Genomic DNA, 57,671 nt, shown 5'->3' on the forward strand with positions numbered 1-57,671 from the left:
TATATGCTTGAGACAAAGCCAATCTTCCTAAGGCTAGCATAATTACATCTATGGAGATAGCTCTAGACATATCTGTTTGTTTATCAGATAAAACCTTGTCTTGGTCTATAATGATAAATAATGATTTTCAAATTATTTTTCATACAACTGAACGGAAAACTGTTCAGAATGCAATTAATTGATGTAAGATAAAAATTCATCTTTTGATTCGTGGTCTAAGAGAAATTTGTTATGTTCGTTTCTATTATAATTATGCTAATTGTTGCACTGATCGTTATTGCGGTTTGGGTTAGTGCCGTACAACAGCATAGAGAAAAACAAGAAGCTGAGCGTAGAAAGGAATTAGCAAAACAGAAAAAGATTATTGAGGAATCTGAGGACATCATCGTAAATAGCTCTAACATTCCTATGTCAGATCTCATTTTGCGGGTTCTACAACGCAGAGTTTTCGACGCACTCACCACCATGGTTGAGCTTTCTCCAACAAATAAAGAATTGAAAAACCGTCTGAATGAAGCCAAAGAGCGCTTAAGCTCCTCAATTAACCCAGAGTCACAGGTTGATGGTTTAAGCTTACCTGATGCTGACAAACAATTGATCGCTCTGGTGCAAGGTATAAAGCGTCTGCGTCACGTACTTCGTACGGAGCACTCTAAAGGTAAGGTTGATACACAACTATTCGTTGCCGAAGATAGACGACTGGAAAAGTTACAACTGCGTATTAATGTAGAAAGTCAGATCAAACGCGGCGTATCTGCTAGAACCGCTAACATGGTTGGTTCGGCGCGCCAATATTTTGAAAAGGCATATGCGACTATCAACTCTGTAAGCTATACAGATGAATACGTTGAAGAGAAAAAAGCACAGCTCACAACCTATCTGGATGAGATAAGTACCGAACTTAAGGCATCCAATGCGTCTGCGGTTAAAAAGAAAAAAGAAAGAGAAAAAGACGATCTCGACGTCCTATTTGCACCTAAGAAAAAGTGGTAATCAATACCACTTTTTCATTGATACCTAACCTACTCTATCGCGAATTTAAATATAAATAATGCCGTCAATAGCCACACACTAAACGTGATTTCATGCGACTTGTGGCAAACAACTTTAACCGCGGTGTAAGCTATAAAACCCAGTGCAATACCGTGGGCGATAGAAAACGTCAGTGGTGTCATCAGCAAAACCACGCTGACCGGAATGGCGTCACTCATATCATCCCAATTCACCGACTTAAGATTTTGCAACATCAACACTGCAACATATAAAATCGCTCCCGCCGTCGCATAGGCCGGCACCATTTTTGCCAGCGGTGCAAAAAACATCATCAGTAGAAAGCACACCCCAACCGTGACAGCTGTTAACCCTGTTTTTCCTCCCACTGAAACACCAGAGACTGACTCTATGTAAGATGTCGTCGTCGAGGTCCCAAGCATTGAGCCTGCAATCGTCGCAGTGCTGTCTGCAGATAGCGCGCGGCCCATTCTTGGCATACGACCCTGTTTGTCTGCCAGACCCGCCTTGTGTGTCACTGCAACCAATGTGCCTGACGTATCAAACAAGTCAACGAACAAAAACGCAAACACCACACTGAGCATAGATAACTCCAATGCGCTGGCAACATCCAGTTGCATCATAGTTGGTACAACACTCGGTGGGGCAGATATCACCCCCTGATATGACACCAACCCCATGCTTAATGCTATTGCAGTGACAACGAATATGCTGATCAACACTCCACTTTTCACCTCTCTGAACATCAGAGCAGCGATAATAAAAAAGCTCAATATTGCCAGCAATGGGCCCGCCTGAGTAATGTCTCCAAGCTGTACCAAAGTGGCCGGACTGGCGATAATAATACCAGCATTTTTCAATGCAATAAGCGCTAAAAATGCGCCAATTCCTGTTGCAATAGCCTGTTTTAAGACCAAAGGAATGGCCTGAATCACCCACTCTCGTATTTTAAAAATACTGAGCAATAAGAATAGACACCCAGATAAAAAGACCGCTCCCAATGCAGATTGCCAACTGTGCCCCATGCCAAGCACCACACCATAGGTGAAAAATGCGTTCAGCCCCATTCCCGGTGCCAGTGCCAGTGGGTAGTTGGCCCAAAAGCCCATAATAAAACAGCCAATGGCTGCCGCGACACAGGTTGCGACAAATGCTGCGCCAAGGTCTATCCCCGCTTCGGCTAACATCGGTGGGTTTACAAAGATGATATAGACCATAGTTACAAATGTGGTTAACCCAGCAACTATCTCTGTTTTCACACTAGAGCCTTGCTGGCGTATATTGAATAACCGTTCTAACATAGTTAAGGTTTTAAATTGGAAACAAGTGTTTGGATTTTAACATAAACTACTGGTTTATTCGGACAAATTAGTTAGAATTCAGCTACACTTGCTAATGGGCTTATTATTGCGGTTATACTATGGAACGAGATCAATTCGAAAATTCAGCAAGCCAAGATTTAGAGCAGCAGCTGCTTAATGTATTGGACTTTGTAACTTCTCCGATTAGCAGTGACGCCCAGTTACCCCAGGACAATGATCCTCAAATCGCTTTTAAAAAAGGCTTGTATTATCTCAAAGAGCAAGCATTTCCGCTTGCTGCGAAGTGGTTCCGTATGTCTGCTATGTCTGGCAATTATAAAGCGCAGTTTTACCTTGGCTTACTCTTTGTTAAAGGACAAGGGGTGCCACAAAGCCCCTTCCATGCGATGGCTTGGTTGGTGCTCGCACAAAGTCAGGGTATGGAGGCCGCCAGTGCTATGATAGAACAACTAAAGCCGCACTTAACTACCAAGCGCATTAAAGATGCGCACTGTTATGCCGCAACACTGTACGAACAAATACATCAGTTAACCTTTATCCAGTCGTAATCTAGCCACTTTTTTATATTAAATTTCATAGACTTGACAAGCATTCATGCACTTTTCCTCACCCATAGCTGTATATTTGTATAAAAAAGTGACAATTTTCGCTTGCATCTAATTACTGTATAAACTACTGTATACAAATACTGTATATAACACCAGTGAGTTGATTATGTTGCAAACAAGTTCAGTTTTAGAAATTACTTCAGGTTTACCAAAGTCACCGGTAAGTAATGTCCATCATGTGACAACAGAAGATGATATTTGTGCAAGTTTAGCATTACTCAAAATTGTTCATCAATGTAATCAAAAACAAGGGTGGACACTGTTAATCGCGCCCGATAATGTACCAAATAAAGCAATGATAGATAGCTGCTCTGTTGATACCAAGAAATTATTAGTGATTAGAAGAAAGCATATTGTCGATTTAAGCTACGTTTTATCTTCTGCGCTAAACAATGGTAATTTTGCAGCCGTGATCACTTGGACGGACGTTCTCAGTGCCAATGAACTAAGTAGGATGAATTTACCCAACACGAACACTGAAATTTTCTGTTTTTCTCATACTAAGCAACCAGAAAAGTGTACAATGCCTGCATTTATGTCTTAATGTGTATCAGTGATGTGTTATTGCTCAAGTGAAGCGCCTTTCCAACAATGTTGCGAACCTTTTATTTCAGGAGCACAAACTCCTAAAACAGCAGAACAGCTTATGCGCTCGCGCTATAGCGCATATGTGGTAAAAAATGCTCAATACATAAGAGCAACTTACGCTCAAGAAGAACAAAAGCATCATAGTGTTGAAGATATTTTGGCATTTGCCGATGTCGTTGACTTTATTAAGTTAGAGGTATTATCGGTTGGTGATACAAATGATGGCAGCTTTGTTGAGTTTCAAGCTACATATATTGCAGACAACAAAGCCTGTGCGCTTCATGAGTTGTCAAATTTTATTTTAGAAGACGGTTTATGGAAGTATTTAGACGGCCACATTTATCAGACACCTGAAATTAAACTGGGTAGAAATGACATGTGCCCTTGTGGCAGTGGTAAAAAGTTTAAAAAGTGCCATAGCACCTGATAGACATTACTTAAGCGGTGAGCTGCAACGCACTTTGCATCTGTCCGCTAGCAAGCTGATCGTAAAAGCCCGCTGCATTCATAGCGGGTTTTTCTTCTATTGAAGTGCCACTTTTAATTGATTCCAAGCGCTTCCTTACCGCTATTTCACAATTATCCACTACCTCTAGTGGAATATGCGTTTTGTCATTGCGTATTGCCAACGGCTCTGGCGACAGGCACTGTTGCAGTTTTAAAGTTGTTAAACTGCTTTGTGCTAATCGCGACGCATTGTTTTGACCTATCAACATATCGTATGTTTCTGGTGCCAGTGCTTGCTGAGGGCCAATTTGTAGTTCCTTCTTAAGTGCTAACTCACTCAGATCAGCTTCATTCAGTTCTGACTCTGGTAAATGAAATTGACTAAATTCTAAGGCGTCTTGAGAAAGCATTGCCAGTAACATGGAAAAATCAGCACGACGGTGCTCGGTCACACTCACCGAAAGTGCGTTACCAAGTTGGTCTTCTCTGGTTAATACCACATCAAATTGCATAGAGTTTCGCCAATTAATTACTGAACTAGACTTTTATCGGCATTTTTTTAAATTTCTTTAGCAGTTTTCTTTACTTAATAAAAAACTTTGATATTATCACCGCCGTTGTTTAGGAGGGGTTCCCGAGCGGCCAAAGGGATCAGACTGTAAATCTGACGGCACTGCCTTCGCTGGTTCGAATCCAGCCCCCTCCACCATCAACAACACAAATACAATTTGGAGGGGTTCCCGAGCGGCCAAAGGGATCAGACTGTAAATCTGACGGCACTGCCTTCGCTGGTTCGAATCCAGCCCCCTCCACCAAATTGTATGCTCCACTGAGGAGGGGTTCCCGAGCGGCCAAAGGGATCAGACTGTAAATCTGACGGCACTGCCTTCGCTGGTTCGAATCCAGCCCCCTCCACCATCTCTTTTATTCTTTAGCTATAAATAACTGCTTAGCATTTTCTCTAAACCATTTTACCGCTTGTTTATAATCTCGGTCATATTTACCGACAAGCTGCCAAAACGCCTTGTTATGCGATAAAACATGACAGTGCGCTAACTCATGCACCATCACATAATCAATCATTCTCTTTGGCGCACCAGCGAGCAACACGTTGAATGTAAGTGCGTACTGACTCGAACAACTTCCCCAACGGCTTTTATACTCTCTGAATTTTACAGTTGCTACAGGCGCATTCATTTGTGTACTAAAGTGATGTAATTTGCTATCTACGTACTGTTCAAGCTCAACTGCCAGCAACTTTATGAGCTGAGCTCTGATTGATTTGACTGAAGAGCGTGTGGAGGTTTTGATAACAACCTGCTTTTTTTGATGATCAATATAATTACAAGTGCCAAATAAAAACTCAAACGCTTCACCAAAGATCATTACCTTATTGCTCTGCCAAGGTATTTGTATTTGTACACCAATCGCGAGTCTTGTTTGTTGAGCTTCTACCCAAGACTTTTTAGTGCTTAACCACCGCTCAACTTCCGTGATACATGCACCATATGGCGCATACACATGAACGCCTGTATCCGTAACCTTTAATGCAACTGTCTTACGTCTTTTGCTGAGTTTTAGCTGATATTCAAACATCTTCAATTAAAAAAAGTTTTCTTGCAGTCATTCTACCGCGCCAATTAGCTGCTAATCTATAAAAATAAATGGCTAAAGAGATCAGATATCTATGAGTGATAAACCATGTTGTCAATATAAATCACCCGACGGTCATAAATGCCAAGAGATTGATATGGGTTCAGGACTTTGTTTTTGGCACGATGCTAAATTTGACAAAAGTGGCTTAGAGCTTACTCAAAAACTAGAGCGCTACGCCAAACGTGGCGGTCTACTGCATGGCTTAGAGTTAAAGCGCGCAAACCTCGAAGGGCTTAATTTAGTGAAGTTTGGTGATCACAATGGCTATGATTTGTCGTACAGCAACTTTTATCGCGCAAATTTACAAGGTGCTCACCTGTTTAATAATACATTTTGCCATGCTTCTTTAATGAAAGCAGATTTAAGAGAGGCTAATCTACATTGCTGCCACCTTGAGGGCACAAACCTGCTGGGAATTAAACTCAATAATACCCGTATCGACAACCTATATTTAGGTGACAAGCTATTACAAGAGCAACAAGCCTTTAACGCTTTAAAAGAAAAACGTATTGATGACGCTAATGACTTATTTTTACAGTCTGAGGAAATATATCGTTCACTCAGAAAAGGCGCTGAGCAACAAGGTTTATTTGAAATGGCTGGCAAATTCACCTATCAAGAACTACGGATGCGCCACCAGCAATACCCTAAGTTTTCACAAAGGCGCATTGTTTCTAGTTTTATCAATTTACTCTGCGGCTATGGAGAAAAACCAGAAAACGTCATCCGTTTCAGTTTAACGATGATCGTATTTTGTGCATTAATGTACTTTATATTCGGCGTAACCTACGACGAGCAACGCCTACAGTTAGACTTTGCCAACAGCTTCTCTGACAATATCGGCGCTCTGCTGAACAGCTTCTATTTCAGCGTTGTGACATTTACGACATTAGGGTATGGAGATATCACACCCATTGGGTTCTCGCGATTTATTGCCGCCGTTGAGGCCTTTACCGGCAGCTTCTCGTTAGCCCTATTCGTGGTTGTGTTTGTAAAGCGCATGACTCGATGACATACATATAACGAATTAGGCAATCTCTTGTTTTAACTGCTCTAAGAATGCACGCATGAAGTCAGTTCGTTTACGCGCTTCCTCTTTGGCTGAAGGAGTATGCATTTGCTCAGCAATATGTAGCAGTTTAATAAAAAAGTGATCTAGCGTATAACGCATATCATCCGCTTCACGGCGCTCACAAAATGGATCTTCGGGATGATATAAGTGGCGAGCAATGGCCCCTCCTACTTTCATACAACGGCTCACACCGATTGCGCCTAACGCATCCATTCTATCCGCATCTTGAACAATTTTAGCCTCTAAGGTTTCAGGCGTGACATTGGCGCTAAAGCTATGAGCTACGATTGCGTGATGAATCGCATTGAGTTTAGACTCATCATAACCAACTGACTGAAGAAACGTCACAGCTTTGTCCGCTGCCATTTTTGAGGCTTTCGCTCTATCAGGATGATTTTTAGCTACGGCAACACAGTCATGTAGCCATGCAGCCGGTAACACTACAGCCAAATCTGCCTGCTCTTGCTCAGCGAGCTGCTTGGCAGTTTTAACCACTCTTTCAACATGCGTTAAATCATGGGCCGTATCAGCAAAGACGCTGTTTAACATAAAGCTTTTACATGCCTGTTCAATGTTATGCATTACATTCTCTTATGACTTTTATAAATTTATTAGCGGATTCTCAGTTCAATTGATGACGTACATAGCCACAATTCATAACCCACAATTTAACAGCTCAAGGCCCTAGCTGGCCAATATTAATAGGTTAAGATTGTATGTTGGCATGCCCTTCACTAAAATGGCAAGCATTCTATTGAGTAAGGAATTTTTATGTCTTGTGCCCTGTATTTACAGCCCGGTCGAGAAAAGTCGCTAAAACGTAAGCACCCGTGGATTTTCTCTAAAGCAATCAAGAAAATAAAGGGCAAACCAGCCTTAGGTGATACGGTCACCATTTATACCCATGATGGGCAATATCTTGCAACTGCGGCTTATAGTCCAGATTCACAAATTCGTGCCCGCGTGTGGAGTTTTGATCAGAACGAGCAGATTGACACCGAGTTTTTTGTCAAAAGGCTACGTCGTGCGCTGGATGCTCGCCAACAGACCATTGAAGAGGGTGGATTAACAGGATTTCGACTAAGTGCAGCGGAATCTGATGGCTTACCAGGAATTACCATTGATAAATTCGACAACTATATAGTGTGTCAATTGCTCAGTGCAGGTGCTGAACGTCATAAAGGTGACTTACTTATGGCACTGAGAGAGCTATTTCCTGATTGCTACATTTATGAACGTTCAGATGTCGATGTGCGTAAAAAAGAAGGCCTAGAAAAAACCACGGGCGCACTATGGGGTGATGCACCTGCAGAACCTGTACTCATTGAAGAGAATGGCTTGAAAATTGAGGTTGATATCATCAATGGCCATAAAACAGGGTTCTATCTTGATCAAAGAGACAGTCGCGCGGCATTAGAGCGCTTTGTTAAAGGCAAAACGGTCCTGAACTGTTTCTGTTACACTGGCACATTTGGCTTGTACGCGCTACGCGGAGGTTGTGACAAGGTTATTAATGTCGATGTCTCTCAACCTGCGCTGGATACCGCTAAGCGCAATGTCGAACACAATAATCTAGACCTCTCAAAAGCAGAATTTGTTAAGCAAGATGTCTTTAAGCTGCTCAGGCAGTATCGCGACGAAGGTCGTCAGTTCGACACAATTGTCATGGACCCACCAAAATTCGCCGAAAGTAAAGCTCAGCTCACTGGTGCATGTCGTGGCTATAAAGACATAAACATGATAGCGATGCAAATCCTCAAGCCCGGCGGAACGTTATTAACCTTCTCATGCTCTGGCCTTATGGAACAAAACCTGTTTCAAAAGGTGGTAGCGGATGCGGCCCTCGATGCTGGCAAAGAACTACTGATTATGGAGCGTCTAAATCAAGCGGCAGATCACCCGATTTCAGGCAACTATCCAGAAGGATTTTATCTTAAAGGGTTAATCTGTAAGGTGTATTAGCGGATAATTAACCCCATTTAAGGTTAATTGCATTTGCTAAAGGTGTGCTTGCACACCTTTAGCATCGTGACCAAAGCTAAGCTGTTCTGAACATCAGTTAAACTGAGTGATTTCCAAGCCTAATATATACTGACCATCTTGCTCTTGCGCACAACGTACTACGTTGGCATGAGCATTCAATGGTGGGATAGCTGTGCTGGACGAGTTAATGTGTACTTCCATCATGGTATTCGGTTCAACAGGCTCACTGACTTCTATCGACAACCCAGTTGCACTTAGGTCATGGCATTTACCTTCAAACGTCAAGCCCGTTTCTAGTATTGTTAATCTGGCCCTTGCATTAACCATCATACGCATGAATCTGCGCTTATCCTCATGCAACATCGCTGTCCCCTTATACCATTGATTTTAGTTTTTCTAATAAGGATTGGATGGCAAAAGGCTTTATCACATAAGCATCACAACCGGCTTCGTAGCCCGCTTGTTGCTCTTGCTCTGACTCTAAGCCTGATACCATCACAACAGGAATATCTTTCGTTTCTGGAGTATTTTTCAACATACGACATGTGTCATACCCGTCAAGGCCTGGCATACACACGTCAAGCAAGATTGCATCAGGCTTATGAGCTATCGCGTTGGATAAACAACTCTTTCCTGAGTCTGCATAACTAAGCTTAAACGCATCAGATAAAGCCATGCTGAGCATTTCATAGTTAAAATATTCATCATCAACCACAAGTACATGCGGTGTGTTATTCCCTTTTTTGCGAGTGGACATAGTTGATGTCACTTCCTTTTCAAAATCCAAAAACTTTTCCTTCTAATAAGGTAATTGGCTTAGAGTAAATTGCAAGCTAATTAAGCAATTATTCGCAGTCTCTCAGTGCATTCATCACCCGCTTGGCAGAGATGGGATAAGGCGTACCGAGTGTTTGTGCAAACAGTGAAACCCTAAGCTCCTGCTGCATCCAAAAGATACTCTGTATATTATCAGGCAAAGGATGTCCTTTTGGAATACGTGCGACCACTTTCTGATACGCCTGTGCAACCTTTTCCAGTTCAAGTACACATAAACGATCACGATTTGGATCAACTGGTAGCTTTTCTAGTCGTTTTTCTATCGCTTTCATATAGCGTAACAAATCAGGCAGCTTAGCTGCGCCATGTTCACTTACGAAGCCTTTGAAAACCAGCGCCTCTAGCTGTGACTTGATATCGCCATGAGCTGTTATCATGGTTAAATCTACCCTTCCTTTCATACGCTTATTAATAGCATGTGCGATACTTAATACTTGTTCAACTTGTGTAGCAATTTGCACCACCGTATCACCGAGTTCACCACGAATACGCTCCTTTGCTTGCTCAAAACTATGCTCATCTCGAATATCAACGTCTTTGGCTAGTAGCAAGTCAACGCCTGCGGCAATACAGTCGTCTATCAGGTCTTGTACTTTTCCAAATGGGTTAAAATACAGGCCTAGCTTGGCTTTGTTTGGTAAATGTTGTTGCAAATATTTGATAGGCGAAGGCACATTGAGTAACACCAGTCGGCGTATCCCTTTTTGGTGCGCAGCTGAAGCTTTAATAGGACTATCAAATAACTCGATTGCTGTGGTCGCCTTTTTGTCTACTAACGCGGGGAACGCCTTAATTTCGTAGTTACCTTGTTTTTTAGTATATTCTTTGGGTAGCTCACCAAATTGCCACTGGGTAATTTCTTGGCGTTCAATGCCTGCTTCTGCGACTTGAGAAAGCGTATCCGATACACGGCCTTGCAATTTGTCTTTCAAAGCTTGTAAATCAAACCCATGGGCAATAACCTTGCCATCATCCCCCATCACTTGAAATTGTATTTTTAAATGCGGTTCCAGAACGTTTAGATCCCAGTCCTCAGGTTCAACTTTTACCCCAGTCATGCGTAAAAGTCGCATTGCCAAGGCATCAAGCAATGTCCCTTGCATTGGCTCTACCGCTGCGAGCACCGCGTCCGCATAGTTTGGAGCTGGCACAAAATTACGACGCAGATTCTTGGGCAAACTTTTAATCAAGCCACAGATTAACTCATGTCTAAAGGCAGGCACATGCCAGTCAAATCCCTGCTCATCAACTTGGTTTAACAATGCTAAGGGTATATTAACCATTACGCCATCTACGGCTTGCCCTGGCTCAAAGTGATACTCTAGCGGCAACATTAGGTTGCCTTGATGCCATACGTCTGGATAATCAAACTCTGTGATTTGCTGCGCATCGTGTTGCATCAGCTGCTCACGACTCATATGCAAAAAGCGTTTATCTTTTTGCTTTTGACCTTTCCACCAATGGTTGAAACCTGCACGTGTGCAAACATCCTTCGCAATGCGCTGATCATAAAACTCAAATAAGGTTTGCTCATCGACGAGAATATCGCGGCGTCGTGCCTTTTGTTCCAGTACATGAATGTCATCAATTAAAGACTGGTTATGCTGTAGAAAAGCTTCGTTTTGACCGAGCTGCTGTGCCACCAGCGCCTCTTTAATGAACAATTCACGACACAGTACAGGCTCAATTTGACTATACACGGTGCGCTTACGCGCAACGATGATCAACCCAAACAGCGTTTGCTGTTCAAAAGCGATGATACAACCTGGTTTCTTCTCCCAATGTGGTTCGCTAAAACTACGCTTAACCACATGCTGCGCCAAAGGCGCTATCCAATTAACATCAATCTTGGCATTGACCCTTGCATATAGCTTACTCGTTTCAACCAGTTCTGCCGACATTAGCCATTTCGGGCTTTTCTTAAATAAACTAGAGCCTGGGAATATATGAAACTGACTGTTGCGCGCACCTTTGTAATGTTGTTTTTCATCTTTAGCACCAATGTGGCTGAGCATGCCACTGAGTAAGGCTTGGTGCACATTATCCAAATCAGCTGGGTTGTCGCTCAATTGCATGTTCATTTCTTCGCAGATGGTGCTCAGCTGGTAAACGATGTCTTGCCATTCACGAATGCGCATGTAGGCAAGAAAGTCTTTCTGACATAGTTTACGAAACTGTGCACGCGTGAGTGCTTCTTGTTGCTGTTCGATGTAGTACCATAAGTTTAAAAATGCCGCAAAGTCTGAGTCTGGATGTTCAAACCGTGCATGCTTTTCATCCGCCGCTCCGCGTTTTTCCTGTGGCCTTTCTCGAGGATCCTGGATAGACAGCGCAGCGACTATGACGATAACTTCACGTAATGCGCCCAATTTGTCTGCAGTAAATACCATCTTCGCTAAACGAGGGTCAATGGGGAGACGACTGAGCGTGCGTCCAGATTGGGTTAATTTGGTACTTTGACGACGCTTGCTCGGGTGCACCGCCTCAAGCTCTTCAAGCAAAGCAATGCCGTCATTTATATTGCGGCTGTCAGGCGCTTGTACAAAAGGAAATTGGGTGATATCACCCAGTCCCAAGCCTAACATTTGCAAAATAACTGAGGCTAAGTTGGTACGCAAGATCTCTGGGTCTGTAAACTCTGGCCTAGAAAGAAAGTCCTCTTCAGAGTACAGGCGAATACAGATCCCCGCCTCTACACGACCACATCGACCTTTTCTTTGATTTGCACTGGCCTGAGAAATCGCCTCAATGGGTAATCTCTGTACCTTTGTTCGATAACTATAGCGACTAATTCTGGCAGTGCCTGGGTCAATAACATATCTGATACCGGGCACAGTAAGTGATGTTTCTGCCACATTGGTTGACAAAACAATACGACGCTGACTATGTGGTGCGAAGATACGATTTTGCTCAGCATTTGATAAACGTGCATACAAAGGCAATACTTCTACTCCCTTGAGATTGCGCTTATCGAGTGCCTCTGCTGTATCTCTAATTTCCCGTTCACCATTCATAAAAATGAGAATGTCACCAGGGCCTTCTGCACATAGCTCGTCAACTGCATCAAAAATGCCCTGTAGCTGATCACTCTGCGCTTCGCTATCATCAGACGCTGTATCGAGAATTGGTCTATATCTCACTTCAACAGGATACGTTCGGCCCGATACTTCGATGATAGGTGCATTGTTGAAATGCTTAGAAAAACGCTCAGGGTCGATGGTTGCCGATGTGATGATCACTTTTAGATCTGGACGTTTAGGCAACAGGTTCTTTAAGTAACCCAGAATAAAGTCAATGTTCAGACTACGTTCGTGTGCCTCATCAATAATGATAGTATCATATTGATTCAAATAACGATCTTGTTGTATTTCTGCAAGTAAAATACCATCCGTCATCAGCTTAACGTAGGTATTGTCTGACACTTGATCGCTAAAACGGATTTTAAAGCCAACCTGCTTACCTAACTCACATTCAAGTTCTTCTGCAATACGATTGGCAACACTTCTCGCTGCTAACCTTCTTGGTTGCGTATGGCCGATATAGCCATCAACGCCTCTACCTAGTTCCAAACATATTTTAGGTAACTGTGTGGTTTTGCCTGAGCCTGTTTCACCGGCAACAATCACCACCTGATGTTGTTCAATTGCGGCTTTGATTTCGTCTTTTTTCTGGCTAACCGGAAGCAACTCTGGGTAGCTAACTTTAGGAAGTCGCTCTGTGCGTTGCACTTTTAGCGATTGGCTTTTAAGAATCGCTTCTTCAATTGAAGCAACCACTTTGCTTTGCTTGTTTGCATCTGTGATTTTATTCGCACCATGCAAACGTTTTTTAATGAGAAACTGATCTTTCTTGAGACAAGACTTTAGCTCAGCAAACAGTGGTCCTACACTCACTACACATTACCTATCATCGTAAATTGAAGAGCGCGTAGTGTATCAAAAACCAATCTCTGAGCCTATGCTCTAGTAGTAATATTCTATCGACGAGCATACAAACGCTTTGGGTATTCTATCAGGATAAAGCCCCCAAGGAGAAAGGTCCGGTTTGAAAAGATGCGCCCATATCTGCCAACGCTATCTATCGCAGCCTCAGTCACTCCATAGATGGCCAGCACATGTTGATTCTTGAATGCCCAAACGGCATGAGCCAAGGGATAAACTGACTCTTGACACTGCACACATGACAGCGTGATTGACCAAACGTTGGTATGGTCCCTGCCCATCTTTAATTACAACACCAATAAATACTCCAGCCGCGATCTGCACAGGTTCGTTGGCAGGCACAGACAAAGCAACAGAAGTAACCCAACCAAAAAACGCTAAAATGGGTTTTGATTTTGACCATATTTGACAATCGCGCATGACGCGCTCGTAATTTCATAGACCCAACGGTTTGGGTATAACAGCTAAGGATGTTCAACAAAAATAATTCGCTTATCCTAACTAACTCCTATTTAATAGTTTTATGATAGTTGTATGTATGAGAAAAATACTGTGTAGATCAAACGCTCAAATATAGCAGGCTACCTTTGAGCGTCTTTTATGCACAAACGAAAGTAAAAGAGATAGGAACTCGTTCTATTTTTGTTATTTACAATAATTTTTAAACGTACCTATGCCCAGACAGATACGTATCGTGAAGATGTTTGTCGAGTGCTAACAGTACATTGGCGCGACTGATTACACCAAGTAGACGTCCTTCATCATCAATGACAGGGTACAGTTTGGGCTTATTAATTGTCATTTTATCTGCTATTTGTACAATGCTGTCTTCAGGCTTTACGCACACGGGATTGGCCGTCATTACGTCTCCCACCACGCTGTGAGATTCATTTTGATAGGTTGCTTCGAGCATTTTTCTAAGGCAGTCTTGTTCCGATAGAAAACCCACTACTCGCTTATTTGAGTCAATCACCGGCCCGCCTGGCTGACCACTTTGTAACAGCTTCTCAACTGCTAATTCAACTCTCATTTCTACAGAAAAGGTAACGGGGCGATGATTTAAATAGTCAGCCACTTTTATTGATTGCATAATTATTTGCTCCATATGAAAACGCCAGCATTTTAACTATAGCTGGCGTGCATGGAATTGCCTGTTTTTTCAATCCTTTTTAAAGATCCCCACATAGGTTGGCTGAACGTGTGACTTGCTCGCACGATACATGCCTTTCGTGTTAAATGGCATGCTGATATTTCCTTTACTATCAACAATGATGACACCGCCAGTACCACCGATAGGCGCAAGCACATTGTGAATAACATCATTGCCTGCATCAGAAATTGATTGTTCTTGATACTGTACACGCGCACAAATATCACTGGCGACACTGTAACGAATAAAGTACTCGCCGTGACCCGTTGCCGATACAGCGCAAGAGCGATTATCAGCAAATGTACCCGCGCCGATTACTGGAGAATCTCCAATACGTCCAAAACGCTTCGCCGTCATTCCTCCAGTTGAGGTTCCTGCTGCCAAGTTACCTTGTTTATCTAATGCAACAGCGCCAACAGTCCCCATCTTATACTCTTCGGGCAAGCCACGATGTGCGGCTTGGTAAGACGAACTCTGCTTTTGGGCAGCATCAAGCTTTTGTTTTGCTTTATGTAGCGCTTCGAGACGGTGCGGGGTATCAAAATAACTGTTTTCTACAAACGTAAAGCCTTGCTGCTTGGCAAATTGTTCCGCCCCTTGCCCACTGAGCATCACATGTACAGAGTCAGTCATCACTTTTCGGGCTAAGTTTATTGGATTTTTAATATGCTTAACGCCTGCTACTGCCCCTGCTTGTCGGTCTCTTCCATCCATAATGGAGGCATCTAATTCATGTTGTTCATCATAGGTATACACTGCCCCCTTTCCAGCATTAAAAAACTCTGAATCCTCCAATATATTTATCGCGGCAGTGATAGCATCGAGGCTTTCTCCTCCCGCTTCTAGGACCGCGTAGCCTGCTTCAACCGCTTCTTTAAGTTTGGCTCTGTATGCCTCCTCTTGCTGTGCATTAAAACGGCTTTTGTCTATGGTTCCTGCGCCGCCATGTATGGCGATAGCAATCGGCTTAGTTTGTGCCAAAGCTTGGCTACTCGTACCTAACAAAAGCCCACACATTGCGATCAATATAGCTCTATTTCTCATTATTTTTCTCCACCATAAAAACCCAACATGCAGCGCACAAACCTCACTTGCAATTAAACGCGATTAACTGCACTCGATTTGATGTCGACAGGCATAAAAAAAGCACCCTTAGGTGCTTTTTCTACGATATCACTTACTAAATGATTATGCTTGCTTTGCTTTTAAACGCGCTAAACGTGCAACTTGGTGTGTTGACGTTAAGAATGCAAAGATTGGTGCTAAGTAGCCACGCTTGCGCAGCTCTAGGTACTCTTCATCGCTCAATTCGTTTAGTTTACGCTCATCGATAAGGTAAATACCGTTGATGTCTTTCTTCTCGCCTTTGATTTCCACTGTTAATGTTTGTGGGATCAAAAGTTCTTTGTCAGCAAGGTATTGAGTGAAAGTCTCAGTAACACGAGAAAACTCGATAAAGTTTACTAACGCTTCTTTACGACGTGTTAGGTACTCAGTCTCTTTACCATCTTCGAACAATGCATTACCTTGCTCTTCACCAACGAGTGAGCTTGCTTCGTCGATAACAATACCGAACTGTTCGCCATCTGGATGCTTAACCAAACCAAACGGGTAACGAGTAACCGCTAATGGCGCAAAACCTGCTGTCCACTTGCCATCTTCAACAAATAAGTTCTCACCAGGTTCTAAACCGAACATAGCAACAGCTTGAAATTTGTCAGTTTCGTTATTTTTTACAAACGCCATTGGGAATTCAGTTGCAACGCGTGCGAACTCGTGTGCAACGACTGGGATTAAGTGCTGTGATTTAAGAAACTCAACATTGATGCCATTTTGTACTTTAGTGTTGGCATGTTTCTCGTTGTGTAAAGGCTGCACTTGTTGCTCCGCCATAATACTACTCCATTCATTTACGTAATTATTACTTTTGTGGCCCTAAGGCTAAAGGTTTTAGGCACAAATTGGAAGTGAAAACTCACATATAATTGGCCCTGCTTTTGTAAACCTAAAACAACTTTTCAGCGCCCAACACACAACTACTTATATAACAGCTCATTATGTTAAAGCCGCGTGTCTTTAGGTATACGAAGTCAAAATACCATTGAGGCAATTTATCTGATAGCCACCACTTTGGTATCGTCGCTGTGACACAATTTATTCACCATGTATCTTTTGATAAGCCGTTTTCAATGATTCAAGCCATTGACGATGATTTAGTAACTGCATTTTTGCGCTATTAATCATCTGAGTATTTTGCGCCAATAACTGTTCACTCATTTGCTTTTCTGTATCAGAGAGTTCTTTTAATTCAGTTTTGAACTCCATGCCATATAGGACATACAAAAAATTCTTGTGATCAAACAAATCAAAACGGCTGAAAAAATCAGATTGAGTTGGCACTCGAAATTTAAACTTGTCTAAGCGTTGTTTAAGCTCTGTAGAGCTCGCCAGCATATCTCTATTTTCTTGCCAAAAGTCAGAGTCTATTCTATCTGAAATACAATAATGGAGCTTGATGAAGTCGGTTGTTCTTTCCCACACATACCTCATCACATCGTTGAAATATGTGCTCATCGCGTTACTTTCTTCAATAGTTTTAGGAAAGTTTTTAGCGAGCAATTCGCCACAAAAGTCCGTCAATAAGATGGATGTTGCTTCTAAAGGCTCAACAAACCCTTGTGCTAAACCAAATGATACACAGTTTTTGTGCCAACACAGCTCTCTAAAACCCACTTTCATATCCAGCTTGCGCACGCTCAGTTCTGCTACTGGAATATTTAGATAATCCGCGTAACTGGCTTTTGCCTCATCTTCGCTCATATATTTGCTCGCATATACAAACCCAGTGCCGCGGCGAGTTGTCAAAGGTATGTCCCATATCCACCCAGCTTTATGTGCGGTTGCGGTGGTATACGGTGGCAACTGCTCATCTTTCTCAAGGGGAATTTGCTTAACTAATGCAGTGTCTACCAACAGTTCGTCGCTTTTATCCACAAAGGGAATTTTAAGCACTTTGTCAGTCAGTAATGCCCTAAAGCCACTACAATCTAAATAAAAATCAAACTCCAGTTGCTCACCTTGCTCATCAATAAGGCTCACTATATTTCCATGTTCGTCACATGTCGCGTCAACTATTGTGGCAAATTGATGCTTTACGGAAAATTTTTCTTTCGCATTACAAGCCAACAAGGCAGCAAATTTTGCAGCATCAAAGTGATATGCATACGCCAGACACCCCTGATACTCAGTGTCGCTTTTCCTTTTTGGTGCTAACCCAAGTTCACAGATTCGCGCCTGAATACCCACATTTTCAAATTTGATCTGCTTACTGAGTAAATAGTTTGTTATGTCATAACCTTGCGCGAAGGGCTCATCAAATGGGTGGTAATAATAGTTGGCACCATGTACATCAGGATTTAGCCAATCAACAAACTTAATTCCCTGCTTAAACGTTGCGTCGCACTTAACAAGAAACTCAGCCTCGGAGATACCAAAGCGCTTAAGGCTATTTTGAATGTAAGGTACGGTCCCTTCGCCGACACCAATTGAGTCAATCGTCGCAGATTCAATAACTGTGATTTGGATATCACCATGATGACTCAGAGCGTGACCTATGTGATTGGCGCACAACCAACCCGCTGTGCCACCCCCAAGGATTGCAATACGTTTAATTTTCATATTCTTACCCACAAAAAAAGCCCAGCTACGCTGGGCTTTTACAGTTCACTTACTGAATTAGTAACGGAAGCTAACACCTAGCTTATAAGTCGTTTCACCACGGAAAGACCAAGTAGGGAAGTTGTCTTTTAATGCCGCCTTAACGTCACTGTTCACGCCAGCTGCACCGTATTGAACATCATCTTCCTCGGTAAGGTTAACGATTTCTAGTGTTGCTGTGATGTTCTCCGTTGCGTTCCAACCAAGTGTAACATCTAAAGTACCAAAGTCATCATGCATACGGTTACCGTAGTAGTAGCCATATTCACGGATCATGTACTCTGAACGCCAGTTGTATGCAGCACGAGCTGAAAACTCGTCATTTTCCCAGTAACCAACCAAGTTAGCACTGTGCTTTGACGACTCGGTAAACAAGCTCAAGTTATCTGTGTAAACTTCCGCAGGTGCTGCTGCGTCTGTATATGTATAGTTAGCATTTACACCAAAGCCATTATCAAACGCGTGGTTGATCTGAAATTCAATACCTTCGATTTCACCGCCGCCTGCGTTTTTATAGTTATTCACAGTCCATGTATCAGCTGGCTCAGGAATATCGTTGTTAATAACACCAATCTGTTGATCAAACTGTGTTGTGGCAACGATAAAGTTACTGATGTCTTTGATGAAGTATGTTGCTGAAACTAAGTTACCATCGCCATAGTAATATTCTAGGCTCAAGTCGGCTTGTGACGACTTCATCGGTTTTAGTGCTGGGTTACCGTATGTGATCTGCTCGTTGAAGTCACGGTCATCAGGGTAACCACTTGAGCTAGATAGGAATAATGTATCGTAGTTTGGACGCGTAATCGCTTGGCCCGCTGAGAAACGTAAGATCATGTCAGGAGAAAGGTCAAACGACACGTTAACACTTGGTAATACGTCGCTATACTCACCTTCTACAGATTTAACTGCACTGCTCCAACCTGCGTTTACCGCTAAATTGTCTGCTGGTGTATTATCAATAACGTGACCGCTTGAAGTTACATCAGTGCTAATATAACGAACACCGAAGTTACCGCGAATACCATCAGCATCAAAACCAAACATGGCGTATGCTGAGAAGTTATCTTCTTCGATTTTGCCATATGCTGGACGGCTGTAAACGAACTCATCAACCAAAGAAATTGTGCTGTTGATCATAGCATCTAAGTTTGCTTTAGGAATTGTCCAACCGTCATAACCTAGTGGCATAGTTCCGCTGTATAAGTCTTCTGTATTGAAAACGTTTCTATCAGCAACATCATCAACGTATACCGCACGATATTCTGACTTTACAAACTCGTGATCAGTAACACGCACACCTGCTTCAAACTTGTTGATTGCACCCAAGTCTAAATCTAAATCAAGGTCGATTTGAGCATAAGTTTCTTCATCTGAGTTAGGACCTTTAATGCCTGTCCACGTAGATGTGCCAACAGTGCTATCTAACTGATCACGTGTGAAGCCCATATCACGGCCATTTACTTTGATCTGTTTGCCTTGTGCGTCAACGGTACCTGCCCACTTCACTTCATGGAATTTATCACCCCACCAGCCATAACCAAAGTTTGCACTCATTTGAGTACCACCTTCAGCTTTCGTGTTACCTGCAACCGCGCTGATCACGTAACCATCACCTTCATACTTCGCGTTTAGTTCGAAAGTATCTGAAGTCATCTCACCTTTACGTGCCCAGTTTTGGAAGAAAATACGAGATGCTTGCTCTTCAGGAGTAACACTTAACGTACATACGCCTGCGCCATTGAATTTTTGACAGAACGAATCACCTTCACCCCAATCGGTATCGGTATTGATGTACATGTTTGCACCAATACTGTCAGCACCTAGTTCCAAGGTCATAACATGCGCGCCAACTTCAAAGCGATCGTTAGGACGATATTGCAATGTTGCATCAATTGCTGTGCGCTCTTGGTCTTGTAAGAAGCTTGAAGGCTGAATTGAAGAACGTAGACCCCAGTCTAAGTCAGCTTCTGTACCTTGGCGTAAATACTCACGGTCTACATACGCACCGGACACCAAAATACCAAATGTTTCATCTTCATTCTTCCAGCTATAAAGTGCTGAAAGATCTGGTGCAACATTTTCGTTCAATGAACCATATTCACCTTTTACAGACGCGAAAATTGTATTTGCTTCCAAATCTAATGGCTTACGAGTTTTAACGATAACCGTACCGCCAATACCGCCTTCAACAATATTCGCTTGCGTCGATTTGTACACTTCCATACCGCCGATAAGTTCAGCTGGAAGCATTGAGTAGTTGAATGAGCGGTCGATGTTCAGCTGATCATACCAACCTGTTGAAGCAACGTTTTGGCCATTTAGCGTTGTCAATGTCATGCGAGGATCAGTACCACGAATAGATACAGAACCACCTTGACCAAATGAACGACCAACGGTGATACCAGGTACACGACCTAAAGCTTGACCTACATCTGAGTCAGGAAATTTACCGATATCTTCTGCAGTTACCGCATCAACAACGGCATTTGAAAAACGCTTTGCATTGATGTTGGCTTTATTTGAGGCGCGAAGACCACGCACTTCAATAACTTCAACGTCTTCTTTTACTTGGTTTTCATCAGCAGCATAAGCCATGCCTGATACGCTTGCACTTAGTACAAGTCCGACATTAACTGCTAGTAAGCTCTTTTTAAAATTATTAGCTAACACAGGATTCCCCTTGAATCATTTTGTTGGATTTTTTATCACTTCTGCCCAGTGATGATGACAACGCTGTCATCTAATAACAAACCATACACCGTAAATTACAAATCCGCTACATCTTTTTTGCCGAATTAATCAAAAAATATTCAACAATAAATTTAAGTGACTGATTTAAAATAATATTAATTTATCTTTGTTATGCTTTGTTACAAATTCTGGATAGAATATAGCATGAAAAAGTATATTTTAGGGACAAAAATATTTCTTTTAGACTGGATCATAATCTTTTCGTAGTTTTTTATAACTATGAAGAATAGTTGAGTTCGCGCAACGAAACTTTGGCAGAAGTGTTCAAGGGTAACAACACGCAAAATGACAACGCTGTCATTATAATTTTTCATGCCTTAAATGTCTAGGCTAATCTCCCAGAAAAGCACGATTCTCACTGACTTTTCGGTGGTTAATTCTAAATTGTAGGAACTTGCGTCTGCAAAACGCTACCTGCGGAATGTATTTGGGATAAGCTGATGAGATGTTAAATGTTGATTTGCAATTAAAAATAGCAAGGCATTGTATATCAATGCCTTGGATGATTTATTTTACTGATTTGAAGCTCAAGGGCACCAGAAAACTGTAAGGTTAATATCTGAATGATTTAGAACTGCTCGTAGCGGAATATCTAGCTCTGAACCTGGTTGCTTAGCAAGCTCATACATGGCTCGCTTTTCGTCCCCACTGATCAGTAAAACTGCCTGTTGAGAGTTAGCAATTCCATTTAAAGTCAAAGTCATACGCTCAATGATGCTACCTGTAACTTCACTTTGTTTAGCGTTGATAGCACACACAGTATCGCTTGTGTTTAGACCATGCTCCAGCCCATCAGCGTGTGGAAACAAAGACGCAGTGTGACCATCAGGACCCATGCCCAAAATAGTTACATCTGCCTTACCAAGTGCGCGGTAAGCTTGTTCACACTCCGCCTGGCCTGCCTGCGCCGTTGTAGCAGAATTTTTCATGGTGACAAAATTAGCTTTTGCCCCATACTCTTGTAACAACGTCGACTTGATAAACGCTTCGTTAGATTTTTCGTGACTGGCGTCAACCCAACGTTCATCGACCATAGCCACAGAAATCTTATCCCATGCAAGAGGGAGCTGCGACAAGTGCCGATAAGCTGGTGCAGGAGAAGAGCCACCCGACACCATAAGAACAGCATTACCTTTTTGCTCAATTCCTGCCACAAGGCCAGCTTCGAGTAAGCTCGCCAAAGCATTGCTAAGTTCTTCTTTTGATTCAAAGAATCGTTCTGTTATTTGCGCCATTAAACTTGCTCTCCAACATTGAACCAGGTGTGATTGTTTTCTTGCAACAACTCATCTGCGTCTTCAGGTCCCCAAGAACCCGCACGATAAAGTGCCGGAGTCCCTTTACTTTGCCAACGTTCAATAATCGGGTCAATCCATTGCCAAGCCTGACGAACTTCATCACGGTGAATAAATAAAGCTGGATTGTTCGCCGCTGCATCTAGCATTAAGCGTTTATACGCGTCTGAGTGGAAGCTTGAACCATACTGTTCACTAAGCTCAATATTCAGTGTAACCGGTTGCAATTCCATGTTCAGATTATCCATACGCTTAGACATCAGCGTAAGTTGAATTGTCTCTTCAGGTTGCAAGCGAATAACAAGGCGGTTCGGTTGAATCGGTCCAACAGACTCGTCATACACATTATGCGACACAGGTTTATATTCAACGACAATTTCCGCACAACGCTTTTTCATACGTTTACCTGTTCTTAGGTAAAATGGTACGCCAGCCCAACGCCAGTTATCGATATGGGCACGAATCGCTACGTAAGTTTCTGTTTTACTTGACCCCTCACCTAGCTCTTCCAAGTAACCTGGCACTAGCTTACCACTGAGCTCACCCGGTACGTATTGGCCACGTACGATATTGTTATCTACTTGCTCATCAACAAGCGGACGAAGCGCCTCAAGTACTTTCAACTTTTCGGCACGAATACTGTTTGCGTTTAGCTTGTGTGGAGATTCCATCGCGACTAAACATAGCAACTGTAGCAAGTGATTTTGCACCATGTCTCGCAGTGCGCCCGCTTTGTCATAAAAACCAGCTCTAGATTCTAGCCCAACGGTTTCTGAGATACTAATTTGAATATTATCAATCGACTTGGCGTCCCATAAGTTCTCAAATAGTGCATTAGAGAACCTTAACGCCATTAAATTTTGTACGGTTTCTTTACCTAAGTAATGGTCAATACGGAAAATCTGTTCTTCGGCAAAGTATTGTGCAATCTTGCCGTTTATTTCTTCCGCTGACTCGCCACAATAACCAATAGGCTTTTCAACCACCACTCGAGATGTTGCGGTAATCAGCTTTTTCTTTGACAAAATTTCACAGCAAGTGCCATACACCGCAGGCGGAAGTGACAAATAGAAAACTCGAGATTTATCTTCAGCATCTTGCTGTAAAATCACGCGTAGTTCATCCCAGTGTCCATCAGGTTCGGTAACATTAATAACGACTGGTACTAAGTACTGTGAAAACGCTTTCCAGTCACGGTTATTAAACTCCCCTTCGCCTAGGAATGACTTAAGAGCCTGTTGTGCCGTTTCGATATATTCTTGTTTTTTACTTTCTTCTCGAACAGTCGGCAAAATACGAGAGCCTTCAGGTAGATTACCTTCTTGATATGCGCGATACATTGCAGGCAATAACTTGCGTAGTGCTAGATCTCCGCCCCCACCAAAAATTACAATATCAAAAGGATTAAGCATAAATTACTCTCTACAAGGTTAAGCGCAGCAAAACAGTCCTGTTCACTGTCTGCGCATTTATTGTTAATGTCCGGTCATGCCATCTTCCTAGCCTACCAGAACATCCGCTTTTTAGCGGTAATGAATTCGATTGTAACAGTTCAAATGCTATGTCAGGCGGCAATCATTTAAGCTAACTAAATTACCTCATCAGAAGTGGCTGATGAAGAAATGCTCAGCCTGATAAATGAGCCTTAGGGGCACTGTAATTCCTCTCACAAAAATACAGGCCCTAAGAACTCCAGCGCTACCCGTTCAAAGGTATATTTTTCACATTAAGTGAACTGGTTGCTTTCATAGTGAAAGCGAATTTATTTCAATTATCTATTGTTTTTATAATATGCAATCAAACCAGCTGTCGAACTATCGTGAGGGTTACTTACCCCTTCTTTTGTCAACTCAGCCTCAATAGCCGAAGCTAAACCTTTTCCAAGCTCCACACCCCATTGGTCGAATGAGCAAATCTGTAACAGTATGCCCTGACAGAAGATTTTATGTTCGTACAATGCTATAAGACGACCTATAGCTTTAGCATCTACTACATCTAGCAATATTGATGTCGTTGGCCTATTGCCCTGATGTATCTTATGAGCAAGTAATTGCTCAATCTCTTGCTCAGATTTACCTTTGGCAGCTAAATCAGCACGAACTTGCTGTTCATCCACACCTGCCATCATGGCTTCTGTTTGGGCAAAAAAGTTTGACAATAAAATATCGTGGTGCTGACCAACTTCTACCTGCGGCTTAAGTGATGCGATAAAGTCCGCTGGTACTATCGTGTTGCCTTGGTGCAAATACTGATAAAAAGCATGTTGACCATTAATTCCGGTCATTCCCCAGATCAACGGGACTGTTGTATATGGCACAGTCTCACCAGCGAAGGTAACATGTTTGCCGTTACTCTCCATTTCGCCTTGTTGTAAATACGCAGGTAGCATATGTAGCGCTTGATCATAAGGTAAAATCGCCTGTGCGGTATACCCTAAAAAGCTTGTATTCCATACACTTAACAAAGCCATGATCAGCGGAATGTTTTTATCGAAAGAAGCGTGTTTGAAGTGTTCATCAACCTCAAATGCACCTTCTAGCACTTCGAGGAATCGCTCAAAGCCTACATACAAAGCAATTGGCAAGCCAATCGCGCTCCACAGCGAGAAACGACCGCCAACCCAATCCCACATGGTAAACACGTTTTCATCCGCAATCCCGAATTCACGGGTCTTTTCAAGGTTCGTGCTCACTGCGACAAAGTGCTTTGCAATTGCTTCTTGACTCTGCGCATGGCGCAAAAACCACTTCACTGCCGAGCGTGCGTTGGTCATTGTCTCTGAGGTAGTAAACGTTTTTGAGGAAATTACAAACATCGTTGTTTCTGGGTTTAAGTTATTTAACACCCCAGCTAACTGCACACCATCTACGTTTGAAACATAGTGTACGTTAAGCGTATCATCAGCATAATTTTTCAACGCCTCGGTAACCATTTGAGGACCTAGATTAGATCCCCCCACGCCAATGGCAACAACGTCTTTTACTGACTTTTTCGTATACCCTAACCATTGGCCACCACGCACTTTCTCAGTAAATGCCTTCATTTTCGCCAACTCAGCGTTAACCAAAGGCATGATATCTTCACCTTCAACCATAATTGGTGAATTGGATCTATTTCTAAGTGCCACATGTAACACTGCTCGCTGCTCTGTGAAGTTTATTTTTTCTCCACTGAACATTTTACTGCGCCAGGTTGCTATATCAGTCTGTTCTGCTAGCGAAATAAGTTGAGAAAATACCTCTTCATCAATAAGTTGCTTTGAGTAATCGAATAAAACACCAGGAATTTGAGATGAAAACTTGGCAAAACGCGCCTGATCTTGTGCAAACAAGGTTTTTAAATGCTGTTGCTTTAATTTTGTTGCTGAATGCTCTAAAGCTTTCCAACTACTCAATTCGCTGCGGCAACCCATACTTATTCCCCTACATACAAAACAAACTCATCGACTAGCTTAAAAGGCTGTTTCGACAAGCAAAAGATTATCTTCAGCGTTTACAATATGCCAGAATGACAACGCTGTCAATTATCTAATTTCCAATTCTACAATGTGGATAATAACGCAATTTTACATTTTTGACACCGGTATCATTCATTTATTTGTTATATTTGTACTGCTATTTTTGTTTTAGATTAGATAGACTAAGCTACTCACATGATCATTTAATGAATTTTGAGCGAACTACAATGCTCTCGTACATAAAAGAACAAGAAAATGAAAGTCACCATCAATGATGTCGCTAAGTTAGCCGGTGTTTCAATGAAGACCGTCTCACGGGTGATCAATAAAGAACCTTCGGTTCGTAAAAAAACCTATGATTTAGTAATGAGTGCAGTTAATGAGTTGAACTATCAACCAAATATTGCTGCACGAAATCTGGCTGGCACTTCCTCATTTGCTATCGGGCTCGTGTACGACAACCCCAACGCATATTATGTGATAGACATGCAAAATGGTGTGCTCTCTCGTTGTAAAGATGAAGGCTATGAATTGGTCATTCATCCTTGTAGCTACCATGACGATAATATGCAGGACGAATTCAAGACTATGATCAAACGCTCTCGTCTTGCTGGCCTTGTACTTACCCCACCTCTATCAGAGCAACAAAGTATTATTGATCTGCTTGACGAGTTAGGCGTACAGTATGTGCGACTACTTTCTGGTCGTGAAAGTGATATTTTGGAGCGCAACAACTGCATTTTAGTGAATGACTTCGCCGCGGCATATGAGATCACCGAACACTTGATTTCGTTGGGGCACAAACGTATTGCTTTCGTACTGGGTGATAAGGAGCATAAATCGACGTCAGAACGACTGGCTGGATATCATCAAGCTTTGAAAGATTATAATATTGAACCTTGCAAAGATCTTTTATATGAAGGGAGCTATTCATTCGAATCAGGTGTAAATGGCGCTAAAGAGCTGTTAAAAGATGGCAACCCCAAGATGATCACAGCCATTTTAGGTGGTAACGATGAAGTCGCAGCTGGCGCATTGTTTGCGGCTAGGCTGATGAATATTGACATCCCATCAGAGCTTTCGATCACAGGGTTCGAAGACTCCCCCTTCTCCCGTCAAACTTGGCCAAAGCTAACCACTGCACATCAGGCCAATGATGTAATTTCTGAACATGCTGCAAGACTGTTGTTTAGCAAAGCAAGGGGCTCAAGAAAGCAAGACAAAGATATCAAAACTACTTTTACACCAAATATAGTGATACGAGAAAGTACCGGACCTGCTAAATTGTAAAAGGCACTATATAGTGCCTTTTCCTTCTTGATGTGAACCGTCACGCTCGTTTGACCAAGCGTTAGCCAGTGCTTTGACCAATGAAGCAAGTGGGATAGCAAAAAATACACCCCAAAACCCCCACAATCCGCCAAAGAATAGCACTGCGACAATAATATACACGGGATTAAGGTCAACAGCTTCAGAAAAGAGTAATGGTACCAAAACGTTCCCATCCAAAGCTTGTATGATGCCATAGACAATAATCACGGTCCAAAACTGTGCCTCAACGCCAAATTGGAACATAGCAACGGCTGCAACAGGAATTGTAACCAAAGCAGCACCTACAAATGGAATAAGCACAGACAAACCAACCAGCGCGCCCAATAAGGCAGAATAGCGCAAATCTAATATTGAAAAAGCAATAAAACTTGCACCGCCAACAATCCCAATTTCAAACACTTTGCCACGAATATAGTTCATAATTTGATGGTCCATCTCAGACCATACTTGGCTAATTAAACGTCTTTCTCTTGGTATCAAGCTTTCAATTCCGCTCATCAGGACCACTTTATCCTTGAGCATAAAGAACACTAACAAAGGTACAAGAATAAGGTAAATAAGCCACGCCACTGCGTCTTTTAAAGACGTTAAAGATACCGACACCAACATTTGTCCCAGCTCAAAAGCTTTTGCCTCAACACCTATCACTAAAGTACGTACTTGCTCCTGTGAGATAAGCGCAGGGTAATCTTCAGGCAGATGTAACAAAAACGCCTTACCTTGCTCAATCATATGTGGGCTTTCTTGTAGTAAGTTGCTCAGTTGATGCCAAAGCACTGGAACGATGCCGAGCAACATAGCAAGACACAGTCCAACAAATAGTAAAATAACCAATGTGGTTGCCAGCACCCTATTGGGCACCATACGCTGTAACCTTGTGACTGGCCAGTCTAACAAATACGCAATTACCAGAGCGACAAGCACTGGCACAACGAAAGGTCCAAAAAAATATAGTACGGCAACAGATGCTATCAACAACAACAGTAGCGTAACGGAATGAGGATCGGAAAATTTATTTTTGTACCAAGCTTTTACTAAGTCAAACATGGTTAATGCTAACCTCTATGGATGGCTGAGCACCGTTATAGTGCACGTATAAATATTGATGTTGCTTTAAGTAACGAACTATATCATTAATATCTTGTTCTTGATGATAATAAAATTGAACTATAGAGTCTGTTTGTTGTGCTTGGCGTAAATGCCATTTAAACTGTACAAACAATTGAGGACACTGATATGCGGATAGGTCCACCTTTACTAGAGTCTTCGCGCCCACCTTTTAAACTCCCTACTGGATCCCGTCCATTGCTACAAACCCATATGTTAGCACTAAGCTAAATCAACTTAAAAGCCTTATACTATGGCCTGACATCAAACAATGGTTTATTCTTTTAAGTAGAAATAGAATCGGAGTACTGCTTGCCATGTCTAGAGCAAATAGCAAGGCTATCTTGCCTGCCAACCCAACTCTCAAAGAAATAAATTGGTATAAAAAGCAGATTAATTGGGGTGAACTTCCCCCTTTCTATCATATGGTTGCTTCATCAATTAGTGAAACAGAAGGGATATTGCATCATGGCTTTGACAATGCGGTCAAACGAGTACTTGATAGACGCAATTGGAACTTGGAACTGTTGGGTGGTTATGAAGATGATCACGGCGTAATTTTTTGCGATGACAAACCTAAAGTATCTTTACATCAAGTATTTACAGAGAGGGGCTTTGAACTTTGGGCCTTTCCCGTTGCAAAAAATGTAAAGGTTGATAAATACATGAGAGATAACCGCTTTCTTGGCTTTAACATATGGGATCCACATAGCATGAAGGGCTTACTCAGAATCAACCAACTACATAAATTTATTGGATTTTATTTTGAACGTGGTGACTCTGCTGACAAAGCACTCATACTTCATGCACATAAAGCCGTGCACAAAGTTATTAGTTTTTTGCAAGCAGAATTGAACATCACCTCCGTAGATGGGGTCACAATAAAAGATTTTTATTTAATGTGTGAAAAAGAAAACCGTACCAGCAGCGATGAATATGATCTCGCGCGCCTCAAGTACGGTGACGGTCTTAAGAAGGAATAATATGCAATTAACTTCCCTGGTTCGTGCCGCAGTTGCAACGGCGATTCTGATTGCAAGCCACGCCAGTCACGGACAAAGTGCCTTAAAGTTACCTGACTTAGGCACTTCTGCACTGCAAGTTCTGCCACTAGAAAAAGAACAAGCCATCGGCGATGTCATGATGATGCAAATCAGAAGTCAATCGCCGCTTGTACAAGACCCAGTACTCGATGAGTATTTAACCAGCTTAGGCAATAAGCTTGTAGCCAATGCCAATGACGTGCGTTTTCCATTTTCTTTCTTTTGGATCAATAATCAGGCGATTAACGCTTTTGCTTTTTACGGTGGTCATGTTGGCGTTCATACCGGTTTGATAGCGCAAGCAGATAATGAATCTCAACTGGCGTCTGTTTTAGGCCATGAAATTGCCCACGTTACACAGCGCCACCTTGCCAGACGCATACAACAGGCCAAAGATAACAACGCACTTACACTGGCAGGCATGATAGCGGGTATATTAACCACCGTGGTTGCACCCGATGCGGGCATGGCAATCTTGGCTGCTAACTCAACGCAAGCACAATTAAGTCAATTGACCCATAGCAGAAAGGCCGAACAAGAAGCAGATAGGTTTGGGATGCAAACTTTGTATGAGGCAGGTTTTGACCCATCTCAAGCAAGTGAGTTCTTGTCAAAACTTTCAGCACAAGTGCGTTATCAAACAAAACCTCCCACATTCTTGCTTACCCACCCCTTACCTGATTCTCGGGTTTCAGATGTCAGGCTCAGAGCGCAACAATTTGCGCCTCGTTATGTTCCTACCAGCCTTAAGTTTGATCTTGCAAAAAGTCGTGTACTTGCACGCTATCAATACAAAAGTGAGGACGCTCAAGCATATTTCGAAAATCAGTTGCGCCTCAAAGCGACGGAGATGAGTAAACAGGCCTTGGAGTATGGGCTAGCACTTGCGTTGTTAGATCAAAACAAATTGGAGCTGGCACAAGATTTGTTAGACAAACTACTTAAACATGATGAAAACAACCTATTTTACCTAGATGCCTACACTGATTTACTGATTGCGCAAAAAAAGCCAGAACAAGCTACTAAATTACTACAGTTGAAGTACGAATTTCGGCCCAACAACCAAGTACTGACTCTCAACTTAGCCAATGCTGCGATTGAAGCTAAACAGTTTGATACTGCAGAAAAAGTTCTCAAGCTATTTTTACTCGACAAGCCACAGAGTACGCTAGCAAAAGATTTACTCAGTAAGGTCTATAAGGAACAAGATAACAAAGCAGCCTATCACGAAATGTATGCCAGTTTACTGGCCCAGTATGGCGCTTACATCAAAGCAGCAGATGAAATTCAGCGAGCATTGAACCATATAAATGAGCAAGAAACAGTCAAAGAAGCTCGACTCAAAGCACTGTTAAGCCAATATCGGCAGATGCAAAAAGAACTCGCTAAGCTTTAAGTCACAGAGTACATCCTTTAAAATAAGCAAAAAATTATCAGGACCAATTATGTCAGTAACTATTTATCACAATCCTCGTTGCTCAAAATCTCGTGAAACACTCGCATTGCTTGAAACAAAAGGTGTTTCAGCAAACGTAGTTGAGTATTTGAAAGAACCGATTAGTTTAGAAACGTTGAGTAAATTACTCACACAACTAGGCTTTGATTCGGCTCATCAACTTGTACGCAGCAAAGAGACGCTATACAAAGAGTTGGGGCTGAATAAAGATACTGATGAAACGATATTACGCCAAGCTATGATTGACAATCCAAAGCTGATTGAGCGCCCGATCGTAGTTAACAACGATAAAGCAGCGCTAGGACGTCCACCTGAGTCTGTGTTGAATATCCTTTAATGGTTACTGTTGTTGTTCTATACCATTCAAGCCATGGCTCAGTTGAAGCCATGGCACATGAGATCAGTGATGCGTTAGAGTTTCACGGTGCGAATGTCAAACTCAGAACTTTCGAGAAAAAACATGAACACCAGCAAATTATCAGCAAAACTGACCTTATCGAATGTGATGCTTTAGCGTTTGGCACCCCAACACGATTTGGCATGATGGCTGCTCAAGCAAAGGCTTTTTGGGAAACCACTAGCGACCTATGGCTCAAAGGTCAGCTTATTGATAAGCCAGCATGTGTGTTTTCTTCTTCCAGTAGTATGCACGGTGGTAACGAAGCCACCCTACTCAACCTATCTCTACCACTACTGCACCATGGTATGATGTTGCTAGGCGTGCCGTACGATGTACCAGAGCTGTTAAGTACGCGCTCGGGTGGTACACCTTATGGCGCGACGCATGTCGCTGGGAGCGATAATTCCAGTGAACTCAGTGAATGCGAAAAGAAAATTTGTCGTGCCGTTGGTACTCGATTATTTAATATTGCAAGTAAACTAAAATGACGAAACCTATTAAACAGCCCATCACCATAACCTATCAAAGACTGGCTTTGTTTGGCTATATAGGGCTATTACTCCTTATGCCAATTTGGCTTTTTATAATAGCTCCCCGTGAAGGTTATAGTAATGGCTTTATATTTACGATTTACATTTTACCGTTGTTACTGCCATTAAAGGGCATTATTCAGGACAAGCCGTACACCTACGCGTGGGCAAACTTTATTGTCATGATTTACTTTATTCACGGCTTAAGTTTATTGTGGGTCGCGCCAGATGAGCTGCTATGGGTTATCTTGGAGCTGGTATTTGCAACATCCATGTTCGTTGGGTGCACTTACTATGCTCGCCACAGAGGTCAAGAGTTAGGCCTTAAAATACGCAAGCTCAAAGATGAACTGGCCGAAGAAAAAGCAGCCCACCAGAATGATAAAGAAGACTAGCATGCAAGCATAGAGGTTAAAGTAGTCGTACTTTAACCTCTGAAGAATGCGCTCAGAATTAATAAAGCAAACAAAACTTGGACGCTGACACTCAACCAGCTGATTGCAGTTAACCCTTTCAGTGACCAAGGGTGAGGCAGGTTAGGATATAACTGTCCGCGCCTTACGTTACGTGCGAATATAAACAACAGTAAGCCTACAGCGGTTCCTCCCCATACAAACAAGGACTTGTCTTCCACTTGCTCGCTAAAAAATAACGCCAACTGTATTGGTAGTAATAGGCTAGCTAAAGCATAAAGAATATGAACCTGTTTAATTTTTAACAGTTTTCCTTTTTCAGAAAGCTCTTTGATACCATGCTGCTCTAAGGTCTTCTTGGCAACCAGTGCTGAAGTCTTCATAGCTAGGCGATAAGGACTCTGACCGTGTATGTCTGTTTGTGTTGCGTTTACTCCCGAAGCGATCATTAAATCAATCATGCTGGCCAAATTAGACATTACTGCAAAGTGCATCAATGTCTGGCCCTGCTCATCACAGTCATTGATGTCGTGGTATGCAATGAGTTTTTCCACCACATTCACAAACCCCTTTTCCACCGCCCACATAAGCGCCGAACGCCCTTGTTCATCACGCACACTACCTTGGGCACCTTGTGCCAACAAACCCATCAGTTTGGGCTGTTTAACATCATCAAGCATGACTTGAGCCAGTAGAGCTTGTTCTAGCAGGAGTGATATTTCTGCTTTGTCATCAAAAAGCAGCTCTAAAAGCGAGTAGTATTCTTCACCTTGTAGTAGCTTATCCGTTGCAAGCGTAGCTGTCTGCGCTCTATCTCGGATACAGGTTTCAATATGCTGTTCGATTGCTGCTCGAAATGCCTCATGCTCCCACGCAGTGATCACTTCCTGCGCCGTAAGTGACATGTTAGCAGCTAGGCACCATTCAAATACTTGTTCATACTTTAAACTCACCAATAATTCGAAAAAATTGGGAAGTGTAGTCGAGCCGATTTGTAGTGCTAAGTCACTGTACTGAGCAAGGCGCTCCAACAACATAATACTGATCGCTTGACGCGTCATACCCGACTGTTCGATGTGATCAAACAACTGTTGCGTATAAGCCTGCTGCTGTTCGTCATATTCATCTATATGCTGAAAATAACAAGACTCAAATGGCTCAAGGGGTTTTAGCCACTGCAAGTAAAATACGGGAGGAAGAATGGTTGTCTCAACACCTTGTTCATCTTTACTCGTACTGCAACTTGGCCAAGATTCCAACGCATCTAATATAAATGCCCCATTTTGTTCTATTAACCCACGCAGTAGTAAAGGGTACTGAGACGGCCACAGTAAAACATGTTCCATGAGCGAGTTATTCACCTTATTCAAAACCAAATTTACGATCTGTATCAGCCTAAGTGCTTTAGTCTGACTGTTGGGTGAATGATACCAACATCGCAATAAAAATGCTTAACAAATCTTGGTGTTTAATATGTAGTTTCATATCTTAACCTTAAGCCGTTACAATATCTGAGTCACAGGCAGCCGCAAAGGTAAAACCATGTTAGAACAATTAGAAACTTGGCACATCGTGTTGATCATCGCGACGGTTATTGCTGTCATATGGAGCAACATCGCATTGCTCAAGTACTCTGCTAAATTTGATTTGAAAGGAAAACTAGATAAGCAGACAAAGCCTGACAAAAATAATACAGATAACAAGTAACGTGGTGGCTGAACACCCAAAGTGTTCAACCACACAAAATTGCCTAACCAACTAACCAATGTGCCATCAAAGCAATCACAGGCAGGGTTACTAAGGTACGCAAGATAAAAATCGCAAAAAGCTCCAATAGGTTAACTGGGATCTTGCTGCCTAATAACAAGGCCCCCACTTCAGACATATAGATCAATTGAGTGACACTCATCGCAGCAATGATAAAGCGAGTAACATCGCTTTCAATATTGCTCGCCGCCAGAATTGATGGAATAAACATATCAGCAAAGCCAACCACGATGGTTTGCGCAGCCTGTGCAGCTTCAGGCACATTTAGCAGCTCTAAATAAGGTACAAATGGCGTACCCAACACTTGGAAGATAGATGTATGCTCAGCAACAATCAACGCTAATGTTCCCACCGCCATTACCACAGGTAAAACAGCGAATAACATATCAAGTGCGTTACTTACACCTTCTTGTACTGTGCCTTTTACACCCGGTGCTTTTTGCGCTTTTGTGAGTGCTACATCAAGTGCATGTTTAAATAATGTTTTTCCTTCAGGCACCGCTTCTGCATCGCGATCAGGCATCGTATCATCAATGTATGTATTGCTTTTAAATCTAAGTGGAGGAAGGCGAGGCACTATGATTGCAGCAACAAAACCCGCTAAACATACGGTCAAATAAAATGGTGCGAACAGATGCTCTAACTTGACCTGACCTATCACCACTAAGCAAAATGTAATAGACACCGCTGAAAAAGTCGTACCTATGATTGCCGCTTCTTTTTGTGTGTAGTACTTGTCTTCATATTGACGAGCGGTCATCAAAATCCCCACACTACCATCGCCTAACCAAGATGCCACACAGTTCACAGCACTGCGACCCGGCACACCAAATAATGGGCGCATTACTTTAGTTAACAAGGTACCAACTAGCTCTAATAAGCCGAAGTTGAGCAGCAGAGGCAACAACAATCCTGCTAAAATGAATACCGAAAACAGCACAGGCAGCAAATCATTTAAAACCAAAGCGCCCGTATGTGAAGAGTTAATAATACTGGGACCGACTTGGAAATAAGTCATTAAAATGAACACCATGCCGACTAAACGCGTTACTAGCCATACCCAGCTGACTTCAAACAAATGTTTAACTAGAGAGATTTTCATCAATGGGGCTGGTTTTACAAACTTCACCAATAAGCTCATGATACCTGTTGTACAAATGACAAAGAGAATCAAGGTATCGACGTAAGGGCCAACAAACCCTTGTAGAGATTTTGCCATGACGGCGATAGGAATGGTCATTGCTTCCCCTATCGCAACGGGGGTCATAAATAAAAATACCCCAATCAAAGAAGGAACAATAAATGCGAAAAGCGTGCGCCAATCAGGCGTCACTGTACGACTTGTTTGTGTTGTCATTATATTTAGCCTACAAAAACAAAGAAAAGAGCCTAAAGCTCTTTTCTCAATTAAAAAACGACCAACTGATTAAATAGTCAGGCCTTTATCGCGCAATACTTCTACGAGTACTTGTTGTAACTGCGCCATAACATCTGTATCTAACACATCTCCTTGCGCATCTCTCCAAGTAATGGACGTGCTCCCGTCTTTTACGGTGGCAACTGAAATCTTATAGTCGCCGCTTTCAATTGGAAGTTGTACTGCCTCATCACCCCAGATAGAATCCCAGACACTATCCTGTGGTTTTTCATAACGAGTTGAAATCAAACCATTACCTCTATCGATCTTGATAATAGTGAAGTTCACTCGTTCTAAAAATCCAGCAAATCTATCGATAACAATATCACGTTTCTGTTCGGTGATCATTGCACCGTTGCCGTCGTCATCAAACCCTGATACCAACGAAAGTACACCTTGTTGCTTTCTCATTTGTACTTCTAGCAGACGATACAAATAGTCAAACTCCGCCACTACTTCGTTCACGGCACGCACTTCTAATTGTTGCTTCAATAAATCATTAAGTGGCGCATTGTCGCTGCGATAATCTAATAGTTCAGCTCGTAACGAAGCGGTTCTTTGGTGCTCCTTTTGCTCAACCGTGAAGCGAACTTTCTGTTCAGAGACAATAACATCATCTTCCCAAAACCAACCTTCAACGGGTTTAATAAGTGAATACCACCCTGTTGTTACAAAGCCTTGTTCACGATTGTCTTGCTCTAGCGCCACTGTATGTCCAGCCATCACACTATCAACAGCCTTCCAAATGAACGCTGGCAAGTCATCAATGCCATCATTTTTATCAAAATAAACTCTAGCTTCGCCCTCATTTTCTTCTACCCAACTACCTTTAGCTACTGTCAACACCTGTTGCGGTGGACGGTAGCTTTTAGCCACTGGGTCACTATCGAAACTTGCTACTGGCATTTTATAAGTAGGATCTTGTGATGGCTGCTGTAGGTGTGCGGGTACCTTAACGGGCTCGTTTACACGATAATTGCGCTTGTGATGCGCATCGTTAGTAAAAACACTACATCCAGATAAACCAATTAATACGCTGAAAGCCAACGTTTTTGGGATCCAATACTGCACTGATTATTCTCCTTAGCAGACCCGTTAATTTTTATTTCATTACTATGAGTAGGGAATGCTGGTTTGGTTCACTGTCAATTCGAAAAATTCCTAAGATGACAACTTCATTAGGAATGAATAGGTTAGTTGTTATCAACCGAAAAATTTGCAACTATGGTACTTTCCAATGGGAATAAACACAAGAAAGCCTTAAAATTATCCGCTCAGTACCGTAAGAAATCCTAAAACAGGCATGTTAAGCGCCAAGTTCTGTGGTACTATTTTTGGTTAAATATCAATTATCCACTGTATTCTTCATGGCACTTTGTATCGATAGAGTACATTTACAGAGGTTAGGTTTCATTAATGACTGCATTTGCCAATCAACAACTGGTGTTAACCGCTATAGGTGAAGACCGCTCAGGGATAGTGAGTGAGCTAACGCAACTTGTAAGTGACTGTCACTGTAATATCATTGACAGCCGTATTGCTATTCTTGGTAACGAGTTTACATTTATTATGTTACTTAGCGGAGATATGTCCGCTATCAGCAGGGTTGAGCACAGCCTACCAGTTAAAGGAATGGAACTTGGCCTGTTGACCATGATGAAACGCACAAGCTCTCACCAACAAGGTGATTTCAGTGCGGGTTATACGCTCGAATACCAAGGTCTGGATACTCCTGGCACGTTGAGCAAAGTGACGCGCTTTTTTGCGGAGCAAAAGGTGAGCATTTGCTCACTTAAATCAGACACATTCGAGCAAAATGAACAATTACATATGCGTTGTGAGCTGGAGTTTAATATTCCCAGCAGTGTCGATTTAGATAAATTTAAAATTCAATTTGAAGATCTTTCTCACACATTAAACGTAGATTACATTTTAAGACGAATTCGCTAAGGATTGACATGAAAACACTTACCGCAGGCGAGCAAGCGCCACTATTTTCATTACAAAACCAAAACGACGAAACCGTTTCTCTGGCGACTCTGTTGGAGCAAAACCAAGTACTTGTGTACTTTTACCCAAAAGCGCTAACGCCAGGTTGTACTGTACAAGCTGAACAATTACGCGACCACAAATCTGAGCTGGCACAACTCAACACGGTAGCCGTTGGCATCAGCCCCGATCCTGTGAAAAAGCTGAAGAATTTTGAAAACAAAAAAGACCTTAATTTTGACTTGTTGTCAGATGAAGACCACGCCATTGCCGATGCATTTGGTGTGTGGGGTTTAAAAAAGTTTATGGGCAAAGAGTATGATGGAATCCATCGCATCAGTTTTTTAATCGGCCAAGATGGTAAAATTAAACACGTGTTTAATAAGTTTAAAACCAAAGACCATCATCAGGTTGTGATTGACTATCTACAAAGTAACTAACCTGAGTACATCACTAAAAAGGCGCTTATATAAGCGCCTTTTTGCTATTTATTACCTGTGGTTTTAGTTGATGCCAATATATTTATGAACCTGCACCGACAGTCGCCAGTTCTTTTTCATGCAAGTATCAATCGCCAGTTTGGTCGCTTTGGCCTTTTGACTGATGGGCTGCAAATAAACCAGCTTAGGTGTGACACCGGTTTGTTCAAATAAGGCTTCCAGTTCTTCTACGTGTTTTTGCATCGCAACTGGATGCTTGATTTCGTCGGCCCTTTGCATCGCACTGGCTAAAACCTCATAGCCACCACGCATGTTGATTTTTGGCGACACTGTCACCCAAGTTTGCTCTGGGACTTTAATTTCAAACGTACCGCTAGTTTCAATTTGGGTACTATAGCCTTGCTGATGCAAGCGCTCACACAGCGGCACTAAATCAAACATACAAGGTTCACCGCCAGTGATCACCACATGCTTTGCTAAATAGCCTCGTTGCTGGAATAGCTCAATTATTTGCTCGGCATTGGCCTCGGCCCACCACTGAGAGTCTGTTTTTTTCTCGACCGTACCATCTAACGAAATTTTATATGTCGGATCAATCTCCCAAGTTTGCTTAGTATCACACCAAGCACAGCCAACAGGACACCCCTGTAGTCGTAAAAAGATTGATGGGACGCCGGTGTAACTGGCTTCACCTTGAATGGTTTCAAAGATTTCGTTTATTTTGTACAAAACAGCTCCGTAACAGCTTCACAAACTCAAAAAATCGCCAATGAAAATTGTTATTTCCACGGCGGCCGTGTAGTATATCGCGCCCTGACGTAAACCTCTATCAAAATCGAGGCAAAACACCTATGAGCGAAAAAGTCGTTGTCATTTACTCCGGTGGTATGGATTCATACACCGTTCTTAACAAAGCAATTCGTGCTGGCTACGAAGTCTATGCGCTGTCTTTCAATTACGGTCAACGCCATGTAAAAGAGCTACAAGTAGCAGAGCAAGTCTGTAACAGTCTCAATATCGCTCATAAAATTGTCGATATCTCTACAATCAACCAACTTATTGGTGGCTCGTCATTGACCGATGACATTGACGTACCAGAGGGTCACTACGAAGAAGAAAGCATGAAAAGCACCGTGGTGCCAAATCGTAATATGATTTTGCTCTCTTTGGCGGTAGGTTATGCTGTGTCTCTTAAAGCCAACAAGGTATTTTACGGCGCACACTCTGGCGATCATGCTATTTATCCCGACTGCCGCCCCGAGTTTGTAAAAAAAATGGACGATGTATGTCGTATCGCTAACTACGAAGAAATTGAAATTGTCTGTCCATACCTAAACAACAGTAAGATCGACATTCTAACCGATGGCCTGAAAATGGGCTTAGATTACAGCGAGACTTGGACCTGCTATAACGGCAGGGAAAAAGCGTGTGGTAAATGTGGTGCCTGTCAAGAAAGACTCGAAGCGTTTGCGCTAAACAACGCACAAGACCCTCTCAGCTACGAAGCTTAAAAACAGGGAGTGATTTCACTCCCCCACACCTCTCTTTTTCTCACATAATCAACTGTAACTGTTTGCTTTTGGTCCCATAAATACCCGTAGTGCCTGCTTGCTAAGCATGTTAAGTTACCAATTTGATTTCATTGCGCAGCGAGAGCACAAATGGACTACCTAAGTATTAATAAGCAAACGTGGAATAAACGAACTCAAGTGCACTTAGAATCAAAATTCTACGATGTCGAAGGGTTTAAAAAGGGTAAATGCTCTCTCAACCCTATCGAACTTGAACAACTTGGTGAATACCCGAGGATGAAAATTGATGAGAAACAGCACCTTGATCGCGCTATTTTTCTGTGTTGGGGTGTTTGCCGACGAGCCATTGGATTGCGAAAATGCTTGGACTACGATGCAGATAAACCAGTGCATGCACAAAGAGCTGGTTGCCGCCCAAACAGTTATGGAAAAGTACTTAGCAAAGAGTATTGCGCGTTATATACAAGACCCCATCACCGCCTCATCGATTAATAAAAGCCAGATGATTTGGCTTGATTATCGACAAGCGCACTGTGGTGCCGTTTTCAATACTTGGCGTGAAGGCACAATCCGAACGGCCATGGGTTTGGGCTGTAAAATAGCATTAACGCAGCAAAGAACACATTCTTTGTGGACATCATTTTTAACCTTTGAAGACTCAACTCCAGCGTTGTTACCAGAACCGCAAAAGTAACCCACAAAAAAGCCGTGGTCTGTCACGGCTTTTTATACACAGTTAACCCAAGCATATTATTTCCATAAGGCTTGGATATACTGGCTCCCGTTCGCTGACGGGGTGAGTGTTTGTATTTGTGGTTTGGTGTAACTTACCAATACCTGCCCCAACTCCTTCGGGAAGCTGGCACTGAGTACACGAGATGTATCATGACTTGCTGCAATAAAACCATCCACTTCAACGCGCAGATAATTTTTGCGTTCAGCATGATGACTTTGCTCATGGTGTTGTGAACTTAAAACTTGCTCGGCAAGTGCACTGTGCAATAACTTTTTCAATTCAGCTGAGGTTGCAATCCTTATCTTTACAGAGTGTAACGGTTGCTGAGCAACAGACATATTCATATTGTTTCTGAATAACTCAAACAACGCTTCCCTAAACTGACCAAGTTGCTGTTCTGAGCCATTTGCCAAGTGCATCATAGACGCCGGCTTATCTTGATAGCTCATCTGCTGATAGAGCTTCGCCACGCTAGTATGAATGGTAATAAATAAGTAGCTATCCTGACGTTGCACAACTTGTGCTGTCGTCATTTGTAACCCGTGGGCAAGCAGCGGGCTTGCCCAACTAATCAACATCGCCAGCAACGCAATTTTGATGCTCTTTTTTGTGTTTACCATACGCACTCCTTGGCTCATCGACAATGCTCCGAATAAGTGTCATTCGTACCAGCTGTATCCGTGCTATCAAGACGATATCTAAACGCATAGCAATTGGCATTAGGGTCATAACCGCTGTCGCCACTTGCCAGTTGTCGGTACATGATCAGCGCTTTCTTACCTGCTGCAATGCGATTATTACTTTCACCCGGTGTCACTTCGATAAACTGCCAAGTCTTTCCGCCAAAGCTCATTGTGTCGTAGTCAGTGAGTAAGACATCATTTCCTGACCAAGACAAGTCTCTTTCTTGAACCCAATGAGGGCCACCAGGAACTGAACCTTCTTGGTTGGCTTGTGCTCTAAAGCAGCCGATACTGTATGGCGCGTCGCTGGTGCTGTAATAAACATATTCGCTGCCATCACCGTGTAAATCATATGCATTACAGTCATCAAGGGGATTACTGCCGTTTTTCACATCGAGCGGTAGATAGTTCAAATCTTCATATCGACCAGCCCCATAATCTGTACCACCTGTTGTTTTTACGCCTCCCCCCGTACCAAAATAAAGTGGTAAGCCGTCGAACATATACGCCAGCGGCAGTGACGGGTCATGACTGTCCATCAAGCAAATGGGTGCCATATGGTAGTGATAGTCTTCTCCATTGCCTGCGTGACCACCACACTGATCTATTTCCCCTAATAATACGGTGTCTCGACTGCTATAGTCTTGACCCAGTTGAGCAATCTCATCTGGCTGACTCTCTTTGGCATAGTGAAGAATCGGGATCCCCTCTACCGATACCCCTACCGCATGGTGAATATTGATGTTGCTCTGTGGCGTGGGCAAATAACTCGGTGTGATTGGCAAAGTCCAAGTAAGTTGTTCTGCAATAGGCACGCGACCTATCCAAGAGCGAATGCCTACATTTGCTTTATCACTATCTAACTGTGAACGGTAAGGTAGTAAAGTGTGGGTCGTGACGCTCATCGTATTATCACTGCAACTGACAGAAACATGGTCGCTGTAGGCTGCAAATGCTGCTGATTTTGCGGCACAAGTTGTTGCAACACTCTGTGGTACGTGTTGGTCATTGTTAGGGTTATAGCGAGAACGCGTCAGTGACAGCTTAGCCGTACCCAAAGTATGCGGGGCAATCGCATCACGAAGCGTTACAAGATCGGTCGTACTACCAGATAGGCCTAAGCTGCCCACCGACGATGAAAGTGCATAAAGCGTAATTGTATAATCATGCTCTGAAGAGTCCGCTGAACATGGCGCTGCGTATTGTTGCTGGTTATTTACACTATTGATGCCAAACACGCCAATGGCGGTTTCACCCGAGGCTAGGTTTACCGTCGCCGCAGGTATATCATAAACCGTCCAGTATGAATGTGCTTTTGAAAAGTCTCCTGCATCATTTGGATTTGGAAAATGATGCATTGAAAGCGCATACGATTGAGTCTGTGATGGTGCACCACTCCATTGCAATGAAACAGATTTGCCGCCATCAGCACCATCACACGTTGCTGACAATGGCACTATGTTATCGCTTTTTACCGCTTTGCTGGTCAACTGGAAATCACCACTGTCGGTAGAATCATCATCACCTGTGCTGTCACCGATTGTGCCTCGCACTAATACTTCATTATCTAGCACTAAGTTTGAGCTCCAGATAAATTGCGCATCACTTTGAGCATCATCAAACACGGCGGTAAAGTTGGTGTATGCTTGTTTGTTATCAACACCAACCGTCTCGTTAGTATAAGATGAAGCACTTGGCCAACTACTGTCGTCAAAGTTCTCGCTCATCCAGTTCGAAGGCCTGCTCCAGTGCACACCATAAACCGCAGAGATGTCACTAACGGCTCCCGTACTACAACTTGATGACAGGCGCTGACTGCCAGACTCACTCAGACAAGTAGGATCGACAATAGGCGCTGTGTAGTAAGTTTGAGCTTTCCACTGATTGTTCGTGACGCCAACGATGTGTCCATCGCTGTCTTTGAATACAGCGACCATACCACCGTCACCAGCTGCATAGGCACTTCCCTGATTATTTTCAGTGCCTGTACCAAGTGTTTCTTCCCAATCTACCAATGCCATTGCCACTGTAAAAGGTTGCTTCACCTTAAAGCGAACAATATTCGAATTAAACTCAGTGAAAGGTACGGGGTCTTTACCAACCGCATTACCATTAACATACATCTCAAAGTAATTATCTGCGAAAATATAGGCGGTGATCACCTCACCATCGGCGTCAATCTCAATGATGTCTGTACCATCTAGTGCAGCTTCTGCCGCTGCAGCACTTGCATAGTTATGTCCTGATACATAACTATTATATAAATCTGCTGCAAATGGCATTGAGTTACTTTGGAATAGCGTATCAGCAGGTACAATCCAACTTTGCTGACCACTATCAGTGATAGAACCCACGGCTGACACACGGCTCCCTGACGGAAACAAATTAGCTGTAGTTGTCGTTGCAACACCTTGTGTTATGGCACCAGAACCACTGTAATTACTATTACCTGAGTTATCATCGCCTGAATCGCCATCATCTGGCGTATCACCCGAATTATTATCGCTAGGAGGATTGACGTTGCTAGAGTCGCTTCCAGAACCACCGCATCCAGTTAACAACGTGATGGTTAACAAGCCCAATAGCAGACTTGCGCAGAATTGTTTGCTTAGCTTTATCATCATATTGCGCCTTAATACTTATTATTAGGGAAGTAATTAAGCTAAGCACAAAATGTGGATGAATTATGCACAGGGCAAGAAAATAATACTGGTCGGATGAACCAAGATGATACAAAAGAACCAATAAAGGAACGAAAATCTCCACAGCCCTTAAAGCTGTACTGCTACATTAGCGACTCAACTGCAAATCTATGGTTTTCTCGAACCTTGACGTGTAAGTCACAGCACTGCGGTAAAGATTCAACCCCCCACTCTGTGAGTCTTTGAAAGTATTGTATAAAATCATATACTTGGCTCTTTGTCATACCGACCTTTGCTTTTGTAACAAGCTGTTGTTCTTGTTTCAGTCGCCATTCAAATACGCGCTCAAAACTTTCAACATTGAGGTAGATAAGCTTATCCAAGCCAGCAAAAGCACTGTGATATTCTCCCCCTAGAAACTGATTTACTTGGGTTCTAAACTTACCATTACTATCTTGTCGTCGTTCAAAGTCATTCACATTGCGATGTAATCGTTCATCTGGCTCTTTGCTGAGCCCTAAGCACCACCCTTCAAGAAGTAATATTTCAAGCTTGTCTTCACACTTTAACCATTTGTGTTTTGGCTCGGGGGTATCTGTTGACTTATCAAAACTTGGTAACGTAATTGGTTTTTGATGCTTAAAGTCACGCAATATGGACTGAAGCATAGCCACATTATGTGTGCCTGGCACACCGCGAGTTTTGAATAGTGGATGATGTTGGTTTGCCACTTTTTCACGTTCAGCAGGTGATAGATAAAAATCATCGAGCGACACACTGCGCGCCGTATAACCTAAGCTGCGTAAATACACTGCCAAAAATGCCGCTAGCGTTGATTTACCAGACCCCTGAGCGCCATTGATGCCAATACACAGTGGCTGTGGGGCTGACTTGACTAAATCCCGTAGCCATATACAAATAGGTTGAGCATCTTCAACATAATTAGGAGGGAGTTGATGTTGTACGATAAAGTGTTGCTGCCAAGGCGTCATGCTTTATTCCTTTGACAAAATAAAAGCCACAAAAGTGGCCCCTATATTTGTAAACCTTATGCTTGTCTTGCTTCAAGCATCAGACGCTTCATGTCTCTGACTGCTTTTTCCAGGCCATCAATTGCTGCACGCGCGACGATTGCATGACCAATGTTTAACTCATAGATCTCTGACATTTGCGCGATTGGTTTAACATTATGGTAGTGCAAACCATGACCAGCATTAACAATAATACCTAAGCCATGCGCATACTTAACACCTTCACGAATACGTTCTAGCTCTGCGGCTTGCTCTTGATCGTTGTGCGCATCCGCATATGCCCCCGTATGAATTTCTATGTAAGGGGCACCTGTTGCCTTAGCTGCATCTATTTGAGCTTTGTCCGCATCAATAAATAACGAAACTTTAATGCCTGCATCAGCGAGTACTTTAACCGCGTCAGTTATCTTCTGCTGATTACCAAGTACATCCAAGCCACCCTCGGTGGTAAGCTCTTCACGTTTCTCTGGTACTAAACATACGTACTCAGGTTTAACTTCTTGGGCAATTTTAAGCATTTCATCAGTTACAGCTATCTCAAGATTCATACGGGTTTGAATCGTTTTTGCCATTACGTATACATCTCTATCTTGAATATGGCGGCGATCTTCACGCAAATGAATCGTAATACCATCAGCCCCAGCATGTTCTGCCACGCTTGCTGCATGGGCCGGATCAGGATAGCTGGTACCACGTGCTTGTCTCAGCGTCGCAATGTGATCCACGTTCACGCCCAATAAAATATCTTTCATAGCCTTACCTTGATATAAATAATTCTCGGCTTTTTAAAGCCTTGTTTCCTAATAACGGTTTCAATAAATGCCGGCTGAGATGTTTTGCCGCTCTTCGCACCGGAGGCTTAGCAAAATCATGCTCGGCCATCGCCAGCAAAGCAGCACCTGCAAAGCCATAATGTGGCATGTTTGTTGGCACAAACCCCTGCTCTGGTAAATATTGATAACTTAAATTTGCGCTAACGGGCTCACCGTAAGCATCGATATCAAACTCCACTCCAAACCCAAGCAAACCAAGTAATTGAAATTCATAGCTACGTAACACAGGCTCTACATCGACTTGCTTTGCCAATGTCGTTAAATGCTGTTGATAGAGCGTAAATACCTGCTCTTGAGGTTCATTACGTGGCACAATCCGATAGGTCAGCTCGTTTAAATAAAAGCCGCAATATAGCTGCTTACCATGTAATGATAATGGATTTTGTGCCAGTTCAAAGGAGTTTAGGTATTTTAAATCATGGCGACCGCCATATTGAGCAAGAATCGGTGTGAAAGGTCTTAAGTGGGCATTATGCTTAAGCGCTTGCCGCCCTTTGACTCTTGCAATCATGCTAAGGTGTCCAACCCCTTCAACAAGTGTATTAAGCATTAACTGCGAGTCGCTATGAGCTCGCCGATGCAATAAATACACTTGTCGAAAGTCGTTTTGCAATCAGTCTTCTCCGTATCCTAAGCTGCGCAGTGCTCGTTCATCATCAGCCCAACCAGACTTCACTTTAACCCACAACTCTAAGAACACTTTGTTGTCCAACATGCTTTCTAAATCTTTACGTGCTTCACGGCCTATTACTTTGAGCTTTTCACCCTTATTACCGATCACCATTCGCTTTTGCGACTCGCGCTCAACCAAGATCAAGGCATTAATTTGCCACACCCCATTGTCTTGCCATTTAAACTGCTCGATTTCTACGGTAACTGAATAAGGAAGTTCATCGCCCATAAAGCGCATCAGCTTTTCACGAACAATTTCGGCGGCTAAAAAACGCATTGAACGGTCAGTCACATAATCTTCAGGGAAGTAAAACTCACACTCTGGCAAACGAGAACGTACCGCTTCTTTCACAAGATCGATATTTTTATTCTGCTTTGCAGAAACAGGAACAATACCAACAAACTCACCTTGCTCAGACAACCATTGCATGTGCTTAAGCACTTCTTCATGCTCTTTAACCTGATCAACCTTGTTCATTACTACAAGGACGGGGCGACCACTTTGCTTAACTTTGTTAAGCACCATCTCGTCGTCACTATTCCAAAGTGTACCTTCAAGTACAAAAATTATGAGCTCAACATCGCCAATTGAACTAGACGCTGCACGGTTCATTAAACGGTTGATAGCGCGTTTTTCTTCGATATGTAATCCCGGGGTATCCACATATACCGCTTGGTAATTATCCTCGGTATGGATACCCATGATGCGGTGACGAGTAGTTTGCGGCTTCCGCGAAGTAATACTTACTTTTTGCTCAACAATTTTATTTAATAGCGTTGATTTACCAACGTTTGGGCGACCAACAATGGCAACCATGCCACAGTGTGTATTAGGCGTCATTTTTTAATATCTTCAATGCTTTTTCGGCAGCTTTCTGTTCCGCTTTACGACGAGAGCTACCTACTGAAATTATGCTCTCCATCCCTTCCACAATACATTCGACCGTGAATGTTTGGTTGTGTGCTTGGCCCTTTGTATCTATTACAGTGTAGCCTGGCAGTGGTAATTTGCGCGCTTGCAAATACTCTTGTAGTAAAGTCTTAGGGTCCTTTTGATTATGACCCGGTGAAATGGCTTCTAAACGTGTGTTGTACCAAGTTAAGATCAATTCACTACAAGTATCTATATCTGAATCTAAGAACACAGCGCCAATAATTGCCTCTACTGCGTCCGCTAGAGTTGACTCGCGACGAAAGCCACCACTTTTTAGCTCACCTGGCCCCAATCTTAAATAGTCACCCAAATTAAACTCTACACCAAACTCAGCTAACGTCTGACCTCGAACCAACGTGGAGCGCATACGGCTTAAGTCACCTTCGCGCGCTTTTGGAAATTGATGATACAAGGCATTGGCGATTACAAAACTCAAAATTGAATCTCCAAGAAATTCTAATCGCTCGTTGTGCTGGCCCTTGTGACTGCGGTGCGTCATAGCCTGCTCAAGCAATGCCTCGTTGTTAAAGTGATATCCTATCTTACTGTATAATTCTGCTACGTTTCTTTTCATTGTTACTGAATATTACCTAGGCGTCCAAAACGAACACCAGTTGGAACCCAACCTGGAAGTAGGCTATCTGGGCCATTTTCAAAATCAAAACTCATCCAAATAAAGACAGCTTTACCGACAAGGTTTTCCTTAGGAACAAATCCCCACATACGGCTGTCTTGGCTATTGTTACGGTTGTCACCCATAGCAAAATAGCTGTTCTCTGGTACAATCCACTCGTCTTTTCTAGTACCAGGTTGTTGCGGACGATAGCGCTCTACAGGTTCAATTGCTTGAGGATTGATAAGTATATCATGCTGTACATCCGGCAAGCTTTCTGTCAAACGAACCAACGGCATTGAACCTTGCATATATTCATCGTTGTTAACGATATCTAGCTTTATTTTATTATACTCGCCACACACTAAATTGCCTTGCTGTTGCTCACCTTGAGCACATTTAGGCTTAATATAGAGTTGGCGATTACGATAAACAATGTGATCTCCTGGAAGACCAATCACACGCTTGATAAAGTCAATACGCTCATCCAGAGGAAACTTAAAAACAGCAACGTCCCCACGTTCAGGCTGGCCTACTTCAACCAGTTGCGAACGCCACACTGGATCTTTGATGCCATAAGCATATTTTTGTACCAAAATAAAATCGCCATCCAGCAACGTTGGCATCATTGAACCTGACGGAATTTGGAAAGGTTCAAAGATAAATGAGCGAAAAATTGTGATCGCTGCGATCATTGGGAAAATAGACTTAGCACCTTCTATGATGGCAGGTTCAGGTGCTATTTGTGAGATAACATCTTCATCTAGTGGTTGCTCTGAAGCACCTTGAGCTATCGCAATCCGTTGTTTTCTCTTCGGTGCATAAAGCAGGTGATCTAGTAACCAAAGTAAACCTGAGCCTATGGTTAGTACCACCAAAAATATTGAAAAATAGCCTGCCATTAAAAATTTCCTGTTATTTGCCCACTTTTAATATGGCAAGAAACGCATCTTGAGGAACTTCAACGTTACCCAACTGCTTCATGCGCTTTTTACCTTCTTTTTGTTTCTGAAGTAGCTTTTTCTTACGACTTACGTCACCGCCATAACATTTTGCGATTACGTTCTTACGTAGTTGTTTTACTGTTGTACGCGCGATCACATGACCACCGATTGCGGCTTGAATCGCGATATCAAACATCTGACGAGGGATCAGCTCTTTAAGTGCATCTGCAAGTTGACGTCCACGGCTTTGCGCGCCGTCACGGTGTGCAATGATAGCTAAAGCATCAACTCGGTCACCATTGATAAGAATATCAACACGTACCATATCAGAGGCTTGGAAGTGCTTAAAGTTATAATCAAGCGACGCGAAACCACGGCTAGTAGATTTTAACTTGTCAAAGAAGTCCATCACTACTTCGGCCATTGGTAACTCATACGTTACCGCAACTTGTTTGCCGTGATAAGCCATCTTGGTTTGCATGCCGCGTTTTTCAACACACAAAGTGATCACGTTTCCTAAATATTCCTGAGGAACTAGGATATTCGCCTCCACAATCGGCTCACGAATTTCGAGAATATCGTTCACAGGCGGCAATGCCGATGGATTATCTATCTGGATAGTGCCGTTTTTCGTTTCAATCTCGTAAATTACCGTAGGCGCTGTGGTGATCAGATCCATATCGTATTCACGCTCTAAACGCTCTTGGATGATCTCCATGTGCAACATACCAAGGAAACCAACACGGAAACCAAACCCCAGCGCGGTAGAATTCTCTGGCTCGAAAAATAACGAGGCGTCGTTAAGGCTCAACTTATTAAGAGCATCACGGAACGATTCATAATCGTCAGAAGAAATAGGGAACATCCCCGCATATACTTGTGGTTTAACACGTTGGAAACCAGGTAAACGCTCAGGGGCTGCGTTCTTAGTTAAAGTAATTGTATCACCTACAGGCGCACCGTGGATATCTTTGATACCCGCTATCACATAGCCTACTTCGCCTGTTTTCAAAATACCGGTATCTTTCTGCTTTGGCGTGAAAATACCGACTTTGTCCGCAATGTGGGTTTGCCCTGTCGACATAATCTTAATCTTGTCACCTTGACGTAATTCACCATGCTTGATGCGCACAAGTGAAACAACCCCTTGGTATGAGTCAAACCAAGAGTCGATGATCAATGCCTGAAGCGGTGCCTCGGGGTTTCCCTCTGGTGGCGGTACATCACGTACGATATTTTCTAAAACATCTTCAATACCTAAACCTGTTTTAGCACTACACTGCACAGCATCAAGCGCATCGATACCAACGATGTCTTCAATTTCTTCAGCGACGCGTAGTGGGTCGGCTTGAGGTAAGTCGATTTTGTTTAGAATTGGAATAACTTCTAAATCCATTTCAATTGCGGTGTAACAGTTGGCTAGGGTTTGTGCCTCTACGCCCTGACCTGCATCCACAACTAATAGTGCACCTTCACACGCAGCCAAAGAACGTGATACTTCATAAGTAAAATCAACGTGTCCTGGTGTGTCGATGAAGTTCAACATGTATGTTTCGCCATCTTTGGCAGTGTAATTTAGAGTAACACTTTGTGCCTTGATGGTAATACCGCGCTCTCGCTCGATGTCCATCGAATCCAGAACCTGCTGCTGCATTTCGCGGTCTGTAAGGCCACCGCATACTTGAATTAGGCGGTCAGAAAGTGTTGATTTGCCATGGTCAATGTGGGCGATGATAGAAAAGTTACGGATATGCTTCATATACTGGATTCTAAACTTCTATTAAGTCACTAAATGGATTAAAGCGCCGATTTTACCTGTTATTTAACTCAATCACCATCTATTTGCGTCACAGCCATGCTAATTGGGTAAATTTTTACCACTTTTACATCATGTTTTATCGACTGAACGCGCTTTTTAGCGAACAAGTAGCCTAAAAAGCCACCAGCTAACGCCAAAAATATCTGCCAAGGTTCACTAAGAGCTAACCCGAGTGACGCAATAAACAAAAATATAAATGCCATCATCAGAGGCAACATATAAACATAGAAGGCGTGATTGACGACTTTGGAGTCATCTAGACTGAGTTTAACTTTTTGGCCAATTTCCAAAGTGTTATCAACCTTTATTGGAAAAGTCTTGTTGTGAGTTCCAAAAAGTTTACTAAAGACTTGTGAGCCGCATTTACCATTACAGCCTTCACATGCAGGCTTTTGTTCGGCTTTCAAATAGGCTGTAGTGCCAGAAACTGACACCACAGTTAGGGTTTGTTCAATCATAGCGGTCGCTTTACTGACTCAGCTATACTTTTTGCAGTCATCGCAGGGATGTTGCCCACCACAGACACATCAAATGCGCCGGAGTTGTGAACATATACAGTCGTTGCACCAGAGGACAATGCACCACTTGGCCTTTGTCCTGGCAGCGGACGCTGTACAAATACCGAGATATCGACTAACCCGTCAGAAAACAAATAGTAATCAGCCAATTCATTATTCAAATCTAACTTATGTCTGTCTGATTTTAACAATTTAAACCCCTCTGGCAACCAACCTATTTGCCAGTTATTTTGCAATGTATCATCTTTGCTTAATTTCAAAGCGGGTAATGGTGTTGGAAACTTTCTTTGGGTTAGCTCTAGCAGTTGCTCTGCAGGTTCTGGTGTTACACTAATATGAGTAAGCTGCAGTTGCTCTAGCAACTCCCCTTGCTGATTCACGTATGCGGCTTTCAATAATAAAGAAGACTGGGTATCAATCCATAGCCAGTAGTTATACTTACTGCTATCTTTAGCTTCGACCCTAACAAGCTGTGCTGGCCTGCCCGCAATTCGACCTTTGCCTCCTAATACAAAGTCATAATGCTCTAAAAGTGCACTGACATCTTTAAAAAGTACTTCAGGGATTGGACCTGCTATTGAGTCGGTTCTCACTGAGTAAGGCGCGGATTGGGGTTCATAATAAGTAACTAGATCATCAACTCTGACGATTTCTAAACCGGCTCCGTTAAGCAAACTTAGCAACTCTAATTCTTTGTTTTCGTGTTTTGCATGAACCCAACGGTAAGGCTCCATGCCTTTACCTTTGAGGACCACAAAAGAAGCATCAAAATTTCTATTGTGGACCGCTGAGGCCATGTTTTGTAGTAACTGTCTGGCAGAAACAACTTCCTCAGCATGTACCCATGAAGCCAAACATAGACCTAAAATACAGGCAAGTAATCTCATTTAACTACTTCTTTTCCTCTAATTGTTCTGACTCAACTTTGCTTTTTTGCTGTAAAGCGTAGGCAACTCGAGACTGTCTTTGATGCTCAAGTACAAGGGCACCAATGCGTTGCTGCTGTAAATCGCGAATGCCCTTCTCAGCGCTTTGCAATGCTGACTGCTCAGTTGAAAAGCTAACAGGCGCTACGCCACCCGCTAAAGGTCGAGACTGTAAAACCGGCATTTCGTCCATTGCAGGGCTGCTTTGTTGTGGCATCGTGTTGACACCAAGCACGGCGACCAGCGCAACACTTGCTGCTATTGCCATTTGAGAAATTGGTCTGCGCCAAGCGCTTAGTTTTACAACTTTGGCACCTTGATCAACTTGCTCTTGATACTCACTTTGCAGATTGAGATTATGGCATGGCTCATTTTCTAATGCTTCTGCCACCTTTGCAGTAATATCAATGCTAATACCACCCGTTTGAGCTTCACGCATCACGTCACCTATTTGTGCATAGCGCGCAAACTTACTTGTGTCTATGTTACTCAAAGATGACTCGTCAAGCTGCAAATCTCCATCAAGTGCGGATGATGCCAACTCTTGTGGTGATTTTTTGAGGTTCGCTTTTGTCATGTTATGACTCACCTATTAGTGGGTTTAAATTGTTATCTATTGCTTCTCGCGCTCTGAAAATTCGAGAACGAACAGTACCAACTGGGCAATCCATTACCACTGCAATTTCGTCGTAGCTCATTCCTTCGATTTCTCTCAAGGTGATCGCTGTTTTTAAGTCATCAGGCAAACCATCGATAGTTGCAAATATCACCGATCGTACCTCATCACTTAGCAATAAGTTTTCCGGAGATGCATTTGAGCGTAATTGCTCAGCGCCATCATAAAATTCAGCTTCTTCAGCATCTACATCGTTGGCTGGGGGTTTTCGCCCTTGAGCCACCAAATAATTCTTCGAGCAGTTAACCGCGATACGATACAACCAAGTGTAAAACGCACTTTCCCCCCTAAAGTTGGGGAGTGCGCGATACGCTTTGATAAACGCTTCTTGCGCAACATCTGCTACATCACCGTGGTTTGACACATAACGTGAAATCAGCGCGGCGACCTTATTTTGATATTTGGCAACTAAAAGGTTGAAGGCATTTTTATCTCCTTGCTGAACCCGCTTAACCAGTTCTAAATCCAAATCCTGCTCGCTCATTCGAGCCGGTACTCCTCTTTGTTATCGTTATAACTTAATGTTTCGTTGCCATTATTTACTGCTACTCTGACTAGGCCATGAATAAAAAGTTCTGTTTTTTTGATATTTTTTTTAAAATAATGACATTCAGCATATCTGACACATACATTATCGTGTAAATACCACTCACATAAAGCCCATTTGGTTTGGCCCAATTAGGTGTATAATAGCAAAAAATGTTGCATCTAGCTGTATGTAGTGCCTAGAAAAAGTGAAGATCCAAAAAACATGAAGTCAAAAAAAAATCATAGCACCGATGTAGTTGTAATCGGAAGCGGCGCGGCAGGTTTAAGTCTAGCCTTGTCTTTGGCAAATCATTGTCATGTTACCGTGATAAGCAAAGGCGCCCTGAAAGAAGGCTCAACACTTTACGCACAAGGTGGCATTGCCGCTGTATTTGACAAAAAGAATGACAGTATCGAGTCACATGTGGAAGATACGCTCGCTGCAGGTGCAGGGCTGTGTGACCGAGATGCTGTACATTATACCGCAAGTAATGCCAAAAATTGTTTAAAGTGGCTGATTGAACAAGGTGTTCCTTTTGACATGGAATTCGACAGCAAAGGTAAAGAGCGTTACCACTTAACGCGTGAAGGTGGCCACAGCCATCGCCGCATTTTACACGCAGCAGATGCCACTGGCAAAGCCGTACAAACAACCTTGGTCTCTCAGGTACAGTTACACCCTAACATCACCCTACTCGAACAACACAATGCCATCGACCTTATTAATGATAAAACTGCTGATGAGCGCCGCATTCATGGCGTATATGTATTCAATCGTGCGAAAGACCAAGTAGAAACAATCTCTGCTAAGTTTGTTGCTCTGGCTACAGGTGGCGCCAGTAAAGTTTATTTATATACATCGAACCCAGATGTTTCTAGTGGTGATGGCATTGCAATGGCTTGGCGCGCTGGCTGTAAAGTTGCAAACATGGAATTTAATCAATTCCACCCCACAAGTTTATACCATCCCGAATTGCAAAATTTTCTGATCACTGAAGCCATGAGAGGCGAAGGAGCATTGCTTAAAAGGCCAGATGGCACGCGGTTTATGCCAGACTTTGATGAGCGTGAAGAGCTTGCTCCAAGAGATATCGTCGCACGAGCAATTGACTATGAAATGAAGCGTCTTGGGGCCAACTGTGTCTACCTTGATATTTCTCATAAAGACAAAGACTTTATCATCGAGCACTTCCCTACCATCTATGCAAAATGCTTAAGTGTCGGCCTAGATATCACTAAAGAAGCCATCCCTGTGGTGCCCGCCGCGCATTACACATGTGGTGGAGTAATGACAGACTTTAATGGCAAAACAGACATAGACAACTTGTACGCGGTGGGCGAAGTAGCATACACAGGCCTGCACGGTGCAAATAGAATGGCCAGTAACTCGTTATTAGAATGTATTGTATTTGCCCATGCCGCCGCGAAAGACATTCTAACAAAAATCAAATCAAGCCCAACACCACCAGAACTACCCGAGTGGGATGAAAGTCGCGTGAGCGATTCGGATGAAGAAGTGGTAATTACCCATAACTGGCATGAGTTGAGATTATTTATGTGGGATTACGTCGGGATCGTGCGCTCAACCAAGCGTTTAGAACGAGCATTACGTCGCGTTGAACTACTTCAACAAGAAATTCAAGAGTACTATGCACATTTTAGAGTAAGTAACAATTTGCTTGAGCTAAGAAACCTAGTGCAAGTTGCCGAGTTAATTATTCGCAGCGCATTGGCACGCAAAGAAAGTCGAGGGTTACACTATACAATTGACTTCCCACAACAAAACCAAGATCCAAAACCCACTATTTTGGTTCCGTAGCTTCGCAGTGCTGCAAACTCAGTCGGCACAGGCGAGCCCAAGCCTGTGTCGAAAGCGCCGAGCGCACGATTAATACTCTTTTGTTTACTCCAGAATAGCTCTCGAGCTGCAAAATTAAGATATCAAAAAATACCAACGCCTTAGCTATCTTGCCTACAAATTCAATATCACCATAAAGCTCAATAAAATTATCCTCTTGCGTCAGTAACACAACTCCGCGTTTTGGCGTACGCGAACGCAATTGCCGCAGACACAAACAATAGCCTGATATACCAAGCAATAGCGCGAGAAGAATTGATAACAATTGTGGAAACAGTAGGATTGAGATAAATGTTACACAGGCGAATAAGACCACAAAGGGCTTGTGGTCTAAATAATTATTTTCAAAAGAAAATCTATACGCGGACTCGGTCAAGGATCAGCTTTACCATAGAGTTAAGTTCGGCATCAGGACAATTCTCATGCCCCATAAACCACGCGAATAAATCTGGGTCTTCAACGGCTAATAAACGCTGAAAAACGAGCTTATCTTGTTCACTCAATGCATCGTAGGCTTCATCAACAAATGGCCCCAACAACACATCTAGCTCTAACATACCACGACGACATGCCCATTTTGTGCGAGACTTTGAATACAGCTCTGCCATTAAAATACCCTTAATCTATCATTGTTTATTTTTTGCGTGCTAATTATATCTTAGTTTGTGAAATGAAACACAGATCTTTACTTGAAAAACAACACCAATGACACCATCCATACAATTCTTTTCGTACGAACATTTATGCGATTGTAGTTATACGCTACCATAACACCAATTCTCATTTTAAGGATTAATTCTATGTCACTTGCGTGTGCCGTTAATCTCCCATATCAATTAATTGCCGTTTCAGGGCCCGAGCAGTTAAGTTATTTACATGGCCAACTGACTCAAGATATGAACCTGATAACCGAGCATAATTTCCTTTGGGCAGGCCATTGTAGTCCAAAAGGCAAACTATGGGGCGCATTTCGTGTTTTCAAACATCAACAACAGTTTATGTTACTCGGCTCAGACGCTGAAGTTCAGGCATCATCGCGAGAACTAAAAAAGTACGGCGTGTTTGCAAAAGTTGAAATTGACAATGTAGAAGAGCCAAAGATCATAGGAATCTATAGCCAAACACAATTGAACAATGTTTGTGATTTGCTAGGCTTAAATTTTGACGATGGCCGCACTGCCTGTGACTTTGGCCGTAACAAAGCACTGAAACTAGATGGCCAACGTTTGATGTTGTACGTCGACAGTGACTTTGCTCTACCGGATGGCATCGAATTTAAAGAGGATCCAAGCTTATTTATTGAAGCTGGGATCTTAGCAGGTGAGCCCCAAGTCAATGGATCAAACATTGAAGAATTTGTGCCACAAATGATAAATTTACAAGCACTCGATGGCATCAGCTTTAAAAAAGGATGTTACACGGGTCAAGAAACGGTAGCACGCATGCGCTACTTAGGAAAAAACAAACGAGCAATGTACATCGTACAAGGCAAATGCCCTGAAGCGATTACAGAGACCGAGCTTGAACTACAACTTGGTGATAACTGGCGCCGTGCAGGTAAAGTGATTCATCAAGTGTTTAATAGTGCCACAAACACCTACAGTGCATTGGCAGTATTACCTAACGATACGGAGCAATCGGTAAGCCTTCGTGCCAAACACTCACCTGAGGTCACATTAACCATTGTGCCCCTTCCTTACTCTCTAGATGACCAATAAACGGGATATATTATGAAAATTGCACCAAATAAAGTGGTAAGTATGCATTACGCTGTTTTAGATAATGATAGCAACACCATAGACAATACATTTGATGGTGAACCACTGGTGTTTATCGTAGGCACTGGCTATTTAATTCCAGGCTTAGAAAATGCTTTAATGGACAAGCAAGCGGGTGACAAGCTCAGCGTTACCGTTGAGCCTGAGCAAGGCTACGGTGAACGTCACGATAATCTGATGCAGGCTGTACCCAAGTCAATGTTTGAAGGCATGGAAATTGAAGTGGGTATGCAGTTTCGTGCAACCACCGATGACGGCGATCAATTAGTCATGATTATTGATATACAGGATGACGAAGTCGTTGTTGATGGTAACCATCCACTGTCAGGGATCACGCTAAACTTTGACGTCGAGATCCTTGAAGTACGTGATGCAACAGAAGATGAGCTAGCTCATGGCCATGTTCATGGCGAAGGTGGCTGTGGTCACGACCACTAAGCTGGGTCATTGCAAGCGCTAGTCAGCGCTTGCAATCTTTTCACTTAGTGCACTTAATAAGTTGGCTTGATCATTGGTGCCTAGTCTGTACTTCATACCATCGGGTAAACTTACCTCAATTGCAGAAAACCCTGAGGCTGAATATACCCATCCATCGTTGGTGATTCTCATCCCCACGCCATGACGAAACGAATTTGTGACGCCTTTAATCTCGGTAATATCCTCAAAATTCAGCGTCTTTTTTGCCACTCCCGGACCAAACCACCAGCTCAGCGTTCGCTTTTCCTTATTCACTTCAATTGTAAGCGCGTAGAATGTACAACACAGTATGGCTAGAATAATAGCAAAGACCAACACCATGACATTGTATCCAAGTAACCAAGTCGCCAAAATTAAAAAACTCGCAACCCAAGCTAAGATAGCCATAATTGCCCATGAAAATTGAGTATGACGGTACATAACCTTCCTCTTTAAAAACTGTATACCAAAGTAGCGCCTAGTTCTGTGTCAGTTTTCAGTTTACCTTCTTCTGGCTGAGAATTATAACGGTAGCTGTAGGATACCTTCAAAGACACACCACCCAAAACTTGGCTTACAACCGCAGTTTCGCTCACCATACGATCATTTAAGCCAGAAAGTGATATTTCCATACTCATATCATGATTAAAACGGGTCCGCTCAGAAATCTTGCGCTCCCATTGCAAAGCTATACGCAACAAGTGACCGCGTTGTAATCGAGATTGGTCTTCATCTAATGCAGATTCTTCGTCGCTTTTCG

General features: G+C 42.7%; 57 protein-coding genes and 3 tRNA genes (1 of these 60 only partly in view). 23 read left to right on the forward strand and 37 right to left on the reverse strand.

All coding sequences use genetic code 11. The features are described from left to right. Positions 1-231 precede the first annotated feature (231 nt). A complete protein-coding gene (locus tag L1070_RS09520; RefSeq protein ID WP_237125385.1) occupies positions 232-993 on the forward strand; it encodes a hypothetical protein in 762 nt (253 codons plus the stop codon). Between the two features lie 29 nt (positions 994-1,022). Here the strand turns inward: L1070_RS09520 and L1070_RS09525 are convergent, their stop codons facing one another. Then, positions 1,023-2,312, reverse strand: a complete 1,290-nt coding sequence (locus L1070_RS09525; RefSeq protein WP_237125386.1) for an NCS2 family permease — start codon at positions 2,310-2,312, stop codon at positions 1,023-1,025. Positions 2,313-2,431: 119 nt separating this feature from the next. Between L1070_RS09525 and L1070_RS09530 the strand changes: the two genes are divergently transcribed. The 3 genes from L1070_RS09530 (at position 2,432) to L1070_RS09540 (ending at position 3,956) form a co-directional block, all read left to right on the forward strand. Next, positions 2,432-2,881, forward strand: coding sequence for a sel1 repeat family protein (locus tag L1070_RS09530; RefSeq protein WP_070986816.1), 450 nt, complete (start codon positions 2,432-2,434; stop codon positions 2,879-2,881). A 166-nt stretch (positions 2,882-3,047) separates the two neighbouring features. After that, a complete protein-coding gene (locus L1070_RS09535; protein WP_237125387.1) occupies positions 3,048-3,485 on the forward strand; it encodes a SulA-like leucine-rich domain-containing protein in 438 nt (145 codons plus the stop codon). Positions 3,486-3,497: 12 nt separating this feature from the next. Then, the gene (locus tag L1070_RS09540) at positions 3,498-3,956 is read left to right on the forward strand and encodes a YchJ family protein (protein ID WP_237125388.1); all 459 of its coding nucleotides are present in this window, start codon (positions 3,498-3,500) and stop codon (positions 3,954-3,956) included. A gap of 10 nt (positions 3,957-3,966) precedes the next feature. Here L1070_RS09540 and L1070_RS09545 read toward each other — a convergent pair whose 3' ends face one another. Next, complete coding sequence (locus L1070_RS09545; RefSeq protein ID WP_237125389.1) at positions 3,967-4,488, reverse strand: VC2046/SO_2500 family protein; 522 nt, start codon at positions 4,486-4,488, stop codon at positions 3,967-3,969. A 112-nt stretch (positions 4,489-4,600) separates the two neighbouring features. Here L1070_RS09545 and L1070_RS09550 point away from each other — a divergent pair. From L1070_RS09550 to L1070_RS09560, 3 genes are all read left to right on the forward strand, one after another. Continuing rightward, positions 4,601-4,685: transfer RNA gene (locus L1070_RS09550), tRNA-Tyr, on the forward strand. A gap of 21 nt (positions 4,686-4,706) precedes the next feature. Beyond that, positions 4,707-4,791 (forward strand) — tRNA-Tyr (locus L1070_RS09555). Positions 4,792-4,809: 18 nt separating this feature from the next. Next, positions 4,810-4,894 (forward strand) — tRNA-Tyr (locus L1070_RS09560). Positions 4,895-4,900: 6 nt separating this feature from the next. Here the strand turns inward: L1070_RS09560 and L1070_RS09565 are convergent. Then, positions 4,901-5,572, reverse strand: coding sequence for a YgjP-like metallopeptidase domain-containing protein (locus tag L1070_RS09565; protein ID WP_237125453.1), 672 nt, complete (start codon positions 5,570-5,572; stop codon positions 4,901-4,903). Positions 5,573-5,663: 91 nt separating this feature from the next. On the opposite strand from L1070_RS09565, the gene L1070_RS09570 reads away from it, so the two are divergent. Next, positions 5,664-6,644 carry an ion channel gene (locus L1070_RS09570; protein WP_237125390.1) on the forward strand — a complete coding sequence of 327 codons (981 nt, stop codon included), beginning with the start codon at positions 5,664-5,666 and terminating at the stop codon, positions 6,642-6,644. A gap of 15 nt (positions 6,645-6,659) precedes the next feature. Here L1070_RS09570 and L1070_RS09575 read toward each other — a convergent pair whose 3' ends face one another. Next, a complete protein-coding gene (locus tag L1070_RS09575) occupies positions 6,660-7,286 on the reverse strand; it encodes an HD domain-containing protein (protein WP_237125391.1) in 627 nt (208 codons plus the stop codon). 189 nt (positions 7,287-7,475) lie between these two features. Between L1070_RS09575 and L1070_RS09580 the strand changes: the two genes are divergently transcribed. Beyond that, positions 7,476-8,666 (forward strand): class I SAM-dependent methyltransferase, encoded by a 1,191-nt coding sequence (locus L1070_RS09580; protein WP_070986809.1) that lies wholly within the window; start codon positions 7,476-7,478, stop codon positions 8,664-8,666. A gap of 93 nt (positions 8,667-8,759) precedes the next feature. Here L1070_RS09580 and L1070_RS09585 read toward each other — a convergent pair whose 3' ends face one another. The 12 genes from L1070_RS09585 to pgi form a co-directional block, all read right to left on the reverse strand. Further along, the gene (locus L1070_RS09585) at positions 8,760-9,050 is read right to left on the reverse strand and encodes a PilZ domain-containing protein (RefSeq protein ID WP_237125392.1); all 291 of its coding nucleotides are present in this window, start codon (positions 9,048-9,050) and stop codon (positions 8,760-8,762) included. Between the two features lie 10 nt (positions 9,051-9,060). Beyond that, positions 9,061-9,444, reverse strand: a complete 384-nt coding sequence (locus tag L1070_RS09590) for a response regulator (RefSeq protein WP_070986943.1) — start codon at positions 9,442-9,444, stop codon at positions 9,061-9,063. Between the two features lie 88 nt (positions 9,445-9,532). Then, positions 9,533-13,417 (reverse strand): ATP-dependent RNA helicase HrpA, encoded by a 3,885-nt coding sequence (hrpA, locus tag L1070_RS09595; RefSeq protein WP_237125393.1) that lies wholly within the window; start codon positions 13,415-13,417, stop codon positions 9,533-9,535. Positions 13,418-13,612: 195 nt separating this feature from the next. Then, a complete protein-coding gene (locus L1070_RS09600; protein ID WP_237125394.1) occupies positions 13,613-13,885 on the reverse strand; it encodes a hypothetical protein in 273 nt (90 codons plus the stop codon). Positions 13,886-14,126: 241 nt separating this feature from the next. After that, positions 14,127-14,555 (reverse strand): CBS domain-containing protein, encoded by a 429-nt coding sequence (locus L1070_RS09605; RefSeq protein WP_070986805.1) that lies wholly within the window; start codon positions 14,553-14,555, stop codon positions 14,127-14,129. A 69-nt stretch (positions 14,556-14,624) separates the two neighbouring features. After that, the gene (locus L1070_RS09610; protein ID WP_237125395.1) at positions 14,625-15,659 is read right to left on the reverse strand and encodes an isoaspartyl peptidase/L-asparaginase; all 1,035 of its coding nucleotides are present in this window, start codon (positions 15,657-15,659) and stop codon (positions 14,625-14,627) included. Positions 15,660-15,803: 144 nt separating this feature from the next. Continuing rightward, positions 15,804-16,508, reverse strand: coding sequence for a SapC family protein (locus L1070_RS09615; protein ID WP_070986803.1), 705 nt, complete (start codon positions 16,506-16,508; stop codon positions 15,804-15,806). A gap of 261 nt (positions 16,509-16,769) precedes the next feature. Then, positions 16,770-18,293 carry a tryptophan halogenase family protein gene (locus tag L1070_RS09620; protein WP_237125396.1) on the reverse strand — a complete coding sequence of 508 codons (1,524 nt, stop codon included), beginning with the start codon at positions 18,291-18,293 and terminating at the stop codon, positions 16,770-16,772. Between the two features lie 57 nt (positions 18,294-18,350). Beyond that, positions 18,351-21,005: a TonB-dependent receptor gene (locus tag L1070_RS09625; protein WP_237125397.1), complete on the reverse strand. Its 2,655-nt coding sequence runs from the start codon at positions 21,003-21,005 to the stop codon at positions 18,351-18,353. A 608-nt stretch (positions 21,006-21,613) separates the two neighbouring features. Then, positions 21,614-22,321: a 6-phosphogluconolactonase gene (pgl, locus tag L1070_RS09630; protein WP_237125398.1), complete on the reverse strand. Its 708-nt coding sequence runs from the start codon at positions 22,319-22,321 to the stop codon at positions 21,614-21,616. Further along, positions 22,321-23,793 (reverse strand): glucose-6-phosphate dehydrogenase, encoded by a 1,473-nt coding sequence (zwf, locus tag L1070_RS09635; RefSeq protein WP_070986799.1) that lies wholly within the window; start codon positions 23,791-23,793, stop codon positions 22,321-22,323. Before zwf ends, pgl begins: the two co-directional genes overlap by 1 nt. A gap of 359 nt (positions 23,794-24,152) precedes the next feature. Next, a complete protein-coding gene (gene pgi, locus L1070_RS09640) occupies positions 24,153-25,793 on the reverse strand; it encodes a glucose-6-phosphate isomerase (protein WP_237125399.1) in 1,641 nt (546 codons plus the stop codon). Positions 25,794-26,093: 300 nt separating this feature from the next. Between pgi and L1070_RS09645 the strand changes: the two genes are divergently transcribed. Then, positions 26,094-27,128: a LacI family DNA-binding transcriptional regulator gene (locus L1070_RS09645; RefSeq protein WP_070986797.1), complete on the forward strand. Its 1,035-nt coding sequence runs from the start codon at positions 26,094-26,096 to the stop codon at positions 27,126-27,128. 6 nt (positions 27,129-27,134) lie between these two features. On the opposite strand, the gene L1070_RS09650 is transcribed toward L1070_RS09645, so the two are convergent. Further along, positions 27,135-28,217: an AI-2E family transporter gene (locus L1070_RS09650; RefSeq protein ID WP_237125400.1), complete on the reverse strand. Its 1,083-nt coding sequence runs from the start codon at positions 28,215-28,217 to the stop codon at positions 27,135-27,137. 377 nt (positions 28,218-28,594) lie between these two features. Here L1070_RS09650 and L1070_RS09655 point away from each other — a divergent pair, with 377 nt between their 5' ends. From L1070_RS09655 to L1070_RS09675, 5 genes are read left to right on the forward strand one after another with little or no spacing between them, the layout of a single operon-like run. Beyond that, complete coding sequence (locus L1070_RS09655) at positions 28,595-29,260, forward strand: hypothetical protein (protein ID WP_070986794.1); 666 nt, start codon at positions 28,595-28,597, stop codon at positions 29,258-29,260. 1 nt (position 29,261) lies between these two features. Then, positions 29,262-30,716, forward strand: coding sequence for a M48 family metalloprotease (locus L1070_RS09660; protein ID WP_237125401.1), 1,455 nt, complete (start codon positions 29,262-29,264; stop codon positions 30,714-30,716). 49 nt (positions 30,717-30,765) lie between these two features. Beyond that, the gene (gene arsC, locus L1070_RS09665) at positions 30,766-31,113 is read left to right on the forward strand and encodes an arsenate reductase (glutaredoxin) (RefSeq protein WP_070986792.1); all 348 of its coding nucleotides are present in this window, start codon (positions 30,766-30,768) and stop codon (positions 31,111-31,113) included. After that, positions 31,113-31,664 carry an NAD(P)H:quinone oxidoreductase gene (gene wrbA, locus L1070_RS09670; protein ID WP_237125402.1) on the forward strand — a complete coding sequence of 184 codons (552 nt, stop codon included), beginning with the start codon at positions 31,113-31,115 and terminating at the stop codon, positions 31,662-31,664. The genes arsC and wrbA overlap by 1 nt, the downstream gene beginning before the upstream one ends. After that, positions 31,661-32,101 (forward strand): DUF2069 domain-containing protein, encoded by a 441-nt coding sequence (locus L1070_RS09675; protein ID WP_237125403.1) that lies wholly within the window; start codon positions 31,661-31,663, stop codon positions 32,099-32,101. Before wrbA ends, L1070_RS09675 begins: the two co-directional genes overlap by 4 nt. Positions 32,102-32,133: 32 nt before the next feature. On the opposite strand, the gene L1070_RS09680 is transcribed toward L1070_RS09675, so the two are convergent. Next, positions 32,134-33,465: an ankyrin repeat domain-containing protein gene (locus tag L1070_RS09680; RefSeq protein ID WP_237125404.1), complete on the reverse strand. Its 1,332-nt coding sequence runs from the start codon at positions 33,463-33,465 to the stop codon at positions 32,134-32,136. A gap of 196 nt (positions 33,466-33,661) precedes the next feature. On the opposite strand from L1070_RS09680, the gene L1070_RS09685 reads away from it, so the two are divergent. Continuing rightward, positions 33,662-33,826: a DUF2897 family protein gene (locus L1070_RS09685; protein ID WP_083330591.1), complete on the forward strand. Its 165-nt coding sequence runs from the start codon at positions 33,662-33,664 to the stop codon at positions 33,824-33,826. Between the two features lie 43 nt (positions 33,827-33,869). Here the strand turns inward: L1070_RS09685 and L1070_RS09690 are convergent, their stop codons facing one another. Together L1070_RS09690 and bamC are read right to left on the reverse strand one after the other, a co-directional pair. Then, positions 33,870-35,243 carry a YjiH family protein gene (locus tag L1070_RS09690; RefSeq protein WP_070986788.1) on the reverse strand — a complete coding sequence of 458 codons (1,374 nt, stop codon included), beginning with the start codon at positions 35,241-35,243 and terminating at the stop codon, positions 33,870-33,872. A 69-nt stretch (positions 35,244-35,312) separates the two neighbouring features. Then, positions 35,313-36,374, reverse strand: coding sequence for an outer membrane protein assembly factor BamC (gene bamC / locus L1070_RS09695; RefSeq protein WP_237125405.1), 1,062 nt, complete (start codon positions 36,372-36,374; stop codon positions 35,313-35,315). Between the two features lie 345 nt (positions 36,375-36,719). On the opposite strand from bamC, the gene L1070_RS09700 reads away from it, so the two are divergent. Continuing rightward, positions 36,720-37,253 carry an ACT domain-containing protein gene (locus L1070_RS09700; RefSeq protein WP_237125406.1) on the forward strand — a complete coding sequence of 178 codons (534 nt, stop codon included), beginning with the start codon at positions 36,720-36,722 and terminating at the stop codon, positions 37,251-37,253. Positions 37,254-37,261: 8 nt separating this feature from the next. Next, on the forward strand, positions 37,262-37,732 hold the full coding sequence (bcp, locus tag L1070_RS09705; RefSeq protein ID WP_237125407.1) for a thioredoxin-dependent thiol peroxidase: 471 nt from the start codon (positions 37,262-37,264) through the stop codon (positions 37,730-37,732). 63 nt (positions 37,733-37,795) lie between these two features. Here the strand turns inward: bcp and queE are convergent, their stop codons facing one another. Next, positions 37,796-38,461, reverse strand: a complete 666-nt coding sequence (gene queE / locus L1070_RS09710) for a 7-carboxy-7-deazaguanine synthase QueE (RefSeq protein ID WP_070986784.1) — start codon at positions 38,459-38,461, stop codon at positions 37,796-37,798. A 122-nt stretch (positions 38,462-38,583) separates the two neighbouring features. Here queE and queC point away from each other — a divergent pair, with 122 nt between their 5' ends. Further along, positions 38,584-39,243, forward strand: a complete 660-nt coding sequence (queC, locus tag L1070_RS09715) for a 7-cyano-7-deazaguanine synthase QueC (RefSeq protein WP_070986783.1) — start codon at positions 38,584-38,586, stop codon at positions 39,241-39,243. 307 nt (positions 39,244-39,550) lie between these two features. Further along, positions 39,551-39,958 carry a lysozyme inhibitor LprI family protein gene (locus L1070_RS09725; protein ID WP_237125408.1) on the forward strand — a complete coding sequence of 136 codons (408 nt, stop codon included), beginning with the start codon at positions 39,551-39,553 and terminating at the stop codon, positions 39,956-39,958. Positions 39,959-40,014: 56 nt separating this feature from the next. On the opposite strand, the gene L1070_RS09730 is transcribed toward L1070_RS09725, so the two are convergent. The 13 genes from L1070_RS09730 to rpoE form a co-directional block, all read right to left on the reverse strand. Then, the gene (locus tag L1070_RS09730) at positions 40,015-40,620 is read right to left on the reverse strand and encodes a hypothetical protein (RefSeq protein ID WP_237125409.1); all 606 of its coding nucleotides are present in this window, start codon (positions 40,618-40,620) and stop codon (positions 40,015-40,017) included. A 14-nt stretch (positions 40,621-40,634) separates the two neighbouring features. Then, on the reverse strand, positions 40,635-43,307 hold the full coding sequence (locus L1070_RS09735) for a YHYH protein (protein ID WP_237125410.1): 2,673 nt from the start codon (positions 43,305-43,307) through the stop codon (positions 40,635-40,637). A 161-nt stretch (positions 43,308-43,468) separates the two neighbouring features. Beyond that, complete coding sequence (locus L1070_RS09740; RefSeq protein WP_237125411.1) at positions 43,469-44,317, reverse strand: kinase; 849 nt, start codon at positions 44,315-44,317, stop codon at positions 43,469-43,471. Positions 44,318-44,373: 56 nt separating this feature from the next. Then, entirely contained in the window at positions 44,374-45,108 is a 735-nt protein-coding gene (gene pdxJ / locus L1070_RS09745; RefSeq protein ID WP_237125412.1) for a pyridoxine 5'-phosphate synthase, read from the reverse strand. Positions 45,109-45,112: 4 nt separating this feature from the next. After that, complete coding sequence (recO, locus tag L1070_RS09750; RefSeq protein ID WP_237125413.1) at positions 45,113-45,802, reverse strand: DNA repair protein RecO; 690 nt, start codon at positions 45,800-45,802, stop codon at positions 45,113-45,115. After that, positions 45,803-46,702: a GTPase Era gene (gene era, locus L1070_RS09755; RefSeq protein WP_070986776.1), complete on the reverse strand. Its 900-nt coding sequence runs from the start codon at positions 46,700-46,702 to the stop codon at positions 45,803-45,805. Then, the gene (gene rnc / locus L1070_RS09760; protein ID WP_070986775.1) at positions 46,692-47,369 is read right to left on the reverse strand and encodes a ribonuclease III; all 678 of its coding nucleotides are present in this window, start codon (positions 47,367-47,369) and stop codon (positions 46,692-46,694) included. Before rnc ends, era begins: the two co-directional genes overlap by 11 nt. Positions 47,370-47,371: 2 nt before the next feature. Next, a complete protein-coding gene (lepB, locus tag L1070_RS09765) occupies positions 47,372-48,310 on the reverse strand; it encodes a signal peptidase I (protein ID WP_070986774.1) in 939 nt (312 codons plus the stop codon). Positions 48,311-48,323: 13 nt separating this feature from the next. Then, on the reverse strand, positions 48,324-50,111 hold the full coding sequence (gene lepA / locus L1070_RS09770) for a translation elongation factor 4 (protein WP_237125414.1): 1,788 nt from the start codon (positions 50,109-50,111) through the stop codon (positions 48,324-48,326). A gap of 68 nt (positions 50,112-50,179) precedes the next feature. After that, positions 50,180-50,629, reverse strand: coding sequence for a SoxR reducing system RseC family protein (locus tag L1070_RS09775; protein ID WP_237125415.1), 450 nt, complete (start codon positions 50,627-50,629; stop codon positions 50,180-50,182). Beyond that, positions 50,626-51,576, reverse strand: coding sequence for a MucB/RseB C-terminal domain-containing protein (locus L1070_RS09780; protein WP_070986771.1), 951 nt, complete (start codon positions 51,574-51,576; stop codon positions 50,626-50,628). The genes L1070_RS09775 and L1070_RS09780 overlap by 4 nt, the downstream gene beginning before the upstream one ends. Before the next feature lie 4 nt (positions 51,577-51,580). After that, positions 51,581-52,192: an anti sigma-E factor RseA C-terminal domain-containing protein gene (locus L1070_RS09785; protein ID WP_070986770.1), complete on the reverse strand. Its 612-nt coding sequence runs from the start codon at positions 52,190-52,192 to the stop codon at positions 51,581-51,583. 1 nt (position 52,193) lies between these two features. Beyond that, positions 52,194-52,775: an RNA polymerase sigma factor RpoE gene (gene rpoE / locus L1070_RS09790; RefSeq protein ID WP_070986769.1), complete on the reverse strand. Its 582-nt coding sequence runs from the start codon at positions 52,773-52,775 to the stop codon at positions 52,194-52,196. 267 nt (positions 52,776-53,042) lie between these two features. Between rpoE and nadB the strand changes: the two genes are divergently transcribed. Beyond that, positions 53,043-54,638, forward strand: a complete 1,596-nt coding sequence (gene nadB, locus L1070_RS09795) for an L-aspartate oxidase (RefSeq protein WP_237125416.1) — start codon at positions 53,043-53,045, stop codon at positions 54,636-54,638. 395 nt (positions 54,639-55,033) lie between these two features. Here nadB and L1070_RS09800 read toward each other — a convergent pair whose 3' ends face one another. Further along, on the reverse strand, positions 55,034-55,285 hold the full coding sequence (locus tag L1070_RS09800) for a succinate dehydrogenase assembly factor 2 (RefSeq protein ID WP_237125417.1): 252 nt from the start codon (positions 55,283-55,285) through the stop codon (positions 55,034-55,036). Positions 55,286-55,477: 192 nt separating this feature from the next. On the opposite strand from L1070_RS09800, the gene L1070_RS09805 reads away from it, so the two are divergent. Continuing rightward, positions 55,478-56,395, forward strand: coding sequence for a transcriptional regulator (locus L1070_RS09805; RefSeq protein WP_237125418.1), 918 nt, complete (start codon positions 55,478-55,480; stop codon positions 56,393-56,395). 12 nt (positions 56,396-56,407) lie between these two features. Then, the gene (locus L1070_RS09810) at positions 56,408-56,893 is read left to right on the forward strand and encodes a peptidylprolyl isomerase (protein ID WP_237125419.1); all 486 of its coding nucleotides are present in this window, start codon (positions 56,408-56,410) and stop codon (positions 56,891-56,893) included. 18 nt (positions 56,894-56,911) lie between these two features. On the opposite strand, the gene L1070_RS09815 is transcribed toward L1070_RS09810, so the two are convergent. Together L1070_RS09815 and L1070_RS09820 are read right to left on the reverse strand one after the other, a co-directional pair. Then, the gene (locus tag L1070_RS09815) at positions 56,912-57,352 is read right to left on the reverse strand and encodes a hypothetical protein (protein ID WP_237125420.1); all 441 of its coding nucleotides are present in this window, start codon (positions 57,350-57,352) and stop codon (positions 56,912-56,914) included. Positions 57,353-57,363: 11 nt separating this feature from the next. Continuing rightward, positions 57,364-57,671, reverse strand: the final stretch of a protein-coding gene (locus tag L1070_RS09820; protein WP_237125454.1) for a DUF481 domain-containing protein. 478 nt of this gene lie beyond the right edge of the window; only the last 308 of its 786 coding nucleotides appear in the window; its start codon lies beyond the right edge, outside the window; it ends in the stop codon at positions 57,364-57,366.

The organism is Pseudoalteromonas sp. MMG022, from assembly GCF_021654245.1.
Classification (GTDB): domain Bacteria; phylum Pseudomonadota; class Gammaproteobacteria; order Enterobacterales; family Alteromonadaceae; genus Pseudoalteromonas; species Pseudoalteromonas amylolytica.

Bases quoted from the DNA above. Each gene is read 5' to 3' on its own strand.
- L1070_RS09520 (WP_237125385.1), top strand. From the start codon at position 232: ATGTTCGTTTCTATTATAATTATGCTAATTGTTGCACTGATCGTTATT.
- L1070_RS09525 (WP_237125386.1), bottom strand. From the start codon at position 2,312: ATGTTAGAACGGTTATTCAATATACGCCAGCAAGGCTCTAGTGTGAAA.
- L1070_RS09530 (WP_070986816.1), top strand. From the start codon at position 2,432: ATGGAACGAGATCAATTCGAAAATTCAGCAAGCCAAGATTTAGAGCAG.
- L1070_RS09535 (WP_237125387.1), top strand. From the start codon at position 3,048: ATGTTGCAAACAAGTTCAGTTTTAGAAATTACTTCAGGTTTACCAAAG.
- L1070_RS09540 (WP_237125388.1), top strand. From the start codon at position 3,498: ATGTGTTATTGCTCAAGTGAAGCGCCTTTCCAACAATGTTGCGAACCT.
- L1070_RS09545 (WP_237125389.1), bottom strand. From the start codon at position 4,488: ATGCAATTTGATGTGGTATTAACCAGAGAAGACCAACTTGGTAACGCA.
- L1070_RS09565 (WP_237125453.1), bottom strand. From the start codon at position 5,572: ATGTTTGAATATCAGCTAAAACTCAGCAAAAGACGTAAGACAGTTGCA.
- L1070_RS09570 (WP_237125390.1), top strand. From the start codon at position 5,664: ATGAGTGATAAACCATGTTGTCAATATAAATCACCCGACGGTCATAAA.
- L1070_RS09575 (WP_237125391.1), bottom strand. From the start codon at position 7,286: ATGCATAACATTGAACAGGCATGTAAAAGCTTTATGTTAAACAGCGTC.
- L1070_RS09580 (WP_070986809.1), top strand. From the start codon at position 7,476: ATGTCTTGTGCCCTGTATTTACAGCCCGGTCGAGAAAAGTCGCTAAAA.
- L1070_RS09585 (WP_237125392.1), bottom strand. From the start codon at position 9,050: ATGTTGCATGAGGATAAGCGCAGATTCATGCGTATGATGGTTAATGCA.
- L1070_RS09590 (WP_070986943.1), bottom strand. From the start codon at position 9,444: ATGTCCACTCGCAAAAAAGGGAATAACACACCGCATGTACTTGTGGTT.
- L1070_RS09600 (WP_237125394.1), bottom strand. From the start codon at position 13,885: ATGCGCGATTGTCAAATATGGTCAAAATCAAAACCCATTTTAGCGTTT.
- L1070_RS09605 (WP_070986805.1), bottom strand. From the start codon at position 14,555: ATGCAATCAATAAAAGTGGCTGACTATTTAAATCATCGCCCCGTTACC.
- L1070_RS09610 (WP_237125395.1), bottom strand. From the start codon at position 15,659: ATGAGAAATAGAGCTATATTGATCGCAATGTGTGGGCTTTTGTTAGGT.
- L1070_RS09615 (WP_070986803.1), bottom strand. From the start codon at position 16,508: ATGGCGGAGCAACAAGTGCAGCCTTTACACAACGAGAAACATGCCAAC.
- L1070_RS09620 (WP_237125396.1), bottom strand. From the start codon at position 18,293: ATGAAAATTAAACGTATTGCAATCCTTGGGGGTGGCACAGCGGGTTGG.
- pgl (WP_237125398.1), bottom strand. From the start codon at position 22,321: ATGGCGCAAATAACAGAACGATTCTTTGAATCAAAAGAAGAACTTAGC.
- zwf (WP_070986799.1), bottom strand. From the start codon at position 23,793: ATGCTTAATCCTTTTGATATTGTAATTTTTGGTGGGGGCGGAGATCTA.
- pgi (WP_237125399.1), bottom strand. From the start codon at position 25,793: ATGGGTTGCCGCAGCGAATTGAGTAGTTGGAAAGCTTTAGAGCATTCA.
- L1070_RS09645 (WP_070986797.1), top strand. From the start codon at position 26,094: ATGAAAGTCACCATCAATGATGTCGCTAAGTTAGCCGGTGTTTCAATG.
- L1070_RS09650 (WP_237125400.1), bottom strand. From the start codon at position 28,217: ATGTTTGACTTAGTAAAAGCTTGGTACAAAAATAAATTTTCCGATCCT.
- L1070_RS09655 (WP_070986794.1), top strand. From the start codon at position 28,595: ATGTCTAGAGCAAATAGCAAGGCTATCTTGCCTGCCAACCCAACTCTC.
- L1070_RS09660 (WP_237125401.1), top strand. From the start codon at position 29,262: ATGCAATTAACTTCCCTGGTTCGTGCCGCAGTTGCAACGGCGATTCTG.
- arsC (WP_070986792.1), top strand. From the start codon at position 30,766: ATGTCAGTAACTATTTATCACAATCCTCGTTGCTCAAAATCTCGTGAA.
- wrbA (WP_237125402.1), top strand. From the start codon at position 31,113: ATGGTTACTGTTGTTGTTCTATACCATTCAAGCCATGGCTCAGTTGAA.
- L1070_RS09675 (WP_237125403.1), top strand. From the start codon at position 31,661: ATGACGAAACCTATTAAACAGCCCATCACCATAACCTATCAAAGACTG.
- L1070_RS09680 (WP_237125404.1), bottom strand. From the start codon at position 33,465: ATGGAACATGTTTTACTGTGGCCGTCTCAGTACCCTTTACTACTGCGT.
- L1070_RS09685 (WP_083330591.1), top strand. From the start codon at position 33,662: ATGTTAGAACAATTAGAAACTTGGCACATCGTGTTGATCATCGCGACG.
- L1070_RS09690 (WP_070986788.1), bottom strand. From the start codon at position 35,243: ATGACAACACAAACAAGTCGTACAGTGACGCCTGATTGGCGCACGCTT.
- L1070_RS09700 (WP_237125406.1), top strand. From the start codon at position 36,720: ATGACTGCATTTGCCAATCAACAACTGGTGTTAACCGCTATAGGTGAA.
- bcp (WP_237125407.1), top strand. From the start codon at position 37,262: ATGAAAACACTTACCGCAGGCGAGCAAGCGCCACTATTTTCATTACAA.
- queC (WP_070986783.1), top strand. From the start codon at position 38,584: ATGAGCGAAAAAGTCGTTGTCATTTACTCCGGTGGTATGGATTCATAC.
- L1070_RS09725 (WP_237125408.1), top strand. From the start codon at position 39,551: ATGAGAAACAGCACCTTGATCGCGCTATTTTTCTGTGTTGGGGTGTTT.
- L1070_RS09730 (WP_237125409.1), bottom strand. From the start codon at position 40,620: ATGGTAAACACAAAAAAGAGCATCAAAATTGCGTTGCTGGCGATGTTG.
- L1070_RS09735 (WP_237125410.1), bottom strand. From the start codon at position 43,307: ATGATGATAAAGCTAAGCAAACAATTCTGCGCAAGTCTGCTATTGGGC.
- L1070_RS09740 (WP_237125411.1), bottom strand. From the start codon at position 44,317: ATGACGCCTTGGCAGCAACACTTTATCGTACAACATCAACTCCCTCCT.
- pdxJ (WP_237125412.1), bottom strand. From the start codon at position 45,108: ATGAAAGATATTTTATTGGGCGTGAACGTGGATCACATTGCGACGCTG.
- era (WP_070986776.1), bottom strand. From the start codon at position 46,702: ATGACGCCTAATACACACTGTGGCATGGTTGCCATTGTTGGTCGCCCA.
- rnc (WP_070986775.1), bottom strand. From the start codon at position 47,369: ATGAAAAGAAACGTAGCAGAATTATACAGTAAGATAGGATATCACTTT.
- lepB (WP_070986774.1), bottom strand. From the start codon at position 48,310: ATGGCAGGCTATTTTTCAATATTTTTGGTGGTACTAACCATAGGCTCA.
- lepA (WP_237125414.1), bottom strand. From the start codon at position 50,111: ATGAAGCATATCCGTAACTTTTCTATCATCGCCCACATTGACCATGGC.
- L1070_RS09775 (WP_237125415.1), bottom strand. From the start codon at position 50,629: ATGATTGAACAAACCCTAACTGTGGTGTCAGTTTCTGGCACTACAGCC.
- L1070_RS09780 (WP_070986771.1), bottom strand. From the start codon at position 51,576: ATGAGATTACTTGCCTGTATTTTAGGTCTATGTTTGGCTTCATGGGTA.
- L1070_RS09785 (WP_070986770.1), bottom strand. From the start codon at position 52,192: ATGACAAAAGCGAACCTCAAAAAATCACCACAAGAGTTGGCATCATCC.
- rpoE (WP_070986769.1), bottom strand. From the start codon at position 52,775: ATGAGCGAGCAGGATTTGGATTTAGAACTGGTTAAGCGGGTTCAGCAA.
- nadB (WP_237125416.1), top strand. From the start codon at position 53,043: ATGAAGTCAAAAAAAAATCATAGCACCGATGTAGTTGTAATCGGAAGC.
- L1070_RS09800 (WP_237125417.1), bottom strand. From the start codon at position 55,285: ATGGCAGAGCTGTATTCAAAGTCTCGCACAAAATGGGCATGTCGTCGT.
- L1070_RS09805 (WP_237125418.1), top strand. From the start codon at position 55,478: ATGTCACTTGCGTGTGCCGTTAATCTCCCATATCAATTAATTGCCGTT.
- L1070_RS09810 (WP_237125419.1), top strand. From the start codon at position 56,408: ATGAAAATTGCACCAAATAAAGTGGTAAGTATGCATTACGCTGTTTTA.
- L1070_RS09815 (WP_237125420.1), bottom strand. From the start codon at position 57,352: ATGTACCGTCATACTCAATTTTCATGGGCAATTATGGCTATCTTAGCT.